Source organism: Lachnobacterium bovis (assembly GCF_900111325.1).
Classification (GTDB): Bacteria; Bacillota; Clostridia; order Lachnospirales; family Lachnospiraceae; genus Roseburia; species Roseburia bovis_A.
On sequence record NZ_FOGW01000017.1, the window covers coordinates 1 to 57,671 of the forward strand.

The 57,671-nt window shown below is 30.4% G+C and carries 51 protein-coding genes, 1 tRNA gene and 1 rRNA gene; 45 read left to right on the forward strand and 8 right to left on the reverse strand.

Annotated features, from left to right (window positions below; genetic code table 11):
- The 5 genes from BMY79_RS08080 to BMY79_RS08100 all read left to right on the forward strand — a co-directional run.
- Positions 1–236: ribosomal RNA gene (locus tag BMY79_RS08080) — 23S ribosomal RNA — on the forward strand; the annotation flags it as partial.
- Positions 237–295: 59 nt separating this feature from the next.
- Positions 296–366, forward strand: a tRNA-Trp gene (locus tag BMY79_RS08085).
- 610 nt (positions 367–976) lie between these two features.
- Positions 977–2,065 (forward strand): tryptophan--tRNA ligase, encoded by a 1,089-nt coding sequence (gene trpS, locus BMY79_RS08090; protein WP_022748980.1) that lies wholly within the window; start codon positions 977–979, stop codon positions 2,063–2,065.
- Between the two features lie 98 nt (positions 2,066–2,163).
- Positions 2,164–2,673, forward strand: coding sequence for a GNAT family N-acetyltransferase (locus tag BMY79_RS08095; protein WP_022748981.1), 510 nt, complete (start codon positions 2,164–2,166; stop codon positions 2,671–2,673).
- Positions 2,666–3,607, forward strand: a complete 942-nt coding sequence (locus tag BMY79_RS08100; RefSeq protein WP_022748983.1) for a magnesium transporter CorA family protein — start codon at positions 2,666–2,668, stop codon at positions 3,605–3,607. Before BMY79_RS08095 ends, BMY79_RS08100 begins: the two co-directional genes overlap by 8 nt.
- A 227-nt stretch (positions 3,608–3,834) precedes the next feature.
- Here BMY79_RS08100 and BMY79_RS08105 read toward each other — a convergent pair whose 3' ends face one another.
- Entirely contained in the window at positions 3,835–4,695 is an 861-nt protein-coding gene (locus BMY79_RS08105) for a class I SAM-dependent methyltransferase (protein ID WP_022748985.1), read from the reverse strand.
- A 375-nt stretch (positions 4,696–5,070) separates the two neighbouring features.
- Between BMY79_RS08105 and BMY79_RS08110 the strand changes: the two genes are divergently transcribed.
- Positions 5,071–7,179, forward strand: coding sequence for a cyclic nucleotide-binding domain-containing protein (locus tag BMY79_RS08110; RefSeq protein ID WP_022748986.1), 2,109 nt, complete (start codon positions 5,071–5,073; stop codon positions 7,177–7,179).
- Positions 7,180–7,422: 243 nt separating this feature from the next.
- Here the strand turns inward: BMY79_RS08110 and BMY79_RS08115 are convergent, their stop codons facing one another.
- A complete protein-coding gene (locus tag BMY79_RS08115; protein ID WP_027422519.1) occupies positions 7,423–7,869 on the reverse strand; it encodes a hypothetical protein in 447 nt (148 codons plus the stop codon).
- A gap of 274 nt (positions 7,870–8,143) precedes the next feature.
- Here BMY79_RS08115 and BMY79_RS08120 point away from each other — a divergent pair, with 274 nt between their 5' ends.
- The 9 genes from BMY79_RS08120 to BMY79_RS08160 all read left to right on the forward strand — a co-directional run bounded on the left by BMY79_RS08120 (position 8,144) and on the right by BMY79_RS08160 (position 15,989).
- Positions 8,144–9,064, forward strand: coding sequence for a Fic family protein (locus BMY79_RS08120; protein WP_022748989.1), 921 nt, complete (start codon positions 8,144–8,146; stop codon positions 9,062–9,064).
- A 78-nt stretch (positions 9,065–9,142) separates the two neighbouring features.
- The gene (locus BMY79_RS08125) at positions 9,143–9,952 is read left to right on the forward strand and encodes an amino acid ABC transporter substrate-binding protein (protein ID WP_022748991.1); all 810 of its coding nucleotides are present in this window, start codon (positions 9,143–9,145) and stop codon (positions 9,950–9,952) included.
- A gap of 31 nt (positions 9,953–9,983) precedes the next feature.
- Positions 9,984–10,637 (forward strand): amino acid ABC transporter permease, encoded by a 654-nt coding sequence (locus tag BMY79_RS08130; RefSeq protein WP_022748992.1) that lies wholly within the window; start codon positions 9,984–9,986, stop codon positions 10,635–10,637.
- Between the two features lie 41 nt (positions 10,638–10,678).
- Complete coding sequence (locus BMY79_RS08135; protein WP_022748993.1) at positions 10,679–11,440, forward strand: amino acid ABC transporter ATP-binding protein; 762 nt, start codon at positions 10,679–10,681, stop codon at positions 11,438–11,440.
- A 142-nt stretch (positions 11,441–11,582) separates the two neighbouring features.
- Positions 11,583–12,713 (forward strand): anti-sigma-I factor RsgI family protein, encoded by a 1,131-nt coding sequence (locus BMY79_RS08140; RefSeq protein ID WP_074730737.1) that lies wholly within the window; start codon positions 11,583–11,585, stop codon positions 12,711–12,713.
- 215 nt (positions 12,714–12,928) lie between these two features.
- Entirely contained in the window at positions 12,929–13,483 is a 555-nt protein-coding gene (locus BMY79_RS08145; protein WP_074730738.1) for an NUDIX hydrolase, read from the forward strand.
- A 143-nt stretch (positions 13,484–13,626) separates the two neighbouring features.
- Positions 13,627–14,316 (forward strand): GTP pyrophosphokinase, encoded by a 690-nt coding sequence (locus BMY79_RS08150; protein WP_022748998.1) that lies wholly within the window; start codon positions 13,627–13,629, stop codon positions 14,314–14,316.
- Positions 14,317–14,604: 288 nt separating this feature from the next.
- A complete protein-coding gene (locus tag BMY79_RS08155; protein WP_022748999.1) occupies positions 14,605–15,534 on the forward strand; it encodes an SseB family protein in 930 nt (309 codons plus the stop codon).
- 74 nt (positions 15,535–15,608) lie between these two features.
- A complete protein-coding gene (locus BMY79_RS08160) occupies positions 15,609–15,989 on the forward strand; it encodes a hypothetical protein (protein ID WP_022749001.1) in 381 nt (126 codons plus the stop codon).
- A 167-nt stretch (positions 15,990–16,156) separates the two neighbouring features.
- Here the strand turns inward: BMY79_RS08160 and ybaK are convergent, their stop codons facing one another.
- Entirely contained in the window at positions 16,157–16,636 is a 480-nt protein-coding gene (gene ybaK / locus BMY79_RS08165; protein WP_022749002.1) for a Cys-tRNA(Pro) deacylase, read from the reverse strand.
- A 168-nt stretch (positions 16,637–16,804) separates the two neighbouring features.
- Here ybaK and BMY79_RS08170 point away from each other — a divergent pair, with 168 nt between their 5' ends.
- The 9 genes from BMY79_RS08170 (at position 16,805) to BMY79_RS08210 (ending at position 26,382) form a co-directional block, all read left to right on the forward strand.
- Positions 16,805–17,422: an HdeD family acid-resistance protein gene (locus tag BMY79_RS08170; protein WP_022749003.1), complete on the forward strand. Its 618-nt coding sequence runs from the start codon at positions 16,805–16,807 to the stop codon at positions 17,420–17,422.
- 32 nt (positions 17,423–17,454) lie between these two features.
- Positions 17,455–17,685, forward strand: a complete 231-nt coding sequence (locus tag BMY79_RS08175) for a hypothetical protein (protein ID WP_022749005.1) — start codon at positions 17,455–17,457, stop codon at positions 17,683–17,685.
- 21 nt (positions 17,686–17,706) lie between these two features.
- Positions 17,707–18,279, forward strand: coding sequence for a TetR/AcrR family transcriptional regulator C-terminal domain-containing protein (locus BMY79_RS08180; protein WP_022749006.1), 573 nt, complete (start codon positions 17,707–17,709; stop codon positions 18,277–18,279).
- 126 nt (positions 18,280–18,405) lie between these two features.
- On the forward strand, positions 18,406–20,514 hold the full coding sequence (locus BMY79_RS08185) for an efflux RND transporter permease subunit (RefSeq protein WP_022749008.1): 2,109 nt from the start codon (positions 18,406–18,408) through the stop codon (positions 20,512–20,514).
- A gap of 57 nt (positions 20,515–20,571) precedes the next feature.
- A complete protein-coding gene (locus BMY79_RS08190) occupies positions 20,572–22,665 on the forward strand; it encodes a hypothetical protein (RefSeq protein ID WP_074730739.1) in 2,094 nt (697 codons plus the stop codon).
- Positions 22,666–22,736: 71 nt separating this feature from the next.
- On the forward strand, positions 22,737–23,324 hold the full coding sequence (locus tag BMY79_RS08195; protein WP_022749010.1) for a manganese efflux pump MntP: 588 nt from the start codon (positions 22,737–22,739) through the stop codon (positions 23,322–23,324).
- Between the two features lie 213 nt (positions 23,325–23,537).
- Positions 23,538–25,019 (forward strand): diguanylate cyclase, encoded by a 1,482-nt coding sequence (locus BMY79_RS08200; protein WP_177176432.1) that lies wholly within the window; start codon positions 23,538–23,540, stop codon positions 25,017–25,019.
- A gap of 13 nt (positions 25,020–25,032) precedes the next feature.
- Positions 25,033–25,665 (forward strand): endonuclease III, encoded by a 633-nt coding sequence (gene nth / locus BMY79_RS08205; RefSeq protein WP_022749013.1) that lies wholly within the window; start codon positions 25,033–25,035, stop codon positions 25,663–25,665.
- Complete coding sequence (locus BMY79_RS08210; protein ID WP_029066879.1) at positions 25,666–26,382, forward strand: 3'-5' exonuclease; 717 nt, start codon at positions 25,666–25,668, stop codon at positions 26,380–26,382. It abuts the gene before it with no gap.
- Here the strand turns inward: BMY79_RS08210 and BMY79_RS08215 are convergent.
- Positions 26,366–26,956: a hypothetical protein gene (locus BMY79_RS08215; RefSeq protein ID WP_022749016.1), complete on the reverse strand. Its 591-nt coding sequence runs from the start codon at positions 26,954–26,956 to the stop codon at positions 26,366–26,368. The two genes, BMY79_RS08210 and BMY79_RS08215, sit on opposite strands and share 17 nt — an antisense overlap.
- A 291-nt stretch (positions 26,957–27,247) precedes the next feature.
- Here BMY79_RS08215 and BMY79_RS08220 point away from each other — a divergent pair, with 291 nt between their 5' ends.
- From BMY79_RS08220 to BMY79_RS08275, 12 genes are all read left to right on the forward strand, one after another.
- Entirely contained in the window at positions 27,248–28,867 is a 1,620-nt protein-coding gene (locus tag BMY79_RS08220; protein WP_034226479.1) for a VanW family protein, read from the forward strand.
- 74 nt (positions 28,868–28,941) lie between these two features.
- The gene (locus BMY79_RS08225) at positions 28,942–29,937 is read left to right on the forward strand and encodes an AIR synthase-related protein (protein ID WP_074730740.1); all 996 of its coding nucleotides are present in this window, start codon (positions 28,942–28,944) and stop codon (positions 29,935–29,937) included.
- A gap of 34 nt (positions 29,938–29,971) precedes the next feature.
- Complete coding sequence (locus BMY79_RS08230; protein ID WP_022749021.1) at positions 29,972–30,451, forward strand: Lrp/AsnC family transcriptional regulator; 480 nt, start codon at positions 29,972–29,974, stop codon at positions 30,449–30,451.
- A complete protein-coding gene (locus BMY79_RS08235; RefSeq protein WP_022749022.1) occupies positions 30,451–31,632 on the forward strand; it encodes an aminotransferase class I/II-fold pyridoxal phosphate-dependent enzyme in 1,182 nt (393 codons plus the stop codon). Before BMY79_RS08230 ends, BMY79_RS08235 begins: the two co-directional genes overlap by 1 nt.
- Positions 31,633–31,741: 109 nt before the next feature.
- Complete coding sequence (gene trmL / locus BMY79_RS08240; protein ID WP_022749024.1) at positions 31,742–32,245, forward strand: tRNA (uridine(34)/cytosine(34)/5-carboxymethylaminomethyluridine(34)-2'-O)-methyltransferase TrmL; 504 nt, start codon at positions 31,742–31,744, stop codon at positions 32,243–32,245.
- Position 32,246: 1 nt separating this feature from the next.
- Positions 32,247–33,104 (forward strand): energy-coupling factor transporter ATPase, encoded by an 858-nt coding sequence (locus tag BMY79_RS08245; protein WP_029066880.1) that lies wholly within the window; start codon positions 32,247–32,249, stop codon positions 33,102–33,104.
- Between the two features lie 26 nt (positions 33,105–33,130).
- Positions 33,131–33,982 carry an energy-coupling factor transporter ATPase gene (locus tag BMY79_RS08250; RefSeq protein WP_022749026.1) on the forward strand — a complete coding sequence of 284 codons (852 nt, stop codon included), beginning with the start codon at positions 33,131–33,133 and terminating at the stop codon, positions 33,980–33,982.
- A gap of 1 nt (position 33,983) precedes the next feature.
- Positions 33,984–34,799, forward strand: a complete 816-nt coding sequence (locus tag BMY79_RS08255) for an energy-coupling factor transporter transmembrane component T family protein (RefSeq protein ID WP_027422512.1) — start codon at positions 33,984–33,986, stop codon at positions 34,797–34,799.
- A 27-nt stretch (positions 34,800–34,826) separates the two neighbouring features.
- Positions 34,827–35,564, forward strand: coding sequence for a tRNA pseudouridine(38-40) synthase TruA (gene truA, locus BMY79_RS08260; RefSeq protein WP_027422511.1), 738 nt, complete (start codon positions 34,827–34,829; stop codon positions 35,562–35,564).
- Positions 35,565–35,685: 121 nt separating this feature from the next.
- On the forward strand, positions 35,686–36,762 hold the full coding sequence (locus BMY79_RS08265) for a type IV pilus twitching motility protein PilT (protein WP_034229648.1): 1,077 nt from the start codon (positions 35,686–35,688) through the stop codon (positions 36,760–36,762).
- Positions 36,763–36,809: 47 nt separating this feature from the next.
- Positions 36,810–38,327, forward strand: coding sequence for a hypothetical protein (locus BMY79_RS08270; protein ID WP_027422509.1), 1,518 nt, complete (start codon positions 36,810–36,812; stop codon positions 38,325–38,327).
- 3 nt (positions 38,328–38,330) lie between these two features.
- Positions 38,331–38,972: a hypothetical protein gene (locus BMY79_RS08275; RefSeq protein ID WP_022749030.1), complete on the forward strand. Its 642-nt coding sequence runs from the start codon at positions 38,331–38,333 to the stop codon at positions 38,970–38,972.
- A 130-nt stretch (positions 38,973–39,102) separates the two neighbouring features.
- Here BMY79_RS08275 and BMY79_RS08280 read toward each other — a convergent pair whose 3' ends face one another.
- Positions 39,103–39,624, reverse strand: a complete 522-nt coding sequence (locus tag BMY79_RS08280; protein WP_027422507.1) for a peptidylprolyl isomerase — start codon at positions 39,622–39,624, stop codon at positions 39,103–39,105.
- Between the two features lie 187 nt (positions 39,625–39,811).
- On the opposite strand from BMY79_RS08280, the gene BMY79_RS08285 reads away from it, so the two are divergent.
- From BMY79_RS08285 to BMY79_RS08315, 7 genes are all read left to right on the forward strand, one after another.
- On the forward strand, positions 39,812–40,687 hold the full coding sequence (locus tag BMY79_RS08285; protein WP_074730741.1) for a GNAT family N-acetyltransferase: 876 nt from the start codon (positions 39,812–39,814) through the stop codon (positions 40,685–40,687).
- Positions 40,688–40,789: 102 nt separating this feature from the next.
- A complete protein-coding gene (locus BMY79_RS08290) occupies positions 40,790–43,132 on the forward strand; it encodes a RelA/SpoT family protein (RefSeq protein ID WP_029066882.1) in 2,343 nt (780 codons plus the stop codon).
- 41 nt (positions 43,133–43,173) lie between these two features.
- The gene (locus BMY79_RS08295; RefSeq protein ID WP_022749036.1) at positions 43,174–43,803 is read left to right on the forward strand and encodes an MBL fold metallo-hydrolase; all 630 of its coding nucleotides are present in this window, start codon (positions 43,174–43,176) and stop codon (positions 43,801–43,803) included.
- Positions 43,800–45,335: a coproporphyrinogen dehydrogenase HemZ gene (hemZ, locus tag BMY79_RS08300; RefSeq protein ID WP_022749037.1), complete on the forward strand. Its 1,536-nt coding sequence runs from the start codon at positions 43,800–43,802 to the stop codon at positions 45,333–45,335. The genes BMY79_RS08295 and hemZ overlap by 4 nt, the downstream gene beginning before the upstream one ends.
- Positions 45,326–46,585 (forward strand): histidine--tRNA ligase, encoded by a 1,260-nt coding sequence (gene hisS / locus BMY79_RS08305; protein ID WP_022749038.1) that lies wholly within the window; start codon positions 45,326–45,328, stop codon positions 46,583–46,585. Before hemZ ends, hisS begins: the two co-directional genes overlap by 10 nt.
- 31 nt (positions 46,586–46,616) lie before the next feature.
- A complete protein-coding gene (gene aspS, locus BMY79_RS08310; RefSeq protein WP_022749040.1) occupies positions 46,617–48,404 on the forward strand; it encodes an aspartate--tRNA ligase in 1,788 nt (595 codons plus the stop codon).
- 158 nt (positions 48,405–48,562) lie between these two features.
- Positions 48,563–49,717, forward strand: coding sequence for a hypothetical protein (locus BMY79_RS08315; RefSeq protein WP_074730742.1), 1,155 nt, complete (start codon positions 48,563–48,565; stop codon positions 49,715–49,717).
- Positions 49,718–49,954: 237 nt separating this feature from the next.
- Here BMY79_RS08315 and BMY79_RS08320 read toward each other — a convergent pair whose 3' ends face one another.
- Genes BMY79_RS08320 through BMY79_RS08330 form a run of 3 tightly spaced genes read right to left on the reverse strand, consistent with a single transcriptional unit; the run spans position 49,955 to position 54,538 of the window.
- Complete coding sequence (locus BMY79_RS08320; protein WP_022750241.1) at positions 49,955–51,373, reverse strand: HAMP domain-containing sensor histidine kinase; 1,419 nt, start codon at positions 51,371–51,373, stop codon at positions 49,955–49,957.
- Between the two features lie 19 nt (positions 51,374–51,392).
- The gene (locus tag BMY79_RS08325) at positions 51,393–52,100 is read right to left on the reverse strand and encodes a response regulator transcription factor (protein WP_022750240.1); all 708 of its coding nucleotides are present in this window, start codon (positions 52,098–52,100) and stop codon (positions 51,393–51,395) included.
- Between the two features lie 41 nt (positions 52,101–52,141).
- Positions 52,142–54,538 (reverse strand): endonuclease MutS2, encoded by a 2,397-nt coding sequence (locus tag BMY79_RS08330; protein ID WP_027422502.1) that lies wholly within the window; start codon positions 54,536–54,538, stop codon positions 52,142–52,144.
- A gap of 216 nt (positions 54,539–54,754) precedes the next feature.
- On the opposite strand from BMY79_RS08330, the gene BMY79_RS08335 reads away from it, so the two are divergent.
- A complete protein-coding gene (locus BMY79_RS08335) occupies positions 54,755–55,699 on the forward strand; it encodes a 3'-5' exoribonuclease YhaM family protein (RefSeq protein ID WP_022750237.1) in 945 nt (314 codons plus the stop codon).
- Positions 55,700–55,708: 9 nt separating this feature from the next.
- Positions 55,709–57,199 carry a 23S rRNA (uracil(1939)-C(5))-methyltransferase RlmD gene (gene rlmD / locus BMY79_RS08340; protein ID WP_027422501.1) on the forward strand — a complete coding sequence of 497 codons (1,491 nt, stop codon included), beginning with the start codon at positions 55,709–55,711 and terminating at the stop codon, positions 57,197–57,199.
- Positions 57,200–57,671 lie beyond the last annotated feature (472 nt).

Genomic DNA, 57,671 nt, shown 5'->3' on the forward strand with positions numbered 1-57,671 from the left:
GGACCGGGATGGACGAACCACTGGTGTATCTGTTGTCGACCAACGGCATAGCAGAGTAGCCAAGTTCGGAAGGGATAAACGCTGAAGGCATCTAAGCGTGAAGCCCCCCTCAAGATGAGATATCCCCTCCTAAAAGGAGATAAGACCCCTGAGAGACTAACAGGTAAATAGGGCAGAGGTGGAAGTGCAGTAATGTATGTAGCTGACTGTTACTAATAGGTCGAAGGCTTGACCAAAAAAGGTTTTTAATAACTTGTATGAAGTTTTGAAGATATATGAAACAATTAAAGATTGAAGGGGTGTAGTTCATCGGTAGAATAAGAGTCTCCAAAACTCCAGAGGAGGGTTCGATTCCTTCCACCCCTGTGAGAAGTACTTATTTTAAGTACTTCTTTTTTTATGCTATAGATTAACATCTTTCTTGACAAGGAAAGAATTTATTGATACTATGGTTAGGTGAGATAAACTGATGATTGAGAGTAGTAGATATGTTAGTAAACGTATAGAGAGTCGCTGATGGTGGAAATGCGATGGTTGAGATGTATTGAATGGACTCATGAGGGCGAAAACAAAGCATATTTGTTATATATGTGATTAGTTTTCGACGGTATTGCGCCGTTATTGCAAGGCATATGATAGTATGTTACAAATACACAGGTGGCTATATACTCTTATCCTATGTGATAAGGGTTTTTTTATTTTATATTATCTGTTTAGGATAGGCAGCACAAATTACGTAGCTTGTTAGCTGTATATAATATAAGCTTAAAAAATATAAAAACAGTCTATATAGTATAAGCTTAAAAAATATAAAAACAGTCTATATAGTAGAAGCTTAAAAACATAAAATAGTCTATATAGTATAAGCTCAAAAACATAAAAACAGTCTATAAAATGCAAGCTAAATATTATTAAATCGATAAGTAGATATTAAGTAGATATTATGTAATAAGAGAAAGTGTAGGGAGAAAGAGATATGGAAAAGATAATTTTAACAGGAGATAGACCAACTGGAAGATTGCATGTTGGTCATTATGCAGGTTCATTAAAGAGAAGAGTTCAACTTCAAAATAGTGGAGAGTTTGATAAAATATATATTATGATAGCTGATGCACAAGCGTTAACTGACAATTTTGATAATCCAGAGAAAATTAGACAGAATATTATAGAAGTTGCATTAGATTATTTGTCTTGCGGCATTGATCCAAAAAAATCTAATATTTTTGTGCAATCACAGATTCCAGAATTAACTGAATTAACATTTTTCTATTCAAATTTAGTTACAGTTTCTAGATTACAAAGAAATCCTACTGTAAAAAATGAGATAAAAATGAGAAATTTTGAAGCAAGTATTCCAGTAGGATTTTTTACATATCCAATTAGTCAGGCTGCTGATATTACAGCTTTTAAAGCAACAACTATACCAGTTGGTGAAGATCAGTTACCAATGATTGAGCAGGCAAGGGAGATTGTTAGAAAATTCAATTCAGTTTATGGAGAAGTTTTAGTTGAGCCTGAAGTAATTTTGCCAGAAAATGATGCTTGTATGAGATTACCTGGAATTGATGGAAAACAAAAAATGAGTAAATCATTGGGAAATTGTATTTATCTATCAGATTCAGAAGAAGAAGTTAGAAAGAAAGTAATGAGTATGTATACTGATCCTGAACATATTCAGGTATCTGATCCAGGTCATATTGAAGGAAATACTGTTTTCACATATCTAGATGCCTTTTGTAAGCAGGGACATATTGATGAGTATGCCCCAGATTACAGTTGTCTTGATGAAATGAAAGCACATTATAAACGTGGTGGATTAGGCGATGTTAAAATTAAAAAATTCTTAAATAATGTTTTACAAGAGGAACTTTCACCAATTAGATTAAGACGTAGCGAGTTTGAAAAAGATATTTTAGGTGTATATGATATTCTAAAAGAAGGAAGTATTGTAGCTAGAGAAAAAGCTGCTCAAACTATGAGAGAAGTGAAAGAAATGATGAAAATAAATTATTTTGAAGATGAAGAATTAATTAGAAAACATTGTGAAAAATATTCTTCAAAGTAATATTTTGATTAAACCGATATAATGTATGAAATAACTTTATGTAGGTTTAATTGGTTAGTTTTATTTATATTAGCTAAAGCAAGATAGGAAAGTTTTTTATGATACGAAGAGCAAGATATGAAGATATATGTCAACTAATGGATATATATAATGAAGCAATAATTAATTCAATTGCAACTTTTGATACTGAAGAGAAAAGTTTTGATGAGCGAAAAAGATGGTTTGAAGAGCATCTTGAAGATCCATATGTTATTTTCGTTAAAGAGATAGATGGTGTTGCAGTGGGATATGCATCATTATCAAGATATAGAGATAGAAAAGCTTTTGATGGAAGCGTTGAAATTTCAATATATTTGCATAAGGATTATCGCGGACAAGGTATTGGAAAAGAATTAATGGAATTTGTCCTAGATTTTGCACAAAAGAATAAAAAAATTAATACAGTTGTTTCATTGATTACTGGTGAAAATATTTCGAGTTGTAAGCTTCACGAGAAATTTGGGTTTAAATATTGTGGAGAATTAAAAAAGGTTGGTTTTAAATTTAATAAGTGGTTAGATTTAAAAGTTTATCAGATTATATATGAAAGAGATGAAATGAATGGTTAAGTATTATAAAACTGATAATAAGATGATTTTTGAGCAAAAAGAAATCGGAAGCGGTGTTTGGGTTCAAATGATCAATCCGACCGTTGCGGAAGGACAATATATTGCGGAACAATTGAAGGTAGATATTGAAGATGTCTTGGCAGCATTAGATGAGGAGGAAAGTTCACGTATAGAATTACAAGATGGCTACACGCTGATTTTGGTGGATATTCCGACGACAGAAATTCGTCACGAGAAAGAATCTTATACAACTATACCATTAGGTATAATTCTAACATCTGATGTTATTTTAACAATTTGTACTGAAGATACTCAGGTTTTACATACTTTCATTCAGAATAGGGTGAAGGAATTTTCTACGAAAAAGAAATTAAGATTTGTGTATCAAATATTATATAGAACAGCGGCGCTTTATCAGAGTAATCTTCGTGTTATTGATAAAATGCGAACAGAAATAGAGGGACGTATTGGAAACGACACAAGAGAAGAAGATTTAATAGCGTTACATGAATTAGAATCTACACTTGTTTATTTTGCGACATCTTTAAGAGCAAATGGCGTTGTATTAGATAGATTAACTAGATACAAACGACTTGAACAATATCCTGAAGATAAAGAGCTTTTAGGAGATGTTATTATTGAAAATCAACAGGCGTTTGAGATGACTAGTATTTATAGAGATATTGTACAAGGTACGAGAGAATTGATTTCATCGGTTTTAGATAATAGATTGAATGCTGTAATGAAAACACTTACATCTGTAACTTTAATAATGGCTGTTCCAACTGTAATATCTGGTATATATGGTATGAATGTTGATACTAGATGGATGCCTTTAGCTAAAACTACACATGGATTTTCAATAATTATATTGTTGACTATAGTTATATGCGTGATATTGATATTGATTTTACGTAAGAAAAAGATGCTGTAGAAAAAATAGAGGACTAGAATTAAGATATTTAAAATAAAAGTCTAGGATATTAAGATATTTAAAATAAGAGTCTAGGATATTAAGATATTAAAAATAAAAGTCTAGGATATTAAGATATTAAAAATAAAAGGATAGATATTAATATATTTTCTAAATAGAGTTAAATCTAAAAGGAGAATATATAATATCTATCCTTTTTGCAGTTATAGTAAATATATTATTTTGGTCTATTTGCCTTCAAATCGTCCACTTGCACCACAAGGTAAAACTAATCCTGTTGAGTGAACTGGTAGTCCAATTTCATCAGCTGTAACTGTTCCAGGAAAATCTTTTAATGCTGTTGTAATCATGTATTTTAATACGGCTGGTTGTAAACCTGTTGTGTATGAGTTTACAAGGAAAAATAGAGGATTTGGAACTAAAATTTGAGTACATAATTTAATTAAATTATAAATATTGTCTTCGATTTTCCAAATTTCCCCTTTAGGTCCACGGCCATATGATGGTGGGTCCATGATTATAGCGTCATAGTGATGTCCACGTCTAATTTCACGTTCAACAAATTTTACACAATCATCAACTAGCCAACGAATAGGAGCATCTGCTAAACCTGAAGAAATAGCGTTTTCTTTGGCCCATGCAACCATTCCTTTTGAAGCATCTACATGAGTAACCTGAGCACCAGCTTCTGCAGCCGCAAGAGTCGCTCCACCTGTGTAAGCAAAAAGATTTAAAACTTTGATAGGACGATTAGCGTTTCTTATTTTATCTGAAAACCAATCCCAGTTAACTGCTTGTTCAGGGAAAAGACCAGTATGCTTAAAGCTAAATGGTTTTAATTGAAAAGTTAAATTTTTGTAATTAATACTCCATTGTTCTGGTAAATCGAAGAATTCCCATTCGCCACCACCTTTTGAACTTCTGTGGTAATGTCCATTTTTCTTTTTCCATCCCTTACTTTTTTTAGGAGTATCCCATATTACTTGAGGATCTGGACGAACTAGGATATAGTCACCCCAGCGTTCTAATTTTTCGCCTCTAGAGCAATCTAAGACATTGTAGTCTTTCCAATTATCAGCAACCCACATATATAAATCTCCTTTCGTGAAATCGTCTGAATTAAAATTTAGTTATAGAATAATTATTTATTTAATAATTATGATTATCAGTTTATATAGTATTTATTTGATAATCAGTAGAGCAATGATTTATGTTTTAGAGTTTGAGTTTGTATGAACTCTATAGAATCTCAAAAAATACGCAACTTCAATTATAATGTCATAAGAGAGATACGTCAATTTATTTTTGTATTAAAAATATATAAAAAACAATTTTATAGTAAACCTTTTTTATAGTAAGTTTTCCTGTGAAATAAGAAACGTAATTAAAAAAAATAGTATACCGATATAGTTTTAAAGAGATATATGGTCTGTAGATGATTAAAGAGGAAGGATGAAACTAGAATGAGCTTAATAGAGATAAAAAAAGGTCAGATAATACATGGTCTAGAGGATGAAGTTAATACAATTGATATTGTTTTAAAAGGCACAATAAAGATGTTTTCTGATTGTATTGATGTAAATATTTCTACAGGAGGAATATTGGGATTAGGGGAAACTCCAAATGAAAAATATTTAAACACTTATCAAGCAATGACGGATGCGACTGTGTATAGTTATAAATATGAATCAGACAATGATATAGAAAAAGCAATATTATCGAATCCTAAAATAGCAAATGTTTTAGCATCCCAAACGGTACAACTTTCGTGTAATGCATATGTGAATTTGAAGAAAAAGTATGAAAAAATGTTATCAAATATAGAAGAATTAAGAAAAAATGAAAAAGAATATCCTACTCTTTGTGCGTTAGTAGGTGAACCATGTAGAACTTTTTTCGAACTCTATAACATAGAAGAGTTAAAGCAAAGCGAAATAATTAACAGTTGGAGGGCCAATTTTGTTACTGAGTTATATAAAAATGATGCTAAAATACGTGAAAATTTTTACGGAATAAATGCTTCAATGTGTAGTGGAACGGTACTTGTAAATGCGACTTTGTTTAGAAAAATTTTAGCTGAAAGTAAATATATATATGAATATAATTTGAATTTCATGAAATCATCTGCTAATTTTAAATCTATTTTTTTAAAAGTAAAAGCTAAATCGGAACAGTTAAAGAGAGATTCTTTTGAGGATGATGAAAATGTAGTTATCGATAATGCAATAGATGTTATTCTTGAGTATGCAAACATTGATGTTGATTTAAAGATTAGATTTAAAGAAAATGTTGAAAAATATAGTGCCTCTTCGAATAGAACAGATACATCGGATGAAATGCGAATACTTAGAAGAGATATTGCAAAGGATTTTTATAGTATTTATGTAAATATATTCAAAAAAACATTAGAAGAAGAGATGGTTCCGATAGAAGTGACGATGTTTTTGATGTTTGGTTTTATTGACGAGAAACTTGCTGGGGAGGAATACACTAAGGAGTTGTATAAATTAGCAAAAAACTATGAATCTGATGAAGATGGTAAGGTTGTTACATTGGTTGAATGGCTTAGAATGGTATATGACGAAAAAGTTGAGCCATCAAGAAATGAGTTTGATGCGGATTATCCAACTTTTCTTAGAGAGCAAAAGGCTCATGGTGAAATTTCAGATGCAGAGTATAACGAGTTGCTTGAAGATAAAGAGAAAAAATTAGAGTTTGAAGTTAAGAATTTCTTTACATTAGGAAATAGAATGTCTTTTGGTAGGATTTCTGTTTTTATACCTATATTTGACAAGGAAAATGTTCAAAAACCATTAGATGTTTCTTACATGTCGAAAGAAGTGATTAACGATATTTTGAATAAAATAAAAAGTATTGATTATAGTTTATTTTATAGAGAGACGGTTTTTTCAGATGTATCAAAAGGAATTAATCAATTATATGTGAAAAAAGAAATTATGCCTTATGTAATTTTGTTCCCAAATTTAGGAACAAGAAGTTCTATGTGGCAGGAAATAGAAGGAAGACGTAGAGCTACACCAGCAAGAATGCTTATTTCTATATTCCATTTTGAAGATGTTGAAATGAGTTTTTTGAGAATCTGTGGCGAATATCGTTGGGAGATGTGCAAGACTGTACAAGGTGCATATTGGAATAATATTAAAGATCCTTCATTAACATCTGAGTATTGTGATTATTTACAGTTTTATAAGAAAAATTCACAGTTATCAACAGATCAAAAGGAAAAGTTGAAACTACAGTTGAAAAAGTATTCAAATAATTTTAGAAATGTTTTTATAGCAGATTATATGACATATATGAAATTTGAAGTCGCAGGATCATTGAGATTAAATAAGGTTACAAGAGGAATTTTATCAACATATTGTGCTTTTTCTAAACCATTTAGAGAAAAATTAAAAGAAAATCCTCAGTATAAAGAAGTTCTTGCAAAATATGATAATACTATTAATTCACAACAAGTATTAATTTCTAACGTTATTAAGAAATTAGAATCACAGGGGGCAGAGATTCCTGAAGATGTAATTATGCAAGAAAAATTCTTGAAACTTTAAGCAAAATTAACAGTAAAGTTGATGAGTAGTTGATACGAAATAGTTAATGTAAAGGATGAGAGATTATGAATGTAGGGTTAAATTTGATATAGAAATCTATACTATGTAAGTATAGTTTATATATAGATGATGGTTCTCATAGGGAAAGTTTCTAGAATGACCTATGAGGCCATCATCGTAGTTTATGGTCAAAAATCATAAAAAAGTTTTTTAAAGTTTTACATATAACATTTATAAATTAATTTATAAATTAAAATATTTATTCCAATCTTCTAGATTACGTTGACTAGTAAGAGTAAGTAAATAAGTGTGGTCTTCAGTGTCAATTGAAATAGTATATTTATCATCAGTTTGTTCAATATTGTTAATTGTGCAAGAAATTAATTCATTAACAGCTTGTTTATAATTTTCTTCTGGTATAGGTGAATCGTTTACAGTTTTTAAAAGTTTTCCATCTGCGTTATAAACTTTATAGCCTTCGTTTATAAAGGATGTTATTGTGGCTTTTTCTAATGTTAGTATTAGATTATTAGTGCGCATTGTACGAATATCACGATTAGTAGAATTAGATGGTAAAATTTTTACATTATCGAGATATAGCATAAAGTTATCTAGCGAAAAGCGAATATCACTTATATATGCGTCTTTAAAATCAAAATTTTGTAATTCATTTTCTGTTGTAAATTTCATTATATTATATTACCTTCTTTCGTTAAGCTAATATTAATTATAAAAAATTTGATAAGAAAAGACAATAATAGTGTATTGAAAGAAACTTTTATATAAAGTAGAATTATTGAATAAAAGTATTATAAATACCTTATGTTTAGTACGAAATAAAGTATGGAAGTCTAAATTTAAGAAACAATGTATATGAATTTAGAATTAAGAAGCAATGTATGCAAATTTAAATTATATTTTGTATGTAGAATGAAGAATGTAAGTTTTTAAAAGGAGATTTTGTATGGATTTAAATGATAATATTAAGCAGGAATATAAATCAGTCACACAAATTGCGCAAGAATGGAAAATAACAACTAGGGCAGTTAGAAATTATTGTCAGGAAGGAATGATTCCTGGAGTACAAAAAATAGGAAAGATGTGGCTAATTCCTGAAAACGCTAGAAAACCTATTAGAATGGAGAGTAAAAGGAAGAAAAAAGGTTTGTTAAAGGCGTTAGAGATAGAAATGAAAAAAGGAATTGATGATGGAATTTATCATGGATTTGTTATTGATGCTACATTTAATACGTTTAAATTAGAGGGCGGAAAATTATCAAGAGAGCAAGTTCGCTATATGCACGACGATAAAAGTTTATCATTAGGTGGAAATATTCTTGATGTTGATGAAATCATAGAGATGAGTAATCATTTTAGATGTTTAGATTTTATTATTAAAACAGCAAAAAAGGATCTTGATGAAAAATATATAAAGAAACTATTTTTTATGTTAGAAAATTCCACTGATGTAGTAGAAAATCTTACTTCAAAGAATTCATGTTATAAAAAATCAGAAAATAAATTTAATGAAATCGAAACTGTAAAACCAGAAAATGTTGAAAAAGAAATAAAAATATTATTAGATGAATATAATTCAAAAGAAAATGTAGAATTAGACGATGTATTATATCTTTTACACCGTTTTATGATGATTTCGCCATTTTCGATTTCTAATGGAAAAATCGCGAGGCTAATAGTATTGAAAGAATGTTTAAAGAATAGAATTGTACCGTTTTTAATTGAGGAAGATATGTCTGTCTTTTATTTAAGAGGAATAGAAAAATGGAAAGAAGAACCTTCTATTTTAAAGAACATAACATTAGTAGCACAAGAAAAGTTTAGTTCATATTTAGAATATTTTGGAATTAAATATAATAATATTTAACCTACCTATTTACAATGTGATGTTATTATGATAATCTATTACCATATTAGCATACTAAAGTAAAAAGGAGAGAAAAATATGAAAGCAAAAAAACTAAAAATTTCTTTATTGGTTGTAATAGCGATACTTATTGCGGTGTTAGGAGTTTATAGTGGCTTACACAATAAGAAGAAAGTACAAGATAATAAGAAAGATACATTTGTAGTTGGTTTTGATCAAAATTTTCCACCTTTTGGATATAAAGATAAAAATGGTGAATTTAAAGGCTTTGACATCGATTTGGCAAGAGAATGCGCGAAAAGAATGAATAAGAAACTTGTTTTAAAACCAATTGATTGGGATTCAAAGGATATTGAACTTGAAACAGGAAATATAGATTGTATTTGGAACGGATTTACAATAAACGGAAGAGAGAAGAATTATGCTTGGACTAAGGCATATATGGATAATTCTCAAGTGTTTGTAGTTAAAAAAGATTCGAATATTAATAATGCAAAAGATTTAGCTGGAAAAGTAATTGACGTTCAGATGGATTCATCAGCAGAAACAGCTTTAAAAGATGAAGATCATAAGGATTTATTAAAAAGTTTTTCTAAAATGCAGACAGTAGGAGACTATAATACAGCAATGATGGATTTAGAGTCTAGTGCAGTTGATGCAGTTGCAATGGATGTTTTTGTTGCAAAAGATCAAATAAAAGGACGTGAAGATAAATTTGCAATTTTAAAGGATAAAATTTCAAATGAAAAATATGGCGTTGGATTTGAGAAGAAAAATACTAAGTTAAGAGATTTAGTTGAAGAAAAATTAATTGAAATGAAAAAAGATAAAACTTTTGCAAAAATCTCAAAAAAATGGTTTAAGGCAGATGTTTGTATTTTAAAATAATAAAAAATGGAAGGGTTGTTTTGATTTTTTTATGAATATGATAGATATTGTATTACAATTAGCTGATGGCATGATGGTTACAATAATGATTTTTATGTTGACACTTATTTTTTCATTGCCTCTTGGTTTAATTGTAACAACAGGAAGAATGTCAAAGAATTATTTATTACAGGCAGTTGTTAAGGTATATATTTCGATCATGAGAGGAACACCTTTGATGTTACAACTGTTAGTTGTATATTATGGACCGTATTATTTGTTTGGATGTAAATTGTCGCCAGAATACAGAGGCATTGCTGTTATTATTGGATTTTCTATAAACTATGCAGCATATTTTGCGGAAATTTTTAGAAGTGGTATATCATCTATGCCTGCTGGACAATACGAAGCAGCAAAAATATTAGGCTACAATAAGTTTCAAACGTTTATTTTTATAATTTTACCACAGGTTATAAAAAGAATATTACCGGCAATTACCAATGAAGTAATTACATTAGTTAAAGATACTTCGTTAGCATTTTCGATTGCATATTCAGAGATGTTTTCAGGGGCTAAGGCACTTGCAGCATCAGAAAAAAGTATGCTTCCTTTTGTAGTAGCGGCTATTTTTTACTATATATTTAATTTTGCAGTAGCTACAGTTATGGAACTTTTTGAAGATAAATTAAGCTATTATGAAATATAGTATATGTTTAAAAATAAAATATTATGGAACGGAGTATATTTATGTGTGTATTAGAAATGAAACATATAAAAAAGAGTTTCGATGGAAACGAAATTCTCAAAGATATAAGTTTTAGAGTAAATGAAGGAGATGTCGTTTCGATTATTGGACCTTCTGGTTCTGGAAAATCAACACTTTTAAGATGTGCAACTTTTCTTGAAACAATTGATGATGGAGAACTTTTATATTTAGGAAAAAAAGTTGTTGAATCTGATGGAAAAAAAGCTATATATGCTGATAAAAATAGTGTGAAAAAAGCAATGGAGTGTTTTGGCTTAGTTTTTCAGAATTTTAATCTTTTTCCACATTATTCAGTGTTGAAAAATATCATTGATGCACCTATTAGAGTGCAAAAGAGAAATAAAGAAGAGGTTATCAAAGAGGCTAGAGAATTATTAAAAAAGATGGGATTAGAAGGAAGAGAAGATGCATACCCATGTCAATTATCAGGTGGGCAGCAGCAGAGAGTTTCAATTGCTAGAGCACTTGCACTAAAGCCACAAATACTATTTTTTGATGAACCAACTTCAGCCTTAGATCCAGAGTTAACAATAGAAATTTTAAAAGTCATTAAAGAATTAGCAAAAGAAAAAATGACAATGGTAATTGTAACCCATGAAATGGATTTTGCAAAAAATGTTTCAAGCAAAATGATTTTTATGGATAAAGGATTTATAGTTGAGGAAACAACTCCAGAGGAAATGTTTAATTCGAAGAATCAACGAACAATGGAATTTTTAGGAAAATATAAAAATGTTAATTAAAATTTGACATTTCTGTAAATAATGTATAAAATAAGGTTAGGTGTCTCAAGAAATATTATGTTAAATTATTCTTGAGGCATTTTTAGTTTTAGGTGATTAATATTTGTAAAATATATAAGATATAGAAGACAGAGAGTTGAATATGAAGGCATTAATTTTAGACAAGGATAAAAATAATGAAGTTGTTGTACTTAGAGAAGATGGTGAAATTTTAACTGTCGATTGTCAGGGTATGATAGGCGAAACCATAGAACTTGAAAAACAAAAAAATATAAAAGATGAAATGGTAGAGTATATCAAAGAAATAATGTTTGCATGCGTATGTTTTGCAATTGTTTTAATTGCAACAGCTAGTTATAATTTTTATTGTCGAAGTCCATATATATACGTGTCACTAGATATTAACCCTTCGGTAGAGTATACTCTAAACCGCCAAGGAAAAGTAATTGAAGTCAGTGCACTCAATATTGATGGAAAGAGGGTATTAAAAAAATATAATACAGTATGTAAAAAATATTGTGACTTTGATAAAGCAATTGATACAACGACTGATATCCTTTATAAGGAAAATTATATCAAGAAAACTAATAATTATATTCTTATGAATATTTCAAGTGATAATAAGAGTACAATTAGTAGTTTAGAAAATCATATTGAAGAATTGATTAAGAAAAAAGGCGATAAGTCTTTAAATCTATATTTTACAGAATCAAATAAAAAAGTGCATGAAAAGGCTACTAAACTCGGTATTTCAACAGGACGTTATGTCATGATGGAAGACATATATAAGGATGAGAGTGACGATGATGGTGAAATACCAAGCGAGGAAGAAAAGGTCAAGGTATGTCAAAATGATTCTGTTTTTTCATTGTTATCATCAACTGGAAGAATTTCTAGTGATAAAGATAAGCAAAGTGATAGTACCTATAGTGATGAAAAAAAAGAAAAAATAGATGATTTTTCAAAGGAAAAGGAATATAATAGAAGTACTAAAGATGACAAAGAGATTTGTTATCAAGAAAAAGTAGATAAACAAGAAAACGAAATGGATTTTGAGACTTTAAATCAAAAAAATAATGATAGTAAAGTTAATAAAGAATTCACAGATAAAAATGGAAAATCGCTCAAATACAATAGTAAAGGTCTTGTTAAATCAAATGGATCTAAGTCGAAAGATACGGCAACGATTGATGAAACAACGGATCCTACAAAACAAGCACAAAGTAAAGAAAATTCAAAGTCTAACAATAAGACCGAAGAAGACGAGCGATAGGTTGAAATATTAAACTTTTTGTGGTAAAAATAAATTATATATAAATTTTATAAAAAAAGATTCGATAAATATTAATATAATATTATTTATATATATTTACTAGTTTATTAATAAGACAAAAGGGGGGACTTATATTATACTAGTATTTACATTATAGGGGTGACTAGAAAGCTAACGAATTTAACCAGTATTCCTTTAATGGAGAGAGGAAACTTATGAAAAAATTGTTGGTTCTAGATAGTAAAAATTATACAGATGATATGCCTGTTTTTGAGAAACACGCAGTCCGTACAATTATTGTTAAAGAAAATAAAATTGCAACGCAGCACGGAACAGCAGGTGATTATAAGATAATCGGTGGAGGTATAGAAAACGGGGAAACCTATATTGATACGATTATAAGAGAAGCAAGGGAAGAGGCAGGTCTATTAGTAAAACGAAATTCTGTTAAAGAATTGGGCGAAATTGAAGAGATTAGAGAAGATTTGTATCAGAAAAATTTAAAGTATGTATGTCATTCTTATTTTTATTTTTGTGAAGTAGAGGATGAGATGGTTGAGACGAATATGACTTTAAGTGAAATAAAAAAGGGTTATCATTTATGCTGGGCTACGCCAGAGGAAATTATTGATGCTAATTCATATTTTTATTATTCACCATGGATTTATAGAGATACAATGTTTGTAAAGATGTTACAAAATCATCAATTTGATGACGTTATTTCATTTGACAGAAAAAGTGAAGAAGTGTCTAGAATGTTAGTAAGGTAATTTCAATTTTAGTTCTGTTATTATAATTGACATAACCATGATTGAATTATTTTCCTTCAATAAAATGTGTTAAAGGCGAAAGGTACGGTTAAACGTTATTAGAACATGTGACAGTGTATGTTGGTTAATTGGGGGGATGTATCATGGAACACACATTAAAAAATACTCCGGTAGTATTTAGGACAAGAATAGAATTTAGTGATGATGAAATTCGCAGACAGGAAATTATTAGAAGATGGAAAGATGAAACTTTTCAACATGAACATAGTGTTGCAAGAAATAAGGTTATTGATTATATAGAATTTTTAAATAAATTGTATATAAAAAAGACTGGAGAAGGTTTTGCAAGACATATTGAAAGTAGAATGAAAACTGCAGATAGTATTTGCGAGAAGCTACAGAGAAAAGGTTGTAAAGTTAATTTTGATGTTGCGTTAACTAGACTAAATGATATTTCTGGAGTTAGAGTGATTTGCTTTTGTTTAAAAGATATTTATTGGATTGTAAATAAAATAAAATCAGATGGTAAATATCAAGTTATAAAAGAAAAGGATTATATCAAACATCCAAAATCAAATGGTTATCAGAGTTATCATTTAATTTTAGGAGTTCCGATTGAGACTCCTAAGGGGCAAAAGATGATGAGAGTAGAGATTCAACTTCGTACAATCATTATGGATGCGTGGGCTTCTGTTGATCAGAGAGTAATCTATAAAAAGAAAAAACGTATCTCATCTAAATTAAAAGAACGAGTTAAACAGTATGGTAAGATGGGAAATATGCTAGATGATTTAATCCAGGTTACTTTAGATGAAAATTATAAAAAGGTATAAAAATCACAAAAAGAAGTAAATCTGATAAAAACGAATTAAAACATTAAGAGCTAGGAGAGTAAGTATAATTCTTCTAGTTCTTTTTTTGGTATGAGAGAAATTATTGCATAATAAACAAAAAAACGTATATTTTTTCGTATATTAATATCTAGTTACAAAATTATTAGAATATGATAAAATGAGAAGGGATAGGCGGAGTGTTGATTGGAATTAAAAGATAGATTCTAAGAGACATGTTATAGATAAATGAATTAATAAAATAAGGGTTTGATTAAGAAAGGGTAAAAAATGGAGAATAAAAACAAGGAAAATCAAAAAATTGATGTCGAAATGACAATTGAAATAGAAAACAAAGAATTAGGAGAATTAATTGTAGCATATAATGAGCACAAAGATGCAGAGCATCTTACTAAACTAGTTAATCATATCATGGAATGTAGGGTGTTAGTACCAGCATTAATGAGTGAAGATAAAAGTCCGGTGCCAGCTTTTATACAAAATAGTGATGATGAGTTGTATATGCCAGTCTATACATCTGCAAAACATATTCCAGAAGAACCAGCTAGTCCACTAGTTATTAATATGCCATTTTTAGCAGTGGTTGAGATGGCAGTTACTCCTGAATTTAATGTTGAGGGTATTATTCTTAATGCTTTTACAGATAGTTTAATTTTTAAATTACCACTTTTAGAAAAAATAGTTGAAGTTGAAAAAGAGAAAACACAAGGTGTAATTCCTTTAGATGAACTTACAGATGAGCAATATCATGTTTGGACAAGAAAACAAGTTGAATTTACACTTTTACCTAAGAAGTTATTTGAAGAAGGGGATAAATTTATTCAAGAATTATCTGATGGAAAAGAAAAGTACATGGACGAACTTTATGAAGAGTTTTATCAGGAAAAAAGAATGTATCCATATTTAGAGGAAGAATTTTCTGTTATGACTATGAACATAAGTGATGATGTTTCTATTGTTCGTGTAGATTTTCCTGAAAGATATATGCAAGTGCCTTCATGTTATAGAGTATATCTTGTATGGGATAGACAAAAAAATGAAGGTAAATACTTTACAATCGAAAAAACTGTAAATGAAGATATAAGATTGTTAGGTGGGGTTATGCCAAAAATATCACATGCTAGTTATGGAGAAGCACCTGATGAAGGTAACGAGTTACAAACAATTATAGATCTTATAGAAGATAAAGTAATTGCGTAATAAATTTTTGTTATTGACCTTCACCGAGAAGTATCAGATGTGAGCTAATTAGCTCATTTATGGAGGTATTGTTTATGTACGCATATTTAGATGATGGAACTTTTGATTTGCTGGGAATGAACTATATTTTAGAAAAGGGTATTGAATTATCAGCGGGTCATTTCCAACCAGAAGCTTATATTAATTTTGTGAAAGAACCAGATTTTGGCTGTGAGGGTCGTCCGGAAGGAAAACCTATTTTTGCAGAATTAGAGGTTTACACAATAAAAGGTCCTAAGACTTTATTAGCTGCTTTACAGACTTTAGATGAGACTGGTTTATATGATCAGATGTGGGTCGGATACTTAAAGAAAAAGGATGGCTCACTTGAATTTGTAAGTTGCAGAGATGGTGTGGATGAGTACACTGTTGTTGATAAGGTGAAATGGGATAATTTAATGGTAAAAAATAAGTAAAAGTTATATAGAAAAAAATAAGTATACAGTTATATAGAAAAAATAAGTATACATAGAAAGAAAAGAAGTAGAATAAAAGTAAAAGAAATATGATAAAAATAAAAGTCATACAATTGCAGAAAAATAAATGCAATTGTGTGACTTTTTGCGTTTTGAGATTTTCTAATTTAACGAATTATATCGCCAAAAGATGCACGAACAACTTTTGCTAGATCATGTGGATTTAATTTGATTGAAGTTCCAATTCTTCCACCGCTTATATAGATTTCGTCATATTTTTCAGCAGTTGAATCTATTATAGTTTGGAATTGTTTTTTCATTCCAAGAGGTGAACACCCACCTCTGACATAACCTGTAATTGCTGTTAAATCTTTGACGTGGATCATTTCTACGGATTTTTCGTTAACTGAACGTGCAGCCGCCTTTAAATCAACTTCTTCAGCGATAGGAATAACGAATACATAGTAGTTATTACTTTTACCCTTCATTACAAGTGTTTTATAGGATTGCTCTATAGAAGCACCAGATGCTTCGGCTGTGTGAATGCCATCAATAAATTCATCACATTCATAGTTTATAAGTTCATAATTTACCTTGTTACGTTCTAAAATACGTACTGCGTTGGTTTTTGCTTCCTTCTTAGCCATTTCTTTCCTCCTATTGGAATAAACGATTTTTGTATTGACTTAGTCAACATGGATTATAACAAACTAAATAATAAATTACAAATTTAATAAAAAATGTTATCTTGAAGTGAAATATTTAGAATGATATAATGAAGCTGAATAGAATGGTATAAATAGGAGTGAAAAATTATGTATAAAGCGTTGAAAAAGATATATAGCATTTATAATAATGCGATTGCAATGGCTATAATTTCATTTGTTTTTGGATTAGTGTTATTAATTTTTCCAATAGGAAGTGTATCAGTATTAAGTGTAGTAATAGGCGTTTTATTTATTGTTGCTGGATGTTTTTTAATGGGTAATTATTTTTTAGATCAAGCAACAGCGGGTTTTACAACAGGATTAGGCTTGTTTCCTTTGGTTTTTGGAATATTGTTAATAGTTAATCCAAGATTTTTTATTGATTTTATTCCAACAATGTTTGGAATATATATGTTATTTCTAGGTTTAGGTGAATTATCTAAAGTTTCAATGTTAAGAAACAGTGGATATAATGTTGGCCTTAGTAAAGTTATGGCAATATCAACAATCGCAGTGGGCATGTTATGCATGATTTTTTCATGGTTTGTTGCCAAAACTGCTATTAGAATTGTTGGAGCTGCATTAATTTACAAAGGAATATCTAAAGTTATTTATGATAGAAACATAAAGAAAAATGCATCAGATTTTTTTGATAGGGAATCTGGTTTTAATGCATCTAGATATGATGATTCAGATATTATAGATAGTAAATTTAAAGATGAATAATAGAAGAGTATGTTACAGAAAGAAGGAATTGTATGAGAAGAATGGAGTTTAAAATGGAAAGACCAGGCCTTACAAAAGTTGGTGACCATTTAAAGATTACAGAAGGTAAATTACCTACTTCATATTATTATACAATAGAACATGCAATTGCAATGTCAGGTAATTACGAAGTTAGTCAACGTCTCAAGTCAAGAGAAGGAGAAGTCGTAGAAATAGAAGAGACAGAGAAGGGGTATTATGTTATTATGGAGTTTGATGAATAAATTTGTGAGGATAAATTAAAAATGGTAGGACAAAGAAAAAGTAATGCTATTGATGAGGTGTTAGCTGAAAGCTTAAAAGCGTTAGTCGAAAAAAGACCATTAGAAAAAATAACAATAAAAGAAATTACTGATAAAGCAGGAGTTATTAGACCAACCTTTTACAACCATTTTCAAGACAAATATGAATTGACGGAATGGATAATAATGACAGAGTTAATCGAACCAATGCGTCCACTGATTCAAAATGGTATGGTTAGAGAAGGTATGGAGATTCTGCTTACCAATATGGAAAAAGATAAATTATTTTACACCATGGCAGTAAAACTTGAAGGACCTATCACTTTTATGGATATAGCAAAAAAGTGTGCCGAAGAGGTTTTATTAGAAATGATAAAGGAAAATTCAGAAAATACTCATATGAAAAAACATAGATGGCTTACACCAGAACATGTTGCAAGTTATTATGCCCAATCAATGTGTTTTGTAGCAATTGAATGGGTAAAAAGTGGAATGTCAGTTTCTCCGAAGGAACTTTCAGAGGTATATGAGTATATTTTAACGCTTTCGCTAGACGACATTTTTCAGAAAATGTAGTTTTTAGTATACAGATTTTTAAAAATGTATATTTAACTGAACACATATAAAAGATTGAATATTTTAATATTCAGTCTTTTTTTTTATTATATATGTATAGAAAATAGTGAAAGAGAAGGTGGCAAAATGATTAAGTTTGGTAAGTCAGTTGTTAAGCTAAGAATTCCAATATTAATATTATCGTTTTTATTATTAATACCAGCAGGAATTTCATACTTAAACACAAAAGTAAATTATGATATTTTATCATATTTACCATCACAAATTGATACTATGAAAGGTCAAGATGTATTATTAGATAAGTTCGGAACTGGTGCTTTTTCTTTTGTGGTATTAGATGGAATGGAAGATAAGGAGATAAAAGATCTTGCAAGTGAAGTAAAAAAAGTTGATCATGTAAAAAAAGTACTTTGGTACGGATCAGTTGCAGATGCAAGTATTCCAACAGAAGTTCTCCCAAGTGAAGTAGAAAAATTCTTTAAAAACAGAGCAAAAGATTCACAGTTGATGGTTGTTTTATATGATAAATCAATGGGTGATGATGTTACAATGGATGCAACAGATAAAATTCAAAGCATTCTAAAGAAGGATTGTTTTGTAAGTGGTATGTCTGCTGTATTAAGAGATACTAAGCAGCTTTCTGAAAAAGAAGTTTTTGCATATGTTGTAATTTCAGCAGTATTATGTTTCATTGTTTTATCAATTACAATGGATTCATTCATTATTCCAATCTTATTCTTATTAAGTATTGGTATGGCAGTAATTTATAATTTAGGAACGAATTTTGTACAAGGACAGATTTCATATATTACACAAGCACTTGCAGCGGTACTACAGCTTGCAGTAACAATGGATTATTCGATTTTCTTATGGCATTCATACCAAGAAAATCAAGAAAGATATGGAGATGATCATCTTAGAGCAATGTCACATGCCATCTCTAATACAATTACATCAGTTGTCGGAAGTTCAATCACAACAGTGGCTGGTTTCGTAGCATTGTGTTTTATGAGCTTTACACTTGGATTAGATTTAGGTGTTGTAATGGCAAAAGGTGTTGTATTTGGTGTATTAGGTTGTGTAACAGTTTTACCAGCAATGATTCTTGTATTTGATAAATGGATTGAAAAAACAAGACATAGAGTTTTACTTCCTGACATGGGAATTATTTCAGATTTTGTTGTAAAACATTTTAAAGCTATATTATTGATATCATTTATTATTTTAATACCATCGGTATGGGGATATACACATACTAATGTATATTATGATTTGGCCGGAACAATGCCAGACAGCTTGAAGAGTAAACAAGGAAATGATGAGTTGGCTAAAAACTTTGATATGGGTGCAACTTCAATGATTTTGACAGATAGTTCTATGAGCCCTAAAGATAGTCGCCATTTGATAAAAGAAATAAAAGATTTAAAAGGTGTTAAATTAGCAGTATCACTTGATTCTATTGTTGGACCAAGTGTACCAGAGGAAGTTATTCCTGATGAAGTAAAAAAAGAATTAAAATCAGGTAAATATCAATTAATGTTAGTTACATCTGAGTATAAAACAGCATCAGATGAAATAAACGCTCAATGTAAACAGATAGAAAAAATAATTAAAAGATATGATAAGTCAGCTAAGTTAGTAGGTGAAGCGCCTTGTACTAAAGACTTGATTAATATTACTAATGAAGATTTTAAACGAGTTAGTGTAGTTTCAATCGGCGCAATATTTATTATTATTTTATTAGTATTTAAATCAATTAGTTTACCATTTGTATTAGTAGCAGTTATTGAATTCGCTATTTTTATAAATATGGGAATTCCAGCATATACTAATACAACATTACCTTTTATTGCATCAATCGTAATTGGAACAATTCAATTAGGTGCTACAGTTGATTATGCTATTTTGATGACTAATAAATACAAGAAAAACAGATTTAAAGGAATGTCTAAACGTGATTCAATTAATTTAGCATTAGAAAGTGCAACACAGTCAATTATCGTTAGTGCATTAACATTCTTTGCAGCAACATTTGGTGTAGGTATGTATTCACAAATTGATATGATTGGTTCACTTTGTTCACTACTATCAAGAGGTGCAATAATTAGTATGTTTGTTGTTATTTTAGTATTACCATCTATGTTCATGGTATTTGATAGAGTGATTTGTTCAACAAGTGCGGGTTTTAAAAGTGAAAACTTTCATGTAGCAGACGAGAGTGTTAACAGAGAGTAATAACTCAGGGAAATAAAGGAAAATAGTAAATAATAGTTTTAGGATAGGAGGATTATCATGAAATTACAAGAGTTAAAAAATGTATTTAAAAATAGATTTACAGTAAAAGTTATAGCAGGTGTTTTATCAATTTCAATGATTGCTACAGGTGCATCAGTATATAGTGTTTATGCTGAAAAAACACAAGCAGAAGAAGTACAACAAGAAAAAGAGGAAACTGTAGATGAATTAGTTGATAAAGAATCTAATACAGTTTCTGAAAAAGATATTGAAAAAGAAGAAACAGTTTATGTTCTTTCTAATGCAAGTGGAAAAGCAAAAAAGACTATCGTATCAGAACATTTATTAAATAAAGATAAAAAAGATAGTATCGAAGATAAATCTGATTTATCTAATATAAAAAATGTAAATGGTGATGAAAAATTTACAAGAGACGGAGATAATCTCAAATGGGAAGCAAATGGTAAAGAAATATATTACCAGGGAACAACTAAAAAAGAAGCTCCTATTACACAAAAGATTACTTACAAATTAGATGGTAAAGAAATTTCACCAAAAGAGTTAGCAGGAAAATCAGGTAAAGTTACAATTCGTTATGACTTTACAAATAATACATCTTTCAAAGAAAAAGTAAACGGAGAAGATGTTGAAGTTTGCGTTCCATTTGCAGCGGTAACTGGCTTAAGTTTAGATTCAAAATTCTCAAACGTTGAAATTACAAACGGTAAACTTGTAAATGTTGGCGAAAAAACAATGGCAATTGGATATGCTCTTCCAGGTGTAAAAGATTCACTTGGTGTAACAAATAATGATTTTACAGGTGATGTAAACATTCCAAACTATATTGAAGTTACAGCAGATGTTAAGGATTTTGAATTAGAAGGATCAATGACAGCAGTAGTAAATGCAGCTTCATTAATGGATAAAAAAACAGAAAATAATTCTGATTTAGATTCAATGGTAAATGAATTAGTTGATGCGACAAATAAATTACAAAATGGCTCAAAAGAATTATCAGATGGAATCGGAACACTAGATTCTAAATTCAAAGAGTATGCATCAGGTATTGGAGTACTCCAAAATGGTATTAAAGAATACACAAATGGTGCAAGTAAAGTAGCTGATGGAGCAAATACATTAAATAATGGTGTTAAAACATTAGCATCTAGTTTACCTGCTTTATCTAGCGGTTTAAATCAGTTGGCAAGTGGTGTAGATCAGGCTAAAGCCGGTAGTGATAAATTAATAAGTGCTTATAGCGGTAACGGAACAGCTCAAAATCCAGGTTTATACAATGTTACTCAACAATTAAAACAAGGATTAGCAAGCTTTGGACCAAGCATTACAGCATCAATTGATAATTCATTAAATGGTGTGTTTGCTAAAGTAAATGAAGCATTAAAAGCATATAACATGAGTGTTAATGAACAAAATCATACGCAGGTTATCAATGCTGTAGTTGGAAATTTATCGCAGCAATTAGCTACTCTTCCAACAAGTGGAATGTCACCAGATCAGATGGCTGTAGCACAACAGAAAATTATTACTACAATAGCTTCATTAGAGCAGGCAGAAGGAGCAATTAATACATTACAGCAAACAAAACAAAGCTTAAGCCAAAATGAAGGAATTGGAAAATTACAAGCAGCAGTTAATGGAATTGCACAGTATGTTGGTGATGCGAATACTCCAAATTCACTATATGGTGGAACAGTTGAATTATCAAAAGGATTAGGAAAATTACAAGCAGGTACATCTACAATTAACTCAAAAGTACCAGAATTATTAAATGGTGTAAATAAATTAACAAACGGAACACAACAATTAGCAAATGGTTCAAATACATTAGTAAGTAACAACGCAAAATTAAATAATGGTGTAGATCAATTGAACAATGCAACTGGTCAGTTGACAGTTGGTATTGCAAAATTAAATGATGGTTCTAAACAGTTATCAGATGGTATTGTTAAATTCAATGATGAAGGAATTTCAAAAATTGTAAATTCTTATAACGGAGATTTAAAACCATTCGCTAATAAGTTACAGGCAATGTTAGATGCAAGTAAAGATTACAATAGTTTTGCAGGTATTTCAGAAAATACAAAAGGAAATGTAAAATTTGTATATAAAGTAGCTGAAATTAAGAAATAATAAAAATATACTGGAAAATATGATAACATTATGTATAATATGTTATAGATAATAGTTGTAGGAGGAACAATATGACGTGGGTTGAAAATTTACTAATCATAGTAGGACTCTCATTGGATGTGTTTGCAGCTATGGAGTGTCAGGGATCATTGGTTAGAAAAGTTGATAAAAAACATTTATCATTAGTTACAGTGATTATCGTTGTAGCCCACTTGTTAGCACTAGATATCGGTTATTTCCTGGCTACACTTCTATCGAAATATGGTGATACTTCAGAAGAAGTATTCATTGGACATATTCTTGCAGTCATTATCTTATTTGGTCTAGGAATTAGACTTATAATTAAAGCTATTGTTAATGAGCAAGTTAATGAGCATTTAGAGCAACACCTTGGTTTTAAACGATTTATTCCATTGACAGGTTTGACAGGAATTTATACATTGGTTGCTGGATTTGCCTTTGGGTTTATCGGAACTACAATATGGCAGTTATTAGTGATGCTTGCAATAGCACTTGTGTTATTTGTAGTAAGTGGAATGTATTGTGGATTTAGATTCGGGTTTGAGTCAAAAAGACGTGCATACGTTATTGGTGCAATCTTGCTAATAGTAGCTGGCTGTGATATGGTACTACGTTTGATTTTCAACACGGGCGTGTAAAAATTGATAGGAAGTAGTAGGTATACAGATAGGCTATCTATAGGCTTACAAGTAAAAAGTTAATATAAGTCAAATAATAAAAACCATCTGATTTTTGGTAACAGATTAGTTGCCTTAAATTTAGATGGTTTTTTAATTTATAGTTTTTTTTTCTCTAATGTGTTACAATAATAAAAAAAACGAAAGGTTTTATTCTAAATAATGAAAGTTTTCTTGAAAAAAATTGAAGACCATAGAAAGAAAAAACAAATTTTTTACAAAGAAGCTAAAGAAGAAATTGCGCAAAGAAATTTGTTGACACTTAGAACAATAAGTATAATAGTTACTTTTTTAATATTATTTTTGATTACGTTTACACCATTGTTATTAAAAACATGGAAAATTACAATACAGTATATAGTTTTTGCCCCAATTGCAGCTATATTTGCAATTATGGCTATTATAGCAATATCTGAAGAAGTCAAGAGTCCTAAAGTTATAAATACGATGTGTATGATTTTTGAGATTGTAATTATGGGCTTTATTATGGTTATTGATATTTTTCCATATCCTGACAGTCAATGTACATTTACACCACTTGCACTAACTGTAGCATCAACGTTATTTATTTTTCCAGCACAATATGAATTTCTATTTTTAAGTCTTTCAGAAATAGTTTTTATATATCTTACGGTGAACCAAAAACATGATTTCGTTGCTAGAAATGATATTTTTGCGTCGTTAGTGGGATTTTTTGTTGCGTGCGTTTTATATAATTTGTTTACTAAAATACATTTGAGTTACTATCTTGTTAAAGAACAGTATATAAAAGTAAGTCAAAGGGATGAGCTTACAGGAACTCTTAATAATATCGTTTGTGAAAATAAAATGAGAGAATATCTTCGTTTAAAAGATGATAAGGATACAGTAGCTCTTATTTGTATTAATCTTGATTATTTTAAAAAAGCAAATGAAATTTTAGGGAAAAATGTTTGTGATAATATATTAAGAAAGTTTGGTAAACTTTTGAAAAAAACTTTTGCAGATAACGCTATTATTGGAAGAAATAAAGGTGATGAATTTATAGTTTTAATGCAAAATGTTGAAAATGAAAAAGACATTGAAATCAAGTGTTCAAAAATTAAAGAGGGACTTGAAGAAATGTCTAATATAGAACTTAATGTTCAGTTAACTTGTAGTATCGGAATAGTTAGTACAGCAGATAAATTTTATTCATACTATGATTTAAAGGGAATAGCAATGGATGCGTTATATATTGCTAAAAATCATGGTAGAAATCGTATTATTTTTAGAAATCCAAAAAATATTGATTATAACTCTCAAAAGAAAAGATTTATTATTGTTGCGCATGATAAGGAAGCTGAGTTTAAAGAAATAAGAAATAAGTTTGGAGATTCGGCTGATGTTTTATGGGCAAAAAATGGGAAAGATGCTGTTGAACAGTTAAGTTTGTACTCTAGACGAATAAGTGCGTTTATTTTAAATATGAATTTTGAAGATTACGACGGTTACGATATTTTGCATTTTATGAAAACAAGAATTTATACAAAAAAAATTCCAGTATTAGTATTAGCAAAAGATGAAAAAACAGTTGATAAAGCAATGCTTTATGGAGCAGATGAAGCATCATATTTTCCAATTGACACAACTGACATTAAATTAAAGGCTGATCAAATTATGCATAATAATGTATAGATAGGAGATAAACGTGGAGAATAAAAATAGTGAAATAATAAGGCGTTTTAATGAAAAATATGGAACGGAGTTATATTGTTATCTTAACTATTCAAAACCATATGAACTGTTATTTTCGACTATTTTAAGTGCGCAATGCACTGATGAAAGAGTTAATCAAGTTACAGAAAAGCTATATAAAAAATATGACTCTTTAGAAGCTTTTGCAAAGGCTGACGTTAACGAAGTTGCAAGGGATATATATTCGTTAGGTTTTTACCAGAATAAATCAAAAAACATTGTGAAATGTGCAAAAGTTTTACTAGAAAAATATAACGGAAATTTACCTGTGACATTAGAGGAATTAGTGGAATTACCAGGAGTTGGTAGGAAAACAGCTAATGTTATCAGGGGAAATCTCTATAATGATCCAAGCATAGTTGTTGATACACACGTAAAAAGAATTTCAAAAAGATTAGGTTTTACTGTACAAACAGATCCAGTAAAAGTCGAATTTGATTTAATGAAAGTATTGCCTAAAAATCAGTGGATATTGTGGAATTTACATTTGATTACGTTTGGAAGAACGATATGCTTTGCTAAAAAACCATTGTGTAAAGAATGTTTTTTAAACGATTTATGCAATTCAAAAGATAAGGTGGTATAAATGAATTTTGTAGATGATTATACAGTCCTTGATTTAGAAATGACAGGACTTGCAGTAAAAAAAGATAAGATAATAGAAGTAGGGGCAATAAAAGTTAGAAATAATCAGATAGTTGATACATTTAAATCATTTGTTAATCCTCATATGAAGTTAAGCGATAAAATTATAAATTTAACGGGGATAGAAGATGGTATGCTTGTTGATGCTCCTGAAGAAGATGAAGTTATGTATAAATTAATTGAATTTATAGGTGATGATTGTTTAGTGGGGCAAAATCTTATATTTGATTATAGTTTTATAAAACAATGGGCAGTTAATAAAAATCTTAAGCTAGATCTTTACTATTGTGATACTTTAAAAATAGCTAGAACGATTCTACCAAAAGATGAAAAAAAGGATTTAGAAAACTTATGTAAGTTTTTTGACATAAAAAGAGAAAATGCGCATAGAGCTTTAGATGATTCTATCGAAACTATGCAGATTTATGAGAAAATGAAAGAAATAGCAAAAAGAAATGATTTAGAAAAATTATGTTTTTTACCACGAAAATTTAATGTTAAATTAAAAAAACAATTAAAAGCAACTAATAAACAAAAAGAACAATTAACAAGATATTTAGCCAATAAAAATGTTAAGTACGAAATAAATTGGGAGACTTTAACTCGAAACGAAGCCTCCCGAATAATGGATAGATTATATGTTAAGTATGGTAGATAGCTTCAAGTTTTTGAACAAGAGAATCTTTAGTAATCATTTGGAGACTTGAAGCTTTGTTTATTAAATCAGGTATTTTTTCTGTTTTTCCAGAAGATTTATAAATATCAGCAAGTTTAGTATAAATAATACCGACATCTGCATTTATTGAAACACCAAATTCAAGTAATTCAATTGCATTATCAATATGATTAGTGTCTATTAAATCATCTGCATATTCAAGTATAGTCGTAATTAATTGATTATAATTATTTTCATATTCAGATAGTATTTCAAGATTTCCAACACCATATTTTAATTTTAATTCTGTGTTAGTCATTCCAGAAAAGTTTATTATTTTTTTTTCAGATAAAGATCTGAATTCATTTTCCGCTTTAGTATTAAGTATAGGTGGAAATCTTTCAAGTGGTATGCTAATATAATTAAGTGTCGAAATATCAGCTTTTCTTGTGGCATTAGCTTCATATTCCTTTTGCCAAAAAGCTGATTCAACTTCGGCTTGTTTAGCATCAGATTTATGTATTTGATAAGTTAAAATAGCTATAAAAATAATAAAAATAGTTAGGCATGGAAACATGGCAATTATTCCTTTCTTTATAAAATTTTTAACTTACTTATAGTATATCGTAATAAAAGAAAAAGAGGTAAATAATATGAAAAAAATTAACAATGAACAAAAGAAAAGAATTTTAGCAATAATTTCTGCTGTTTTAGTATTAGCAATGGTTATTACATCCTTCTTAGCTAGCTTTGTAAAATATTAGAAAAGTATTGAAAAAATGTAGTAATATGATACAATATCACAAGTGAAACAACTAAAAGTTTACTAAAACTATACATAAAATTTATTAAGAAGGTTAAAAAAATTATGCAATTTACAAAAGTTAAAAAAAGAATTTTAGTTGCACTCGGAGTTTGTGCAGTAATTGGAGTTACATGTGGTGGAATTGCTTTTGCTAATGTATCAAAAAAAAGTGATATCATCAAAAAAGGAGTTTATATCGGAAGCGTTGATGTTGGAAATATGAATTCTAAACAAGCTAAAAAGGCTATATCGGAATATGTTGATTCATTTAAGGCATCAAAATATGTATTACAAGGACCAAATGGTAAAATTGAGGCAACACCGGAAGAGCTTGGAATTAAAGTAGATGAAGAGGCTACTGTTAATGAAGCAAAGGCGGTAGGTAAAAGAGGTAACCTAATTAAGCAATATAAGGAAAATCAAAATATCAAAAAAAATAAAATCAAAATTGGTCTCAAATTAGTAGCAAATAGGAAGAAAACTGCTAAATTTTTGCAGAACCATAAAAAAGAATTAAGTATTAAGGCAAAGGACATGTCTTTAATTAAAGAAGGAGATAAATTTAAAGTAGTTGGTGGCCAAAAAGGAAAAGAAGTCGACTACGTTAAATCTGTATATATAATCAATAATTTTATGGCAGACAAATGGGATACAAGTAATAAAGAAATTAAACTTGCAGCTAAGGTTGTTGAGCCAAGAGGAAATAAAAAAGAATTATCAAAAGTAAAAGATTTATTAGGAAGCTATACAACTAATTTTTCATCATCAAGTGCTGGAAGAGCTAAGAATGTTAGAAATGGTGCATCAAAAATCAATGGAACTATCCTTTACCCAGGTGATGAATTTTCAGTTTATGAAACAGTAAGTCCTTTTACAAATGAAAATGGATATGAGTTAGCAGGTTCTTATTCAAATGGAACTGTAGTAGAGACATTTGGTGGTGGAATTTGTCAGGTGTCTACAACTCTTTATAACGCAGCAATTAGAGCTGAGTTAGATATTACAATGAGACATAATCATTCTATGATTATCAATTATGTTAAACCATCAGAGGATGCTGCAATTGCAGGAACTTCAAAAGATATGAGATTTGTTAATAATACAAAGAGTCCAATCTATATTGAAGGAGTTTGCAATGGTGGTAATATTACATTTAATATCTATGGAAAAGAAACTAGACCTAAAAACAGACAGATTTCGTTCGAAAGTCAAGTATTAAGTGAAACTCCAGCACAAACAGAATTCAAAATTGATGGTGGAGCACCACTTGGATCATTTGCATCAGTACAAGCGGCACATAAAGGTTATGTTGCACAATTATGGAAAATTGTAACTGTAAATGGAAAACAAAAGAGCAGAAATATATTTAATAAGAGTTCATATCATGCAGCACCTAAAATTATTAATGTAGGTGTAGCAGGGGCATCGGGTGAACAAGTTGGTAAAATTAAGGCAGCAGCGGCATCAAAAGATGAAGGTGCAGTTAGAGCGGCAGTAGCAAGTGTTAAAGCAGAGATTGCTCAAGCTCAAAAAAATCAGGCTGAGGCAAAAGCAGCAGCAGATGCAGCACAAGCACAGGCAGCAGCTGAAGCAGCAAGACAACAAGCACAGCAGCAGCCACAACAGCCAGTCGAACAACCACAGCCACAGCAGCCAGTTGAACAGCCACAACCAGCAGCCTAGTATGTTTTGCAAAAACTACATAATTTTTGTATAATAGTATCATATGATTTTAACAAAAAGAAAAGGAAGGGTCTATGAAAGCAGGAAAAGTATCAGAGGCTATTTTAAAGAGAACAATTTTAAAACAATTAAATAGTAATAATGAAAATGTGATACTTTCTTCAGCTGTAGGAGAGGATTGTTCTAGGATGAAAGTAGGAGAAGACGAAGAGGTTGTTTTTTCAGTTAATCCTATAACAATGCCGATTGATGAAAATAAGCTTGGAGAAAGAGCAGTATATAGGGCCTTTAATAATGTAAGAGCTAAAGGTGCAAGACCAGTTGCAATTTTAGTAAGTTTACTTGTACCTACAAGTTTTAATGAGCAAAATGTTAGAACTATAATAAAACAAATAGATGCAGTCGCGGGCAAGCTAGGAGCTCAAGTTATAGGTGGTCATACTGAATGTACTAGAGCAGTTTGTGTACCAATAGTGACTGTAACTGGAGTAGGCCTGGCAAAAAAGGATAAATTTATATCCAATAAAGATGTAATCGCAAATATGGATGTAATAGTAACAAATTGGATTGGCATGGACGGAACATTGGCATTAGTTGACAATGAAAAAGAACAATTATTAACAAGATTTGCAGAACCTTTTTTAGATCGAGTTGATGTATTTGAAGAATATTTATCGATTGAAGAAGAAGCAAAGATAGCTTATGAAAACGGTGCAGTAACAATCCATGATATCTCAGAAGGTGGTATCTTAGGAGCACTTTGGGAATTAGCCGAAGGAGCTAATGTGGGATTAGAAATTGATAGTAGAAAAATTCCGATTAAACAAGAGACAATTGAAATTTGTGAATTTTTCAAAATTAATCCATACAAATTATCATCTATGGGAAGTGCTTTAATTATTGCTAAAAATGGAAGTCAAGTAGTTGAAGCAATAAAAAGAATCGGTAAAAATGCAGAAGTTGTTGGAAGAACGACCGATTCAAAAGATAGAGTACTTTTAATTGGAGATGAAAGAAGATTTCTAGAAACTCCACAGACAGATGAAATTAGAAAAGTTTTAGTATATTAAAATATTTCTTACAAGAAAGGGAGAAAGTGGAATTATGCGTGAAAAAATTTTAACTTTTATTGAAAAAAATAGTAGAATAGATTTAAATGAACTTGCAATAGTGTTAGGCGTAGATGTTTCAGCTGTTGTAAATGAGCTTGAAGCAATGGAAAAAGAACATATTATTTGTGGATATCACACACTTATTGATTGGGATAAAGCTGGTATTGAAAAAGTTTCAGCTTTAATCGAAGTTAGAGTAACTCCACAAAGAGGTATGGGATTTGATAAAGTAGCAGAAAGAATCTACAACTATCCAGAGGTTAATTCAGTTTATCTTATTTCTGGTGGATTTGATTTAATGGTAACTCTTGAAGGAAAAACTTTAAGAGAAGTTTCAAAATTTGTATCTGAAAAATTATCAGCACTTGATACAGTATTAAGTACAAAGACTAACTTTATTTTGAAAAAATATAAAGATCATGGAACTGTAATGACTGCTCCAACAAAAGATGAAAGGATTATGATGTTCTAATGAGAAACCCATTATCAAAAACAATAACAACTATTCAACCTTCAGGAATTAGAAAATTTTTCGACATCGTTAGTGAAATGGATGATGCTATTTCATTAGGTGTTGGTGAGCCAGATTTTGATACACCATGGCATATTAGAGATGAAGGTATTTATTCACTTGAAAAAGGTAAAACTTTTTATACTTCAAATTCAGGTTTAAAAGAATTAAAGATAGAAATAATTAAATTTTTAGACAGAAAATATAATCTTTCATATGATTACAAGAATGAAATTATGATAACTGTAGGTGGAAGTGAGGCTATTGATATAGCAATGAGAGCTATGCTTGATCCAGGCGATGAAGTATTAATTCCACAGCCAAGTTATGTATCATATGTACCATGTTGTGTATTAGCAAATGGTAAACCAGTACCAATTGAGTTGACAGCTAAAGATCAATTTAGATTAACAGCTAAACAGCTAGAGGATTCAATTACAGATAAAACAAAATTATTGGTATTGCCTTTCCCTAATAATCCAACAGGTGCAATCATGGATAAAGAAGATTTAGAGGCAATTGCTAAGGTAGTTATTGAACATGACTTATTTGTGTTAAGTGATGAAATTTATTCAGAGTTAACATATACTGAAGGAAAATCTCATGTTTCAATTGCTTCTATACCTGGAATGAAAGAAAGAACTATTGTAATTAATGGTTTTTCAAAGGCATTTGCAATGACAGGATGGAGATTAGGTTATGCATGTGGTCCAAAAGTAATATTAGATCAGATGTTAAAGATTCATCAGTTCGCAATCATGTGTGCTCCTACAACAAGCCAATATGCAGCTGTTGAGGCAATGAAAAACGGTGACAAAGATATTGAAATGATGAGAGAAGAATATAACGGTAGAAGACGTTATTTGATGCATCGTTTCAAAGAAATGAAATTAGATTGTTTCGAACCATTAGGAGCGTTTTATGCATTCCCTTGTATAAAAGAGTTCAATATGACATCTGAAGAATTTGCAACTGAATTTTTGAAAAATAAAAAGGTTGCAGTAGTACCAGGAACAGCATTTGGTGATTCTGGTGAAGGATACTTAAGAGTTTCATATGCGTATTCATTAGACGATTTAAAAGTTGCATTAGATAGACTTGAGGAATTCGTAACAGAATTAAGAGAAAAGAATAATAAATAATAGTTCTAATCTAGATACCTAAAGCCCATTGATTTTACAATGGGTTTTGGCATTTTGAAAAGAATTTTTTGATTTAAATATATAAAAGTGTTAGATAGGAAGTAATAAAATGGCAGAATTAAATATTGTATTATATGAACCAGAAATACCAGCAAATACAGGAAATATCGGAAGAACTTGTGTGGCTACAGGAACAAAATTACATTTAATAGAGCCACTAGGTTTTTCGTTAGATGAGAAACATTTAAAAAGAGCAGGAATGGATTACTGGAAAGATTTAGATGTTAGAACTTATGTTAATTGGGAAGATTTTTGTGAAAAAAATCCTAATGCAAAAATTTACTATGCTACAACAAAAGCAAAAAAAACATATGCAGATGTTAAGTATGAATCAGATTGTTTTATAATGTTTGGTAAGGAAAGTGCAGGAATACCAGAAGAAATTTTAAAAGAAAATAAAGATACTTCTGTTAGAATTCCTATGATTGGAGAAACTAGATCGCTTAATTTGTCAAATTCAGTGGCAATTGTTTTATATGAAGCGTTACGTCAAAATGAATTTGATCATATGAAATTAGAAGGTGAACTTCACAGATTAAAATGGGATGATTAATATGAATATAATAAAGGCAATAAACTTAGTTCACGAATATATAAAACGTGATGAAGATAATAATGTATCAGGGATTACAAAGGCTCTAGATGATGTGAGCATAGAAGTAAAAGAAGGCGATTTTGTTGCAATTTTAGGGCATAATGGTTCGGGCAAATCAACATTTGCAAAACATATTAATGCTTTACTTAGTCCAACATCAGGAACATTAATTGTAGATGGAAAAGATGTATTAGATCCAACAAAAACTTTAGAAATAAGAAAGCAAGCAGGTATGGTTTTTCAGAATCCAGATAACCAGATTATTGCAAGTGTCGTTGAGGAAGATGTAGGATTTGGCCCTGAAAACTTAGGAGTACAAACGGAAGAAATTTGGAAAAGAGTTGAAAAGAGCTTAAAAACAGTTGGAATGACAGCGTATAGACATCATTCGCCTAATAAACTATCAGGAGGACAAAAGCAAAGAGTAGCTATAGCTGGAGTTGTTGCTATGGAGCCTAAATGTATTATTTTAGATGAACCTACTGCGATGCTTGATCCAAATGGTAGAAAAGAGGTAATAGAAGCAATTACAGAACTAAACAAAAAGAAAAATATAACTGTAATTTTAATAACTCATTATATGGAAGAAGTAATTAATGCAGATTTTGTTTACGTGATGGAAAGTGGAAAAGTAATAATGAAAGGTGTGCCTAGAGAAATTTTTTCACAAGTGGAAGAATTAAAAAAACACAGATTAGACGTACCACAGATTACACTTTTAGCGCATGAATTAAAAAAGAGTGGTTTAGATATTCCAGATGGTATTTTGACACGAGAAGAATTAATAAATGCGTTATTAAAAGTTTCCCAACAGTAGAAAGGTAAGAAAAGAAAGAGGATATTATGTCAATAATTTTAGATAAAGTTAGCTATTTATATGGACAGGGTACTTCATATGAGATTATGGCATTAAAGGATATTAGTTTAAAAATTGATGATAATGAATTTATAGGAATAATAGGTCATACAGGCTCAGGAAAATCAACATTAACTCAACATTTAAACGGATTAATTAAGGCTACATCAGGTCATATTTATGTTGACGGAGAAGATATTTACGATGATGATTATGATATGAAAAAATTAAGAGGAAATGTCGGCTTAGTTTTTCAATATCCAGAACATCAATTATTTGAAACAACAGTATTTGATGATGTTTGTTTTGGACCTAAAAATCAGGGCCTTGATAAAAAAACGGTTGAATTAAGAGCTTTTGAGGCACTTTATAATGTCGGTTTTCCAGAGGAGTTATTTTATTCCTCTCCATTTGAATTATCTGGTGGTCAAAAAAGAAGGGTTGCGATAGCTGGTGTTTTAGCTATGAAGCCTAAAGTTTTGATATTAGATGAACCTACAGCGGGTCTTGATCCAGCAGGTAGAGACGAGATATTTGATCTCTTAAAGAAGATGCAACAAGAATTAAATATGACAATTATTTTAGTTTCACATAGTATGGAAGATGTTGCTAATTATGTTAATAGAATAATCGTTATGGACAAGGGTCAAATTATGCTTGATGGTAAACCACGAGAAGTCTTTAAATACTATAGAGAACTTGAAAAAATGGGCCTAGCAGCACCACAAGTGACTTATTTAATGCATGAATTAAGAGAACGTAATTTAGATGTTGATGTAGATGCAACCACAGTAGAAGAAGCAAAAATAAGTATTTTAAAGGCTTTAGGGGAGATATAAAATGATTAGAGATATTACAATAGGACAATATTATCCTATGGATTCAATAATACATAAATTAGATCCAAGGGTAAAGTTGTTTGCAACACTTATTTATATAATAGCTTTATTTTCGTGTAAAGGAATAGTAGGGTTAATAGTAATCACATTTTTTTTGGCAACAGCAGTTAAGTTATCTAAGATTCCATTTTTGTACATAACAAAAGGATTAAAAACTATTGTTATGCTTTTGCTTGTTACGACAATTTTTAACTTGTTTTTAACACCAGGTAAAGTGACATTTTGGCATTATGGAATTTTAAAAATTACGGATGTAGGAATAACAAATGCAGTCGTTATGACAGTAAGATTAATATATCTTATAATTGGAACATCACTTATGAGTTTGACTACTACACCTAACCAGCTTACAGATGGATTAGAAAAATCATTATCTCCGTTATCAAAAATTCATGTACCAGTTCATGCAATTGCAATGATGATGTCAATTGCACTTAGATTTATACCTATCTTGGTAGAAGAAACAGATAAGATTATGAAAGCACAAATGGCAAGAGGCGCTGATTTTGAGAGTGGAAATATCATAAAAAGAGCTAAAAATATGATACCATTGCTTGTTCCACTAATGGTTTCTGCATTTAGAAGAGCTGATGAATTAGCAATGGCTATGGAAGCAAGATGTTACACTGCTACTGAAGGTAGATCTAAAATGAAACCACTACATTATGAAAAAAGAGATAAGATAGCATATGTAATAATTATTTCGTTTCTTGTAATTGTAGTTGCTGCAGGAATTGTGATTCCTTATCCACAATAGTATACAAATGTAATTAAGGAAAGAAATATGAGAGTAAAATTAGTAGTAGCATATGATGGAACAAATTATAAAGGATGGCAAGTACAACCAAATGGTGTAACAATAGAAGAAAAATTAAATGAGGCCTTATCGCATTTATTTAAAACATCAATAAATGTAATTGGAGCAAGTAGAACTGATTCTGGAGTTCATTCATTGGGAAATGTGTGTATTTTTGACGTTGATACGCGAATGCCAGCAGAAAAAATATGCTTCGCATTAAATCAAAGATTACCAGAGGATATCGTTGTAATAGATTCGTCTAAAGTGGCTGATGATTTTCACCCAAGATTTGTAAAAAGTAAAAAAGTATATGAATATCGAATTTTAAATAGAAAATTTCCAGATCCAACTAGACGATTAGATACACATTTTTATTATTATGATTTAGATGTAGAAAAAATGAAAGAAGCAGCAAAACACCTAGAAGGTGAACATGATTTCAAAAGTTTTTGTGCAGCAAATGCGCAGGTCAAGACTACAGTTAGAACAGTCTATGCCTGTGAAGTAATAAAAATAGATGATATTATAACTATAAGAGTCACAGGTAATGGCTTTTTATATAACATGGTTAGAATTATAGCTGGAACACTTATAAAAGTCGGTTCAGGTGATATTCAACCAGATGAAATAAAAGATATAATTGAACATAAAGATAGAAGCTATGCAGGACCAACGGCACCAGCAAAGGGGCTTACGATGATTAGTTGGGAAGAAGAAAAATAATCTTGTGAAAAATCAACAAAAAAAATTCTATATAGTTGAAAGAATTATGCAAAACAATTATAATTAATTTAGGGGGATATTCTATTTTTCCCCTAAATATTTTAACTAATGGGGGAGAAAAATGGGAGAAAGTAGCATCGAATTATTATTACAAATTCTAAACGAAGCAAAAGATAATGACGCTTCTGATATTCATTTAGCACCATCAAGTAATGTTATGATTAGAGTAGATGGTGATATGATTCCATTAGAAAAATATTTTTTAAAACCATACGATATAGAGGGCATTTTAAATGGAATGCTAAAGGAAAAACAGTTACATGAACTAGAAGAAAATGGAGAATTAGATTTTGCATATTCTGTTTCCGGATTAGGTCGTGTGAGAGTGAATGTTTTTAGACAAAGAGGAACGTTTGCGATGTCTATGCGTATTTTACCATTCGTTATTCCTGACGCAAGAAGTTTAAATATTCCGGAATCGGTAATAGACTTATGTAAAGTAAAAAAAGGATTAATTTTGGTTACCGGACCTTCTGGAAGTGGAAAATCAACAACAATAGCAGCATTATTAAGAGAAATAGCACAAAATTCTATAAAAAATATAATCACAATAGAAGATCCAATAGAATATTTGCATCAGCATGGAAAATCAATAGTATTACAAAGAGAAATTGGAGTAGATACTAGTTGTTATTCTAGAGCAATTAAGGCGGCATTACGACAAGATCCAGATGTAATATTTGTTGGTGAAATGAGAGATTTAGAAACAATATCGTCGGCGATTGCTGCAGCTGAAAATGGTAGATTGGTATTCTCAACATTACATAATAATAATGTCGTGGATGCAATAGATAGACTTATTGAGGTTTATCCAGTACACCAGCAGCAACAAATAAGAGTTATGTTAGCTAGTGTAATTAAGGGTGTTGTTGCACAACAGTTACTACCAATAAAAAATTCAAAAGGCCGAGAAGTGGCGTTTGAGGTTATGTTAAACAATATGGAGATTTCTAAATTAATTAAAATTGGAAAAACTAATCAAATAATAAATATAATGCAAGAAAGTAAAAAAGATGGAATGCGTCTTATGGATGATTCAATCTATGATTTATATATGAAGGGGATAATAAATGGAGAAAGTGCTATAAGTTATTCTAGCGACAAAACTTTAATGAGTGAACGTGTTCAGTTATTTTAAGGAAAATAAATGCTATTATTATCTAGCAATTTAGGGAGTGCGGTGTTATGAAAAAGAAAATGTTGTGCTTTGAAATTGGGAATCAGATTGCAAAAATATATTTTGTTACAATAAAGAAAAGAAAATCCATAATAGATGCATTTATGATGTTTGATACACCCAAAGATGTTGTTTATGATGGAAACATTTGTGATGCCCAAAAATTTATAGACCTTTTTGAAAATAAATTAGAAATTATAAGAAAAGATATTACTGCAAAAATATATGACAAATCAATAAAAGAAGTTATATCCCAAAATAAAAAATTAACAATAGCAGATCTTAATGAGCTAGGTTATAAAACTGTTGGTATGCTTGTGCATTCAACAAAGATAATAGCAAAAAGAGAAAAAATTCAAAGTTCCCTAAAAGTAAGAAATAAAAAAGTTAAAGATCAAATATTATCGGAATTTCCAATCAATAAAAAAATATTTTATGTTTTTATTGATGAACAAAATGAAAAACAGACATTTAAAGAAAGAAGATTAAAAGAAAAAACATACATATTAACAGCTGTACCTAAAAAAATTATGGATGGAGCTAAGAAAACTTCCGATTTATTAGGTATGGAGTTTACAGGATTAAACGTGGTTGAAAATGTGTATGATGATTCTTTTGCGCGAAAATATAAAAATATAACAATCGTAGATATTGGAATGTCAAAAACAGTATTTTTTGATGTGAAACGTGGAAGAATAATTAATAAAAAGGTTATAATGTATGGTGCTAATGAAGCAATTAATTCGCTAATAAAAAATAAAGTTTTTGAAGAAGATGAAGTAAGTGAAATTATTGCCAAGATGGAAAAACGTGATTGTTTTAATCATGGAACGGACGGAGAATACGAAGAAGAATATAAAGATTCAGTAGTTAGAAGGCTACATTTTTTATTCGAAGAAATTAAAGATAATGTCTTAAAAACAGATATTATGACGAGAAGAAAAAAAGTGGTATATGTGACAGGAATTGCTAGTCATATGTCTGGTCTAGAACTTTTTTTGCAACGCTTTTTAGAAACAGAAGTTAAAATGCTAGATGAAGGAACAATTTATGTTGAAGAAGATAAGTTAATAGAACAATATCGAAAGGTAGAAAAACATAATGATAATAAAACAGGTATAATTTTAAATTCAAATAGATTTGCAAAAATGTTTTTGACGGCATGTGTAGTTTTTGCAATATGTGTTATTGGTATTCCAACAGTGGAAAAAATAAAATATAAAAATAAATTATCTGATTTAAAAGCAAGTTATAAGGAAAGAATTTTAGCAGATAATGTAAAAAATGCTGAATGGAAAGAAATACAAACGGAATTTGAAAAAAATATAAAAAACACCGATAAAATAATCAAATTAGATGTTACAACAAAAAATGTTGTGGCGATAATTCAAACGAGCTCGCAAGAAGATGCATTAAAAATTGTAAAAAATATTGAAGGAGGAAAAATAAAGCAAATAAAAGTAAGACAGTTAGTAAAAGATAGTAAGAGCAATAATTGGTTTTTAAGCATAGAAGGGACACTTTAATATATGAGAAGAATTATAAAAAAAGATTGTTCAAAAAGTAAAAAAAATATTCAAAAATCTTTTAAAGTTTGGTATTATATATGTGGTGTTTCTATGGTAATAGTTTCATCAATGGTGAGTATTAATTTATATGGGGGAGAAAAGAGGAAATTGAGTTATAATATTGTACAGATGAGATGTAGACTAGACTATCTGCAAGGGGAATTAGATAGTGAAGCTACAATCGCAAGGGACTTAAACACACTAGATAATCGACTAGAGAATCATGGTGTAGGACGATTAGAAAAGGAATATGAAGGAAATATAGTTGGCAATCAGAGTCTGTTAGAAGCACAAGGCTTTAAAAATATTACATCAGATACGCAAATTTTATCTGATATAATTAAAATTGAAAAAGAAGCAGAGGTTTCTATTGACGAAGTTAAAATCGATTGCCCTAAAATGATTTATTACAACAAAGAGAAAAAAATAGGCAAAATATGCAAGGATGTAACCATTAGTGTGGAAGCTAATAGGACAAAATTTGTAAAATTTATTTCTAAATTAAGATATAGTTCAAATTCATCTAGAATAATAGAAGTCAATGCAGATACAAGCAGAGGCGATGATGAAATTGAGGCAGTAATAAGATTAGAATATTATTAACTGCTAAGATTTAAGAAAATAAAAAGTTGAATATTAAAAAATTAAAGCCCTCCAAAGGTTAGTTAATTATTTTGATATCAAGATGTATCAAAAAATAGCCTTTGGGGGGCGATATAATATAATAAACTAATTAAATAGTTTCTGGTTCTGGATATTCAACACCAAAACATTCAACAGAAACAGATTTCATAACTTGATCTTCTAATGGACGATCAGAAAAATCAGTTTTAGTTGTTGCAATTTTATCAACAACATCTAAACCTTCGATAATTTTACCAAACGCAGCATATGCACCATCAAGGTGAGGAGCGTCTTTGTGCATGATAAAGAATTGGCTACCTGCAGAATTAGGCATCATAGAACGAGCCATTGATAAAACACCAGCTGTGTGAGCTAATGAGTTTGGAAAACCGTTTTGAGCAAATTCACCACGAATGCTATAAGCAGGGCCGCCCATACCAGTTCCGTCTGGATCGCCACCTTGAATCATAAAGTTTTCAATTACGCGGTGGAAAATTAAACCATCATAAAAACCATGGTTTGCTAAGCTGATAAAGTTGTTTACAGTATTTGGAGCAACTTCTGGATATAATTCAGCTTTCATAACGTCGCCGTTTTCCATTACAAATGTAACGATTGGATTTTGTGTCATTATAAATTCCTTCTTTCGATAATATTATAAATGTATAGAATGATATAAAGTTTAAAAAATAATAAAATATATCATACTATCTGCTAAAAGTACATGCATAATTGTAACGGAAAAGAAGTAAAACGTAAAGAAAAATAAATATAAAAATATAAATAAAAGCGAGGAAGGTTAAAACCACAAGAATTATATGGAAAGAAAATTAAAAAAAATAATTTTATTCAGCAAAGAACAGCCTGATGAAGAGAACTTTATAAGGTTAAGAGATATAGAATTAAAAAAACATAACATGGAAGTATTAGAAATAAATAAAGACACATATAATAATATTGAACTTAATAAAATTATAAAAGATATTAATAGTCAAAAAGATGCATTAGCTTTTGTGACAAAAGCAGAAACATTGGCGGTGTGTCAAGAAAATGAAATTCCTTGTATAGCGTGTGAAACATGTATGTGTGCAGATGAAAATTTATTTAGTGCAGACGTATTTTATAGCGATTTTACGGGTGTTGTATTTGAAGATATAGAAGATGTTTATAAACGTTTTTATGGAATTCCAATTGAAATTTTTGAAACAAAAAGATGTATTGTAAAAGAGATGGATTTAGATAGATTCGATGAATTTTATGAAATGTACCAACAGCCATCTTTTTGCGATTATATAGAGCCTTTATTTGACAGAGAAGAAGAATTAGAGTATCAAAAGACATATATCAAAACGGTTTATCCTTTTTATGGGTATGGAATGTGGATTGTAATTGATAAAGATACTGATAAGTTGATAGGAAGAGTTGGTATAGAATATAAAGATAGGGGAAAAGAACATAATATAGAAATAGGATATGCAATCCATCCGGATTTTCAAAGAAAAGGAATTGCGACAGAGGTTTGTATGAAACTATTTGAAGTTGCAAAGGAAGAATTTGGAATAAAAGAATTAGTTTGTTATGTTGACTTAGAAAATGAGCCGTCAATTAGTTTCGCTAAATCCCTTGGATTTAAGTACGAGAAAGATATAGAAGATAAAAGTGTAGTGCTGAAAAAATACATAAAATTTTTATAAAATCTAAAGAATGCTTTATATTGATTTTTGTGTTAAAATAAAATATAATATTTTAGTGTAAATTTAGTAGTATTAGCAAGTTATAAAAGGTAGGTGATCAGTATGGCAGATATTTCAAAAGAAGAATTAGAGAAAATTGAAAAAGAGTTCCATTCGCATGCTGATAGCATTAAGGCAATTAAGGAATTTGTAAGTCCAGAAAACTTATACAATGAATTAATTGAAAGTATAAAGAAATATCATCCATCAGCTGATACATCCTTAGTAGAAAAGGCGTATAAATGGGCTTATGAATCACATCAAGGTCAAGTTAGAAAGTCAGGAGAGCCTTATATTGCTCATCCACTCTGTGTAGCAATAATACTTGCAGAATTAGAGATGGATAAAGAGACAATTGCAGCAGGTCTTTTACATGACGTTTTAGAAGATACAGCCGCTACTAAAGAAGAATTAGAAGAAGAATTTGGAGCTGAAGTTTTATTATTAGTAGATGGTGTTACTAAGTTAAAACATTTACATTTATCTCAAAAAGAGAATAAAACAGGAAAAAATAAAACTGCAACAGATAGATTAGAGATGCAAGCGGAAAATCTTAGAAAAATGTTTCTTGCAATGGCGAAGGATATCCGTGTAATTATTATTAAATTAGCGGATCGTTTGCATAATATGAGAACTTTAAGATATCAATCTAAAGAGGCTCAAACGAGAATTGCAAGAGAAACACAGGAAATATATTGTCCGATTGCACAAAGACTAGGTATCAGTAAAATAAAAATAGAATTAGAGGATTTATCTCTTAAATACTTAGAACCAGAAGCATATTATGATTTAGTAGAAAAAGTTGCACTTAGAAAAAGTGTAAGAGATGATTACATTAGAAGTTTAGTTCAAAAAGTAGATGAGCAGGTTAAGAATGCTGGTTTTGTTGCTGATGTATCTGGTAGAGCAAAACATTTCTTTAGTATATATAAGAAGATGTTAAATCAAAATAAAACAATAGATCAGATATATGATTTATTTGCTATAAGAATATTAGTAGAATCGATTAAAGATTGTTATGCGGTACTTGGAATTATGCATGAGATGTATAAACCAATTCCGGGACGTTTTAAGGATTATATTGCTATGCCTAAGCCAAATATGTATCAATCTTTACATACGACTCTAATAGGACCTAGTGGTCAACCATTTGAAATTCAGATAAGAACTTATGAGATGCATAGAACGGCAGAATATGGTATCGCAGCTCATTGGAAGTATAAAGAAGCCAATAATGGTTTAGAAACTAAGACAACAGTTACAGAAGAAGAAAAATTAAGTTGGTTAAGACAGATTCTTGAGTGGCAGCAGGATATGGCAGATAATAAAGAATTTCTTAAGTTATTAAAAAGTGATTTGGATTTATTTTCTGATACAGTATTTTGTTTTACACCATCAGGTGATGTCAAAAACTTACCAAATGGTTCTACACCAATAGATTTTGCGTATAGCATCCATTCCGCTGTAGGAAATAAGATGGTAGGTGCGAGAGTAAACGGTAAATTAGTTCCTATTGATTATACGATTAAAAATGGTGACAGAATAGAGATTATTACATCTGGTAATTCAAGGGGACCAAGTAGAGATTGGCTTTCTATAGTAAGAAGTACACAAGCCAAAAATAAGATAAATCAATGGTTTAGAAGTGAATTAAAAGAAGAAAATATCGCTAAAGGAAAAGAATTATTAATAAATTGTGCGAAAGAAAAAAGAATTGACTTTAGTGAAATTAATAAACCGGAATATCAAGAAAAGATATTAAGAAAATATGGTTTCCACGACTGGAAATCATGTCTTGCAACTGTAGGTCATGGTGGTTTAAAAGAAAGCCAAGTTATCAATAAGATGTATGATGAATATCAAAAAGATCATTTGGTAAGAATCACTGATGATGAAGTTGTGGAGAATATTTCAGAGAATAAAACACAAAATGAACATAGACGTTCAAAGAGCGGCATTGTAGTTAAGGGATTATATGATGTTGCAGTACATTTTTCTAAGTGTTGTTCACCAGTTCCAGGTGATGAAATCGTAGGATTTGTAACAAGAGGACGAGGTGTTTCAATTCATAGAACTGATTGTATTAATATTTTTAATCTTTCAGAACTTGAAAGAGAACGTTTAATAGAAGCCGAATGGCAAGAAGGTATTAGTGAACAAGATTGTGAATACTTTACAGAAATTAATCTCTATTGTCAGGATAGATCAGGACTCTTAGTGGATATATCTAAGATTTTTACAGAAAGAAATATAAACATAACAGGTTTATTTTCTAAGATAAATAAGCAGGGTATTGCTACAATAAATGTTTCTTTTTACATAAAGAGTAAAAGAGAAATGAACAGTTTGATTGAGAGATTAAAGCAAGTAGATAGTATTATTGACATTAGAAGAACCACCGGCTAGAACGGTGGTTTTTCCACGAAATGAAATGTGAAAGGGACTATATGAGCAAATTAAAATTAAAACAATATGTAGTAGGTCCGGTTATGACAAATTGTTATTTCGTTATTAATGAAGAAAATAATGAAATGATAGTTATTGATCCAGGAGATAATGCGGATAAGCTTATTAAACAAATTGATAAAGATAATTATAAAGTTAAAGCTATTCTTTTGACACATGGACATTTTGATCATGCAAATGGTAGTAAAGAGTTAAAAGAATATTATAAAGTTCCAATTTATATTCATGAAAAAGAGAGGGAAACTTTAGAAAACCCTCAATTAAATCTTTCAAATTGGCTTGGTAGCACTAAAAAATATGAAGCAGATATTTTTCTAAAAGACGAACAAGAATTAGAGATTGCTGGATTTAAAATAAGAGTATTGTTTACTCCGGGGCATACGATAGGTGGATGTAGTTATTATTTTCCATATGAGTCAGTAGTGTTTGTAGGCGATACATTATTTGCAGGTTCAGTAGGAAGAACGGATTTTCCACGAAGCAGTCAAAGTGATTTAGTTCGTGGTATTCGTGAGAAACTTATGGTTCTACCAGATGATACGAGAGTTTTTCCCGGTCATAACGAAGAAACTACAATCGAAACTGAGAGGATATACAACCCATATATATGATAAATGTAATTTTAAATAAGGCAGATTTTGAATATGACATTTATGGAATAGTTAAAGCTTTTTTTCCAAAAGAAGAGGTTGAATGTTATTATACAAATGATGTTGATATTGAATCAAAAAATGTAGCAAGTACAGCTCATTCAGTAGATAAAGCTGATGAAAATGCAAAGTTTTGGCTTGATGTTGATTTTAAAGACAGTGATAAAATCATAAAAATGACTTTTTTTGAAAAAGGAAAAGAAGAAAAATATAAATGTGAATTTGAAACATTTGCCGATGATAGAAAAAAAACAAAAGATAATTTAAAAAAGAGTGTCTATAAATTAATGTCAGAAGTTTCTAACAAGGAACTACCTTGGGGAACATTGACAGGTATTCGACCAACAAAAATACCTATGAAACTTCTTTTAGAAGGGAAAAGTACACAAGAAGTATTCGATGATATGAAAGCTAAATATTTATGTTCAGATGAAAAAATAAATCTTAGCATAGAAGTGGCACAAGAAGAGATTGATATTTTAAAGAAAATTGATTATGAGAACGGATATAGTTTATACATAGGAATTCCGTTTTGCCCAAGTACATGCTTGTATTGTTCATTTACTTCGTATCCACTAGGAATATGGAAAAATCGAGTGGATGAATATTTAGATGCGTTAGAAAAAGAAATTGATTTTACAGCTGAAAAATGTAAAAATAAAAAACTAAATTCAGTATATTTTGGTGGCGGTACTCCAACAACTTTATTGCCACATCAATTAGATAGATTGATTAAAAAAGTTAAATCGAGCTTCGATATGTCGTACTGTGTTGAATTTACAGTAGAGGCAGGACGTCCTGATTCTATTACAAGAGAAAAATTAGAAGTTTTAAGAGCAAATGGAATTGATAGGATTTCTATTAATCCTCAGACAATGAAACAGGAAACATTAAAGCTAATTGGTAGACATCACACTGTTGAGCAAACAATTGAAAGCTTTAAATTAGCTAGAGAACTTGGCTTTTCTCATATAAATATGGATCTAATTGTTGGACTTCCAGGAGAAACAATAGATGATGTAAGAAATACAATGGAAGTTTTGAAAGAACTAAAACCAGATAATGTCACAGTTCACTCACTTGCAATTAAAAGGGCGGCACGACTTACAGTATTTAAAGAACATTATGAAAAAATGAAAATGATAAACACAAGTGAACATATGAAAATGTGTGAAAGATACTGTAGAGAAATGGGGCTTGTTCCATATTATTTATACCGTCAAAAAGGAATGGCTGGCAACATGGAAAATGTTGGTTATGGTCAAAAAGGTAAGGCTGGTGTATATAATATCTTGATTATGGAAGAAAAACAGACTATAATGGCTCTTGGTGCAGGTGCATGCACGAAGCTAGTTTTAGACGAATATAATCAAGATGGAAATCGAAAAATAGCTAGAGTTGAGAATGTCAAAGACGTCAAGAATTATCTTGAACGAATTGATGAAATGATAGAAAGAAAAAGAAGCAAAATGGAGGAAGTAAAATGGCATTAAGCAAGAAACCAGTTACTGGTATGAAAGATATATTACCAGATGAAATGGAAATTAGAGATTATGTGACAAGCGTAATCAAAGATACATATCGTAAATTTGGTTTTACACCAATTGAAACACCTTGTATGGAAAATATTTCTAATTTAAGTAGCAAACAGGGTGGTGAGAACGAAAAATTAATTTTTAAAGTTTTAAAAAGAGGAGAAAAATTAAACGTAGAAGAAGCCAAAGAAGAAGCAGATGTTGTTGATTTTGGTATGCGTTATGATTTAACAGTACCTCTTTCTAGATATTATAGTAATCATGCCAATGAGCTTCCAACACCTTTTAAGGCATTACAAATAGGTAGTGTATGGAGAGCTGACAGACCTCAAAGAGGAAGATATCGTCAGTTCACACAATGTGATATTGATATTTTAGGTGAACCATCTAATTTAGCTGAAATTGAATTAATTACAGCAACAACTACAACAATAGGTAGATTAGGTTTTGAAGATTTTGAAATCAGAATTAATGAGCGAAGAATTTTAAAAGCAATGGCAGCTTATTCTGGGTTTGAAGAAAAAGATTATGATGAAATTTTCATTATCTTAGATAAAATGGACAAAATTGGTTTAGATGGCGTTAGAAATGAATTAATTGAATGTGGCTATAATCAAGAATCGGTTGAAAAATATTTACAACTATTTACTTTATTAGAAGATAAAAAAGATGTTGTTGAAGGTGTTAATTTATTAAAAGAAAAATTAGCTGATTATTTAGAAGATGAAGTTGCAACAAGTATGACAGAAATTGCAACTGCAGTAGAAGCTGCTAAAACAGCTAAATTTAAACTTGTATTTGATCCAACATTAGTTAGAGGTATGAGTTATTATACAGGAACTATTTTTGAAATTGCTATGCCATCACTCGGTGCAGCTTGTGGCGGTGGCGGACGCTATGATAAGATGATTGGTAAATTCACAGGACACGATGTTCCTGCTTGTGGATTTTCAATTGGTTTTGAAAGAATTGTTTTATTATTAATGGAACAAGGATTTAAAGTACCAACATCAGGTAAAAAGGTTGCTTATTTAGTTGAGAAAAAATGTTCAGCTGAAAAAGTAGTTGAAGTAATGAAACAGGCTAAAGAAGCAAGAGAAGAAGGACAACAAGTATTAGTTGTTAGAATGAATAAAAATAAAAAATTCCAAAAAGAACAATTGATGCAACAAGGATACGAAGAATTCGTAGAATTTTTTGCAAGATAAAATAAAGTTAATTTGTTAAAGGAGAATTATTATGATGCAGTCTCGTACACATACATGTGGACAACTAAGAGCTTCTGATGTTAATAAAGAAGTAAAATTAGTTGGTTGGCTAGAAAATTTTAGAGAAGTAGGAGCTAACTTAGGATTTATCGTTCTTAGAGATTTCTACGGAACAACTCAAATTGTAGTTGAAACAGAAGAAATGATGAAAGTAGTTAAACCAATTACAAAAGAATCAACAATTTCTGTAGTTGGTGTAGTTAGAGAACGTAGTTCTAAAAATCCAAAACAAGATACTGGTGATATTGAAGTTGTTCCTAGCGAAATTAAAGTATTAGGAAAATGTAGATACAATGAATTACCATTCGAAATTAATCACAGCCGTAATGCTGATGAAACAGCAAGATTAAGATATCGTTATCTTGATCTTAGAAATCCTGAAGTTAAGAAAAATATTATTTTACGTTCAAACGTTATTTCAGCTTTACGTCAGGCTATGACAGATCATGGATTTATGGAAATTACAACTCCTATTCTTACAGCATCTTCACCAGAAGGCGCTCGTGATTACTTAGTACCTGCAAGAAAACATCCAGGTAAATTCTATGCTTTACCACAGGCACCACAGCAGTTTAAACAGTTGTTAATGGTATCTGGTATTGATAGATATTTCCAGATTGCACCATGTTTTAGAGATGAAGATGCAAGAGGTGACAGAAGTCCAGGTGAATTCTACCAATTAGATATGGAAATGGCATTTGCTTCACAAGAAGATGTATTTGCTATTTTAGAGGATGTTTTACCACCAGTATTTGCTAAATACGGTACATATAATAGGGCTTCAGAAGCTCCATTCAAGAGAATTCCATACTTAGAGTCAATGGAAAAATATGGATCAGATAAACCTGATTTACGTATTGATTTAACAGCAGATGATGCAACAGACTTATTAAGTGATGTAGGATTTGAACCATTTAATAACAATGTTGTTAAAGCCGTTGTTGTATCTGATTTCAAGGAAAGTAGAAAATTCATCGATAAAACATGTGAAGAAGTTGAAGTTCAAGCTGGTAACAAAGTATATTGGTTTAGAGTTGATGACAACATGGAAATCGTCGGTGGTATTTCTAAATTTGTTAAACCTAAAAAAGATGAGGTTATTGAAAAATTAGGATTAAAAGCTGGTGATTTAGTATTAGTTTGTGCAGGCAAGAAAACATTAGCTCAGAAAACTTCAGGTGTTATTATCAAGACATTTGGTGCTAAAGTTCCTGGACATATGGACAAAGAACAGTATGCATTCTGTTGGATTGTTGATTTCCCAATGTACGAAATCGGTGAAGAATCTGGAGAACTTGAATTCTGCCATAACCCATTCTCAATGCCATCAGGTGGTTTAGAGACATTATTAAAAGCTGAAAAAGGTGAAATTGATCCTTTGACAATTACAGCTGATCAGTACGATTTAGTATGTAACGGTGTAGAATTATCATCTGGTGCTGTACGTAACCACGATCCAGAAATCATGGTTAAAGCTTTTGAATTAGTAAGATTATGTGAAGATGATGTTAAAGCTAAATTCCCTGCTATGTATAACGCATTCTGTTATGGTGCACCACCACATGCAGGTATCGCTCCAGGTGTTGATAGAATGGTAATGCTTCTTGCAGGAGAAGATTCTATTCGTGAGATTATTCCATTCCCAATGAATAAGAATGCTCAGGATATCATGACTGGTGCTCCAAGTGAAGTTTCAGAACATCAATTAGAAGAATTACATATTAAAATTGATCTTCCAGAAGAAAAAGAAGAACAATAATAAACCAATGTTTATATATTAGAAATGTTTACAAATAAATACTTGAAATTATAGTGGAGCTATGCTAGAATGGTGTTTCTCTACTCATAATATACATTATTCTGCAAGCAGTGTGTTAACATTGCTTGCAGAAGTATTTTTCAAGAAGGGTGAGAAAATTGAAAGAAAATTTTGAGAATATCAAGCTTTATATTAAAAAAATAATAAATAAACTCAAGGACATTAAGTTCAAAAAATTTAAGCTTAATATGTCGTTTTTGTTAATTATAACAAATATGGTTACCATTATTGCAGTTGTTATGCAAATTGTATCGACTAATTATCAACTTCGACTTCTTAATAATCAATTGAGTTATATGCAAGATACCAATTATACGATGCAAGCTCAAATTGAGAACATGCAAAAGAGCATAAAGAAGACATTAGAAGGTGAAGCGAGTTTAATAGCTAAGTATAGTATAGAGCCGGTTTCGATGGATTTTCAGAAAGGTGTATATACTCTTCAAGTAAAGGTTACACCAAAGGAATACACAGAGTATACAGATGCGATAATTTTCTTTGGAACACAAGAATATAAGCTAGAATATACTAAGAATTGTTATGAGAAGAATATAACTTTACCACTTAATGAATATTATGATGGGCAAGTTACATTTTTATTTCAGAGTGGAACCAAGAAAAATACAGAAGTTTTAAATGAGTATTCATGTTTTCTAAATATTTTCAAAAATGCACTTAGTGGAAAGATTAAAAAGAGTCCAAAAGTTTCAAATGGTTTTCTCGAATTTGAAGGTGATTGTAGTTATGCACTTGATGGCCAAAAAAAATACACGTTTTCCACATTTGAATTGCTAGTTGATGTGGATAATGTCAATAAATTTACCATTGACATGTTGAAAACTCATGAAGAAGAGAAGAAAAAAGGCGAGAATACTGATAAAAAAGCAAGCTCTTCTAAATTGTCTGACGTGTTTGCGCATAAGCAAGAGGAAGGTAATAAAGTGGACAACGATGTGGATAAGTTGAATTCGTTAGATACTGATACTCAGGAAACACAAAAGACAGAAATTTCTAACATTTCAGGAAAGATTGACTTAGCAAAATATATAAAAGATAGCTTACCTATAGAAAATGGTAACAAAGTTAGAATTTATTATAAGGCAATAACTTCAGAAGGCTATGTATTTACTTATGATTTATTTAATGGTATAGTTGATGTGAATTCTGAAGATGGCTGGAAAGCCGGAATTGCTCCATATAAGATATACTATGAAGTTAGAGATTTAAATGATTATCCATTAAGATTGAAATAAAATAAGATTGAAATAAGATTAAAATAAAATAAGATTGAAAGTAAATTAAAAATAAATAAAAAAAGACATGGTCCATATTATATTTGAGGCAGTTCTCAAAAGTATGAATCATGTCTTTTTTATAATCAAATTATTAAATTCATTTTTGAATAAAATCATAAATCAAATCATAAAATTAATTTTTATAATTAAATTATTCCATCAAATTATCCCATCAAATTATCAAATCAAATAATTTTAGTTTGATTTAGTTAAGGTAAATATAAATTCTGTTCCTGCGCCAAGTGTACTAACCACGTTGATATTTTCTGAGTGGGCATTTATTATGGCTTTGACAATTGATAAACCTAGCCCGGATCCCATTTTATTTTTGCCACGAGAAGAATCTATTTTATAGAAACGATCCCATATTTTCTTTTGGTTCTCAGATGAGATTCCTATTCCGTGATCTTTAATGCTTACAAAAACTTTACCATGTTTTACATAAGTTTCAAAATCAATAGAACTGCCTTCGTGGCTAAATTTAATTGCGTTATCAACTAAGTTGTATATGACTTGTTGAATTTTATCGAAATCGGCCTCAACAAAAAGCGCGCCTGGTTCAAGTTTAGTCTTTATTGATAAGTTTTTGCTTTTTAGGGAGACACCAAAAGCTCGTGTTGTTGCAAGTATTACTTCATTGATATCGAAAGAAGTAATGTTGAGTTTTGGAGCATTTTTACCAAATTGATTTAATTCAAGTAGAGATTCAGTTAATTTAGAAAGTCTATTGGTTTCGTCTAAAATTATTTGTAGATACTGATCTTGAATTTCAACTGGGATGGTGCCATCCATTATAGCTTCAACATATCCTTTGATAGAAGTAAGTGGTGATCTAAAATCGTGTGAAACATTTGAAACAAAAATTCGCTCTTCATCTTCAAGAGTATCAAGCTCTTCGGCCATATAGTCGAGAGTATTTGATAAATATCCTAGTTCATCATTATAGGTATGATTTATTTTTTGGGAATAATCACCTTGAGAGTATGAGTAAACGACTTTCATTATTTCACAAAAACGTCGATATAGCGTAAGTTTTACAAAAAGCAATATAATCCAAAGAATAAAAATCAGTATAATCATTGATTGAAAAATTGTGATCATATAGCAATTTACATCTTCGGCTATTACAGAATCACTCAAATGTACAAGGATGTATCCTTTGGTCTGTTTTGAATGAGTTACCATTTTGCAATAACTTAAAGTGTTATCTGGCATAGTTTTGTCGCAATTGCCATAAACTGCAGGATAAGTGGAGTTAAATTTTGTTTTGTCATCGTAAAAAATATTAGTATTTATCGTACAATCTTTAGTTGTATCTGTTGGTAAATGGGTTATTTTTTTCCCAGTTTTATCAAGTAGCCATATTTCAAGGTTTAAAGATTGACTATAATATTTAGTGTGAATCTCAGCCTCTTTCTTAGAAATTTTATTTTCAAAAAAATTTTTAGCATAATCTTTGTAAATCAAGTTTGAAATATCACAAAGTCGGTTGGCTGCTTGATTTTTTCCAATGATGGTAGTCTTCATTTGAGTATATGTACATAATAAAATAACGGCCACAAGGGTAAATACAATGTTTACAAGTGTGATTTTTTTATAAATAGTAAATTTCATAATCTAGCTCCTAAAAAAATTAATCTGTACTTAATAATTCGAATTTGTATCCAATTCCCCATACTGTTGATATTTTCCAATATTGAGTGTCTCCAAGTTTTTCACGTAAGCGTTTAACATGAACGTCTACGGTTCTTGTGTCGCCGACATAATCATATCCCCAAATATTGTCGAGGAGTTGTTCTCTAGTGAAAACTTGGTTAGGAGCTGATGCAAGGAAGAACAAGAGCTCTAATTCTTTAGGTGGCATTTCTATAGAGTGACCATCATGGATAACCGAATAATTTGTAAGATTGATGCTAAGAAGAGGATATTCAACAATCTTAGAATTAACCGGTTGTGGAGATGGTGAATTAGGAGTGTATCTTCGGAGAACGGCCTTTACTCTAGCAAGTAATTCCTTAGAATCAAAAGGCTTCATTATGTAGTCGTCAGCACCTAATTCTAATCCTAAAACCTTATCAAAAATATCTCCTTTTGCTGAAAGCATAATGATAGGAGTGTCATGTTTTGAACGGATTTCACGACATACTTGGTATCCGTCAACTCCAGGTAACATAATATCTAATAAAATAAGGTTTGGTTTATAAGTGGCGAATTCGCTTAAAGCAGATTCGCCATCAGTTACAATTTTTGTATCATAACATTCTTTGGTTAAATATAGTGAAATAAGTTGAGCGATGTTAGTATCATCATCAACAATTAAAATTTTTTGTTTTGAAACCATATCAATGTACTCCTTTGCACTGTTTATAGTGTGAAATATTTTTAGTCGAATTCGGCAATTGTAACACCAGCATCACCTTCGCCGAATTCTCCAAGGTGATATGATTTTATATATTTTTGACGTTTAAGATAAGCCTGTACAGCTTTTCTGAGTGCGCCAGTACCTTTTCCGTGAACTATTCTAACAGATGATAAATGAGCAATATAAGCATCATCAAGGTATTTATCAAGTACAGCTAGTGCTTCATCTGTTGTCATACCAATTAAGTTTATTTCAGATGAAACATTTGCAGATTTAGACATTTTTATTTTACCAGCTCCGCTAGAATGTTTTTTGCCAGAAGAAATTGGTTTAGAACCAAAAGTTGTGCTTTCATCCTTAACTAGAACAAGGTCACTAATATTTACATTAGAACGTAAAATACCCATTTGAACCTGTAAATCTCCACGCGCATTTGGCAAAGTGTGAACAGTTCCGATTATGTTCATGCTAAGAACTTTTACTTTGTCGCCGATATGAAGGTTCTTAGGAACATTGTTGTTAACAGCTTTTTTCTTTTTTATGTTAGAAAGTTTCTTTTCGTTGTCAGTCATCTTTTGACGAAGAGCTGTTCTTTCACGTTCCATTTGAGCCATAGGAGCAACACCTTTTCCGTATTTGTGGAAATTGCGGATAGTTGTGTCGGCAAGGGTTTTGGCTTCTTGTAAAATTCTAAGTGCTTCTTCATTAGCATCACGAATGATTTTTTGTTTTTTGGCATCAATGTTTTCTTTTTTAGTTTCAAGCTGTTCCTTAAGAGTTTTGATTTCTCGCTTGTAATTTGCAATAGCAATTCTTTCGTTTTCAATAGTTTTACGACTAGTTTCGAGATCTGCAAGTAAATCTTCAAAAGCTTCATCTTGTTGGCCAAGTCGTGATCGAGCATCATCTATAATATTGTCATTTAAGCCAAGTTTTGATGATATGGCAAAAGCATTACTTTTTCCAGGAATACCAATGAGTAATCTATAAGTTGGACTTAAAGTTTCTACATCGAACTCGCAACAAGCGTTTTCTACGTTATCAGATGTTAAAGCGTATACTTTTAATTCGCTGTAGTGAGTAGTTGCCATAGTTGTAGAACCGTATTGAAGGAGCTTATTTAAGATTGCAATTGCTAAAGCAGCACCTTCGGTTGGATCAGTTCCGGCACATAATTCGTCGAATAAAACAAGGCTTTCGCTGTCTGCGTGTTTTAAAATTTCAACAATATTTGTCATATGAGAGGAGAAAGTACTAAGACTTTGTTCAATACTTTGCTCATCACCAATGTCAGCGTATATTTCCTTAAAAATAGCAAGTTCAGAACGGTCAGATGCAGGAATTAATAAACCAGCTTGACCCATTAAGGTTAGAAGACCTACTGTTTTTAAGGAAACTGTTTTACCACCAGTATTTGGACCTGTTACAATTAGTTGATTATAGTCGGAACCAATATGAATATTAATTGGAACGACTTTCTTTTGGTCTAGTAAAGGGTGACGTCCTTTTAAAATATTTATATAACCATTTGTATTAAAAATTGGTTTAGTTCCGTTATAATCTTTTGCTAGGTGTGCCTTTGCAAAAATAAAATCAAGTTCAACTAAGATTTTATAATCTGTAGCAATTGCAACAGAGTAAGATAAAACTTCTTCGCTTAATTTTTGTAAAATTACATTTATTTCTTCTTCTTCTGCTATAAATAATTTTTTTAAATCATTATTTAAATTTACAACAGCCATTGGTTCAATAAAAAGAGTAGAACCGGTTGAAGATTGGTCATGAACCATTCCTGGAACCTGAGATTTATGCTCGGCTTTAACAGGAAGACAATATCTTCCATCACGCATTGTAACTACAGCATCTTGTAGGTAAGAACGTGTAGTAGAATTATTCATAATAGTCATAAGCTGAGCATGAATTCTATCATTCATACCACGTATTTTTTTTCGAATAGACGATAAAGTAGAACTTGCGTCATCTGCAATTTCATTTTCTGAAATGATGCAACGTTTAATTTCATCTGATAAATTTGTGAGTGGTTCAAGACTATCAAATAATGGTGTTAAAGAATCGTCACCAGTATTTGATTCACTTCTTGAGTAAGATTTAGCACGTTTGGCTACTTCAAGTAGAGAACTAATTTTTAAAAGTTCTATAGTATTTAAAGAACCACCTATTTCTATTCTTTTGAGAGAACCATTAATATTAGATACGCCTACAAATGAAAGACGAGAATCTTTAAAAATTCGATTTAACGCATCATTAGTTGTTTCTAAGAGATAATTGATTTTATCGATATCAGTTAGAGGCTTTATCGAAAGACATCTTTTTTTAGCATCAGAAGATGCAGCATAATTAGCAAGAGTGTCTAATATTTTATTGTATTCTAGTGTTTTATAAACTTTCTTATTCATATATTTTTCCTTTTGTATCATTCATAAATTTATTTTTTATAAAAAATTTTATATTTTATTATTAAATTAAAACCTACATTATTATTATATATTATAATTTTAGAATCGAAAAGATTTATATAAGTGAAAAAAATTATATTTTTCTAAAAAGGTTGCATGAAAATATGTTTGCTAATATAATTAGTAGAGAGACAAGATGATATAGTGGAGGATAAAATGAGATATATAGATACACTTCGTGAAGGAGATCAAATACAAGAGATTTATTTATGCAAAAGTAGACAGACTGCATTAACTAAAGGTGGAAAGCCTTATGAGAACGTTATTTTACAGGATAAAACTGGTATTTTAGACGCCAAAATTTGGAATCCAAATGATAGCGGAATCAGAGAGTTTGACAGTTTAGATTATGTAGAAGTAACTGGTAGCATAACGCTTTTTATGGGGAAGAACCAATTATCTATTCGTTCAACAAGAAAAGTGGAAGAAGGAGAGTATGATCCAAGTGATTATTTACCAATTTCACAGAAGAATTTAGATGAAATGTATGGTGAACTTGAAAAAATAATGAATAGTGTTCGTAATCCATATTTAAATAAATTATTACATAGTTTTTTTGATGATCCAGAATTTGTTAAAAGATTTAAATTTCATTCAGCAGCTAAAAGTGTACATCATGGATTCGTTGGAGGCTTATTAGAGCATACATTAGGAGTAACTCAAAATTGTGAGTATTTTGCAAAACAATACCCTATTTTAAATAGAGATTTATTAATTACAGCAGCTATTTTCCATGATATGGGTAAATTAAAGGAAATTTCTAGATTTCCAGAGAACGATTATACAGATGTTGGACAATTATTAGGTCATATTATGATTGGTGCAGAATGGATAGGTGAGCACATTCGTCAAATAGAAGGATTTCCAGTTATACTTGAGAATGAATTAAAACACTGTATTTTAGCACATCATGGAGAGTTAGAATTTGGTTCTCCTAAGAAACCTGCATTAATTGAAGCACTTGCGTTATCATTTGCTGATAATATTGATGCTAAAATGGAAACAGTTAAAGAAATTCTTGATAAGACAGAAGAAGATAATCTTGAATGGCAAGGATTTAATCGTTTATTAGATAGTAATTTTAGAAGAACAAGTAAGTAGGAGAGTTTTATGCAAAAAAACGATATTTTCCAAGTAGAAATAATGGATATAGGCGTAGATGGAGAAGGTATTGGTAAATACGAAGGTATAACTTTTTTTATAAAAGATGCGGTTGTAGGAGATTTGGTAGAAGCCAAAATCACTAAGCTTAAAAAAAATTATGGATATGCTAGAGTTGAAAAAATTATTAAACCTTCATCAGATCGTGTGGAATTAAAATGTAGTATTGCCAAACGATGTGGAGGATGCCAAATACAGCAAGTTTCATATCAAAGACAACTTAAATTTAAAGAAGATAAGGTGAAAAATAATCTTATAAGAATTGGAAAGTTTACTAAAGAAGAAATAGAAAGTGTTTTTGAACCTATAGTTGGAATGGATGACCCATTTAGATATAGAAACAAAGCGCAGTATCCGGTTGGAATGGATAAAGAGGGAAATATTGTAACAGGATTTTATGCACAAAGATCGCATGATATTATTTCAATAGAAAATAATGATTGTAAATTAGGAATTACAGAAAATGCGAAGATTCTTGATTTAGTGAAAGAATATATGCAGGAAAATTCAATCAAACCTTATAATGAGAATACTAAAAAAGGTTTAGTTAGACATATCTTGATTAGAAAAGGTTTTGACACAAATCAAATCATGGTATGCTTGATTATAAATGGTGATATTTTACCAAAACAAGAGAAATTGATTGAAAAACTTAAAGGTATACAGGGAATGACATCAATTTCTATTAACAAAAATAAAGAAAATACAAATGTTATTCTTGGAAAAGAAACAGTTGTAATCTGGGGCGAATCATATATAAAAGATTTTATTACGTTAAATGAAGTAAATAGAGATAAGACGGGTAGAATTTCGTTCCAAAGAACTGATAAAAAAGTTGGTTACCAGATATCGGCTCAATCGTTTTTCCAGGTCAATCCACAGCAGACAGAGAAGCTTTATAGTCTAGCGTTAGATTATGCTGGTTTAAAGGGCGAAGAGAGTGTTTGGGATTTATATTGTGGAATTGGTACTATTTCTTTGTTTTTAGCAAATAAAGCAAAAAATGTTTATGGTGTAGAGATTGTTGAACAAGCAATTGAAGATGCTAAAAGAAATGCTAAGCTAAATAATATAAATAATGCTAAATTTTTCGTTGGAAAAGCGGAAGATGTAATCAGTCAATTTTATCAAAAAAATAATATTGACGGAGATAATACATCAAAGCAATCAATTGATACGTCTGTTGATGAAGAGATGATGAAACCAGATATTATTGTTGTAGATCCACCTAGAAAAGGTTGTGATAATCTTTGTTTGGATACTATACTAAACATGGCACCTCCTAAAATAGTATACGTAAGTTGTGATTCGGCAACATTGGCCCGTGACTTAAGATATTTGTGTGAAGGTGGATATGAGTTGAAGAAGGTTTGTCCAGTGGATCAGTTTGCACAGACGACACATGTCGAGACTGTAGTGTTGCTCACAAGAGTGAACTAATAGAAATCCTTGAATTTACGCACTTTTTCGAGCATTTCACGTTTGATAAGACTGATTATTCTGAGCGTGGAAAGCACATGAAAAAGTATATTCGGGTGGTTGTAGCTGTCGAACTCGTGACAGTAGGTGCAAAAATAGAGCCTACGTCGTGACAGTAGTGCACTACTTGAATATGTCTGATATAAACAAAATAAGAATCGTCGGAAGACGCTTAACTTACAGCATTTCCTGTAAGTTAGGCGTCTTTTTGTTGTGCGCCTAGCGGCGCACGTTTCTTACGGGTTAAAGTCCCGAATCCGCCCGGTAGTGGGAAGGATATAGCCGAAAGCAAGGGTGTCCGCCGCGAGACGGAATCTGAAGGAAGCTGGATGTGAGGAACATACTAACTCACGGGCAAATCTCTGGTCTGACGTACAGAAATCTCATATGAGGTTATGCATGAGGGTAAGGCTGCGGTACAAGTTGAAGCCCA

Excerpts from the sequence above, each read along its gene's own strand:
- ybaK (WP_022749002.1), bottom strand. The coding sequence starts at position 16,636 with ATGGCTAAGAAGGAAGCAAAAACCAACGCAGTACGTATTTTAGAACGT.
- BMY79_RS08255 (WP_027422512.1), top strand. The coding sequence starts at position 33,984 with ATGATTAGAGATATTACAATAGGACAATATTATCCTATGGATTCAATA.
- BMY79_RS08330 (WP_027422502.1), bottom strand. The coding sequence starts at position 54,538 with ATGAATAAGAAAGTTTATAAAACACTAGAATACAATAAAATATTAGAC.
- BMY79_RS08235 (WP_022749022.1), top strand. The coding sequence starts at position 30,451 with ATGAGAAACCCATTATCAAAAACAATAACAACTATTCAACCTTCAGGA.
- BMY79_RS08185 (WP_022749008.1), top strand. The coding sequence starts at position 18,406 with ATGATTAAGTTTGGTAAGTCAGTTGTTAAGCTAAGAATTCCAATATTA.
- BMY79_RS08285 (WP_074730741.1), top strand. The coding sequence starts at position 39,812 with ATGGAAAGAAAATTAAAAAAAATAATTTTATTCAGCAAAGAACAGCCT.
- BMY79_RS08120 (WP_022748989.1), top strand. The coding sequence starts at position 8,144 with ATGGATTTAAATGATAATATTAAGCAGGAATATAAATCAGTCACACAA.
- BMY79_RS08290 (WP_029066882.1), top strand. The coding sequence starts at position 40,790 with ATGGCAGATATTTCAAAAGAAGAATTAGAGAAAATTGAAAAAGAGTTC.
- BMY79_RS08250 (WP_022749026.1), top strand. The coding sequence starts at position 33,131 with ATGTCAATAATTTTAGATAAAGTTAGCTATTTATATGGACAGGGTACT.
- BMY79_RS08130 (WP_022748992.1), top strand. The coding sequence starts at position 9,984 with ATGAATATGATAGATATTGTATTACAATTAGCTGATGGCATGATGGTT.
- hemZ (WP_022749037.1), top strand. The coding sequence starts at position 43,800 with ATGATAAATGTAATTTTAAATAAGGCAGATTTTGAATATGACATTTAT.
- BMY79_RS08195 (WP_022749010.1), top strand. The coding sequence starts at position 22,737 with ATGACGTGGGTTGAAAATTTACTAATCATAGTAGGACTCTCATTGGAT.
- BMY79_RS08210 (WP_029066879.1), top strand. The coding sequence starts at position 25,666 with ATGAATTTTGTAGATGATTATACAGTCCTTGATTTAGAAATGACAGGA.
- BMY79_RS08180 (WP_022749006.1), top strand. The coding sequence starts at position 17,707 with ATGGTAGGACAAAGAAAAAGTAATGCTATTGATGAGGTGTTAGCTGAA.
- BMY79_RS08160 (WP_022749001.1), top strand. The coding sequence starts at position 15,609 with ATGTACGCATATTTAGATGATGGAACTTTTGATTTGCTGGGAATGAAC.
- BMY79_RS08295 (WP_022749036.1), top strand. The coding sequence starts at position 43,174 with ATGAGCAAATTAAAATTAAAACAATATGTAGTAGGTCCGGTTATGACA.
- BMY79_RS08335 (WP_022750237.1), top strand. The coding sequence starts at position 54,755 with ATGAGATATATAGATACACTTCGTGAAGGAGATCAAATACAAGAGATT.
- BMY79_RS08245 (WP_029066880.1), top strand. The coding sequence starts at position 32,247 with ATGAATATAATAAAGGCAATAAACTTAGTTCACGAATATATAAAACGT.
- BMY79_RS08115 (WP_027422519.1), bottom strand. The coding sequence starts at position 7,869 with ATGAAATTTACAACAGAAAATGAATTACAAAATTTTGATTTTAAAGAC.
- BMY79_RS08155 (WP_022748999.1), top strand. The coding sequence starts at position 14,605 with ATGGAGAATAAAAACAAGGAAAATCAAAAAATTGATGTCGAAATGACA.
- aspS (WP_022749040.1), top strand. The coding sequence starts at position 46,617 with ATGATGCAGTCTCGTACACATACATGTGGACAACTAAGAGCTTCTGAT.
- BMY79_RS08280 (WP_027422507.1), bottom strand. The coding sequence starts at position 39,624 with ATGACACAAAATCCAATCGTTACATTTGTAATGGAAAACGGCGACGTT.
- BMY79_RS08135 (WP_022748993.1), top strand. The coding sequence starts at position 10,679 with ATGTGTGTATTAGAAATGAAACATATAAAAAAGAGTTTCGATGGAAAC.
- BMY79_RS08215 (WP_022749016.1), bottom strand. The coding sequence starts at position 26,956 with ATGTTTCCATGCCTAACTATTTTTATTATTTTTATAGCTATTTTAACT.
- BMY79_RS08225 (WP_074730740.1), top strand. The coding sequence starts at position 28,942 with ATGAAAGCAGGAAAAGTATCAGAGGCTATTTTAAAGAGAACAATTTTA.
- hisS (WP_022749038.1), top strand. The coding sequence starts at position 45,326 with ATGGCATTAAGCAAGAAACCAGTTACTGGTATGAAAGATATATTACCA.
- BMY79_RS08270 (WP_027422509.1), top strand. The coding sequence starts at position 36,810 with ATGAAAAAGAAAATGTTGTGCTTTGAAATTGGGAATCAGATTGCAAAA.
- BMY79_RS08190 (WP_074730739.1), top strand. The coding sequence starts at position 20,572 with ATGAAATTACAAGAGTTAAAAAATGTATTTAAAAATAGATTTACAGTA.
- BMY79_RS08125 (WP_022748991.1), top strand. The coding sequence starts at position 9,143 with ATGAAAGCAAAAAAACTAAAAATTTCTTTATTGGTTGTAATAGCGATA.
- BMY79_RS08095 (WP_022748981.1), top strand. The coding sequence starts at position 2,164 with ATGATACGAAGAGCAAGATATGAAGATATATGTCAACTAATGGATATA.
- BMY79_RS08170 (WP_022749003.1), top strand. The coding sequence starts at position 16,805 with ATGTATAAAGCGTTGAAAAAGATATATAGCATTTATAATAATGCGATT.
- BMY79_RS08230 (WP_022749021.1), top strand. The coding sequence starts at position 29,972 with ATGCGTGAAAAAATTTTAACTTTTATTGAAAAAAATAGTAGAATAGAT.
- BMY79_RS08140 (WP_074730737.1), top strand. The coding sequence starts at position 11,583 with ATGAAGGCATTAATTTTAGACAAGGATAAAAATAATGAAGTTGTTGTA.
- BMY79_RS08220 (WP_034226479.1), top strand. The coding sequence starts at position 27,248 with ATGCAATTTACAAAAGTTAAAAAAAGAATTTTAGTTGCACTCGGAGTT.
- BMY79_RS08105 (WP_022748985.1), bottom strand. The coding sequence starts at position 4,695 with ATGTGGGTTGCTGATAATTGGAAAGACTACAATGTCTTAGATTGCTCT.
- BMY79_RS08275 (WP_022749030.1), top strand. The coding sequence starts at position 38,331 with ATGAGAAGAATTATAAAAAAAGATTGTTCAAAAAGTAAAAAAAATATT.
- rlmD (WP_027422501.1), top strand. The coding sequence starts at position 55,709 with ATGCAAAAAAACGATATTTTCCAAGTAGAAATAATGGATATAGGCGTA.
- BMY79_RS08145 (WP_074730738.1), top strand. The coding sequence starts at position 12,929 with ATGAAAAAATTGTTGGTTCTAGATAGTAAAAATTATACAGATGATATG.
- trmL (WP_022749024.1), top strand. The coding sequence starts at position 31,742 with ATGGCAGAATTAAATATTGTATTATATGAACCAGAAATACCAGCAAAT.
- truA (WP_027422511.1), top strand. The coding sequence starts at position 34,827 with ATGAGAGTAAAATTAGTAGTAGCATATGATGGAACAAATTATAAAGGA.
- BMY79_RS08320 (WP_022750241.1), bottom strand. The coding sequence starts at position 51,373 with ATGAAATTTACTATTTATAAAAAAATCACACTTGTAAACATTGTATTT.
- trpS (WP_022748980.1), top strand. The coding sequence starts at position 977 with ATGGAAAAGATAATTTTAACAGGAGATAGACCAACTGGAAGATTGCAT.
- BMY79_RS08175 (WP_022749005.1), top strand. The coding sequence starts at position 17,455 with ATGAGAAGAATGGAGTTTAAAATGGAAAGACCAGGCCTTACAAAAGTT.
- BMY79_RS08265 (WP_034229648.1), top strand. The coding sequence starts at position 35,686 with ATGGGAGAAAGTAGCATCGAATTATTATTACAAATTCTAAACGAAGCA.
- BMY79_RS08325 (WP_022750240.1), bottom strand. The coding sequence starts at position 52,100 with ATGGTTTCAAAACAAAAAATTTTAATTGTTGATGATGATACTAACATC.
- BMY79_RS08110 (WP_022748986.1), top strand. The coding sequence starts at position 5,071 with ATGAGCTTAATAGAGATAAAAAAAGGTCAGATAATACATGGTCTAGAG.
- BMY79_RS08150 (WP_022748998.1), top strand. The coding sequence starts at position 13,627 with ATGGAACACACATTAAAAAATACTCCGGTAGTATTTAGGACAAGAATA.
- BMY79_RS08100 (WP_022748983.1), top strand. The coding sequence starts at position 2,666 with ATGGTTAAGTATTATAAAACTGATAATAAGATGATTTTTGAGCAAAAA.